Consider the following 54,446-nt stretch of genomic DNA (forward strand, 5'->3'; position numbering starts at 1 on the left):
GAATCGTCTACGCCCACGCCGCCGACGGCGACCGGGGTGCGGTCGTGGCGCTGGACTCGAGCGACGGCTCGTACCTGTGGCACTTCTTCGGCGGCCCCAAGCGCGGCGAGCAGTTCACCGGCGTGGACGGCGTCACCTTCGACGCCTCCGAGACGTGGGGCCCGGTCCTTCCCGACGGCACGGACTGCGCCGAGGAAGGCGGCGCGACGTCGTGGATCCACGGCGCCGTCGACCCCGAGCTGAACTTCTACTACATGACGTTCGGCAACGCCCGCAGCTGCACGTCCTCGCAGAACGGGTCGCTCCGCCCCGGCGACAACCTGTTCTCGACCACCATGGTGGCGGTGGATGCCTCGACCGGCGCCTACAAGTGGCACTACCAGTCGATCCACCACGACGTGTGGGACATGGACAACGTGCATCCGCCGACCCTCGCCGACATCGAGATCGACGGCGCGGAGCGCAAGGTCGTGTTCTACGGCAGCAAGTCGGGTCACCAGTTCGTGCTCGACCGCACGAACGGCCAGCCGGCGCTCCCCGTCACCGAGAAGGAGATGATCACCGACTCGCGGCAGCTGCACTCCGAGACGCAGCCGTTCCCGGAGCACCGCCTGCTGCCCGAGTGCCTCGTGTGGCAGAAGCTCGACCCCGACAACATCCCGGGCGACCCGTGGCGTGCGGTGCCGAACTACAACGGCTACCAGCCGGACGCCGAGGGCAACCTCGTCTTCAACCCCGACAGCTACGTCGCGGTCGACGAGCCGTACCTGACGTACCCGGAGGGCCACGTCGGTCACCGCGAGGGCTGCATGTACGACCCGCAGTGGGACGTGCCGATCCTGTCGACGACGAGTCAGAACGGCGGCGGCGACTGGTCGAACAACTCGTACAGCCACAGCACGAACCTCGTGTACTTCCCGTACGGCACCAACCCGGTGGCGCACTGGAACGGCGCAGCGGCCAACGGCCAGCGCGCGATCGGCCAGTACCAGACCGGCGGCATCCTCGCCTACGACGCGTCCACCGGCGAGGTCGCGTGGCAGAACCACCTCGGCACGGACATGTCGCACGGCCAGGGACCGATGACCACGGCATCCGATCTGCTCTTCGTCGGCCAGATCGACGGACGCGTGCTGGCCATGGACGCCGGGTCGGGCGAGGTGCTCTGGGAGTTCCAGACCGGCTCCGGCATCGCGGCGGCGCCCGTCACCTACGAGGTCGACGGCGAGCAGTACGTCGCGGTCTTCGCGGCCGGGTCGACGAACCCGTACGGCAACTCGGTCACCCAGGGCGACTCGCTGTGGTCGTTCAAGCTCGGCGGTCGCTACACCACCGAGTCGGGCAGCCAGGAGGGGCCGATGACCGCACCGCTGTCGATCCGTCGCCCGGTGAGCGGCGCGGCCGTGGAGGGCGCCACGGTGAACAACACCGTGCTGCTCGCGCGGTCCAGCCGAACCGCCGACACGGCCGCGGCACGCGACAGCGTGGCGCAGGCCGGCATGCAGCCGACCAACCTGCGGGTGCCGGTCGGCACGACGGTGACGTTCCGCAACCCGGGGGCCGAGACGTTCCCGAACTTCCCCAACCTGAAGCCGCACTGCGCCACGCAGTTCTTCGAGGGCGAGTTCAACGTCAAGCTGCAGCCGGGAGAGACGTACCAGCACACGTTCACGCGTGCCGGCGAGTACTTCTTCAACGACTGCACCGACCCGCGGCCGACAGGCAAGATCGAGGTCTACCTGGCTCCGCAGGACCAGCCGGGCGCCCTCACCTTCACTCCGGGCACGCTGCAGCTGGGGTCGGGCACCGGGCTGTTCACCGGTGTGAACGGCAAGGTCACGGCGCAGTTCGACCTGCCCGCCGGGTACACCTATGACAGTGGCGCGGTGCTCGTGACGCCGCTCTCGTCCACGCCGGTGGACGCCTCGAAGGTGACGGCCAACAAGAACCGGATCATCCTCCAGTTCGACGCGACTGAGGTCGACAACAACGTGCCGACCGGGGAGGCGAGCCTCACCGTGAGGGTCAACGCCCTGAACCCCCAGGGGGTTCAGGAGCAGCTGACCTCGACGGCCGCGGTGACCGTCGTCAAGTAGTCCGCTCCGCACCTCGCACCGGCCCGCCCCCGTCGCCCGCGACGGGGGCGGACCGGCGTGTGCGGCCCGTGTCCCATTCGGCGAAACTCGTCTTTGCAGGCAGGCGCGCGGCGGCCAGAGTCGCAGGGGCGGTGCACGTTCGACCCCGCTTCGCCCCGCATCGACAGAGAGGTTGGCAATGCACCAGCAGACCGTGGCGGTGACGCCATGACAGACAAGCCCGGGGAGGAGCCCGACCGGGGCCCGGCACCCGACCCCGACCGGTCCGCCCCCCGCCCGGCGGAGCCGGGGGTCGGGGACTCGATCTACCCCCACACCAACACGTACTACACCAGCCCCAAGCTCAACCAGGGCGTGCCGGCGGACCCGATGTTCATCCGGATCCTGTCGACGATCGAGATCACGATCGGCGTCGTCCTGTTCGCTCTCATCGTCTTCGGCGTGATGTACCAGGTGCTCGGCCGCTACTTCCCCTCGATCAGCTGGGTCGGTGCCGGTGAGGTCGCGCTGCTGTCGATGATCGCGCTGACCTTCATCACGACCGGCTACCTCGTGGGACGCAACGGCCACATCGTGCTCGAGATCTTCGACGAGCTGCTCGCCGGCACGAAGCTCTTCGTCGCGCTGCGCGTGATCTCCGCGGTGATCATGGTGGCCACGTGCCTCGTCCTCGCCTACGAAGCGTGGGTGAAGATCGACGTCGAATGGGGCCGGCTCAGCGCCGCGATGCACGTGCCGATCGGCGTGCTGTACGTCTTCGCGCTCGTCGGCTTCGTCTCGGCGGCGATCCACTCCGCGTTCAAGATCCCGTACGCGAACCGCCCCGAGCGCAAGCTCGACATCGGCGAGATGGAAGGCTGACGAATTGGATCTCTGGCTCTACATCCTGCTGTTCGTCGTCCTCCTGCTGCTGCGGGTGCCCGTCGCGTTCTCGATGATCGCGGCGAGCATGCTGTACTTCTACAGCCACGGCCTGTCGGCGGGATATGCGATCACCTCGGTCGTGAACGGCATCAACAGCTTCCCCCTGCTAGCCGTCCCGCTCTTCATCTTCGTCGGCACCATCGCCAACCACCTCGGCATCGCGACGCGGCTGTACGACCTCGCCCGCGCCCTGCTGCCGCGGCTGCCCGGCAACCTCGCCTACGTCAACCTCGGCACCGCGATCGGGTTCTCATGGATCAGCGGCTCCGCCCTGGCCGACGCCGCCTCCACGAGCAAGGTGCAGATCCCGCAGATGCTCAAGGCCGGATACCCCTACGGGTTCTCCGCGGGCCTGACGGCCTCGGGATCGCTCATGAGCACCGTCATGCCGCCGAGCATCCCCGCCGTGCTCTTCGCCGCGACGGCGTCGATCTCGACCGGCGCGCTGTTCGCGGGCTCCATCATCCCCGCCATGCTCATGGCGCTCGGCCTCGCGCTGTACATCTTCATCTGGGTCAAGCGCCACCCGAAGGTGGCCGTGGCCCGGCCTTTCGACGGCTCGATGCTGGCGAAGGCCTCCGTGCGGGTGATCGGTCCCGCGCTGCTTCCGGTCATCATCCTCGGCGGCATCTTCAGCGGATGGTTCACCCCCACCGAGAGCGCGGGCATCGCGGCGGTCTACATGCTCCTGCTGGGTTTGATCTACCGCACGCTCACCCTGCAGGTGTTCTGGAGGGCCGCGAAGGAGACGGTCGTCATCTCGGGCGGCATCCTGCTGATCCTCGGCGCGTCGAACCTCATGGGACAGGTGCTCGCACGTGAGCAGGTTTCGCGGGCGCTGGGTGAATGGCTCACCGGGCTCACCGACAACCCGCTGCTGTTCCTGCTGATGCTCAACGTCCTGCTCATCCTGCTCGGCATCCCGCTCGAGGCGCCGCCGGTGATCCTCGTGCTCGTGCCGATCCTCATGCCGATCATCGGGCAGTTCGGGATCGACCCGGTGCAGCTCGGCGTCATCATGATCCTCAACCTGATGATCGGATCGCTGACACCACCGGTCGGCGCAGTGCTGTTCGTCGTCGGCTCCATCACCCGAAGGCCGATGGGCGAGCTGTTCCGGGGCATCCTGCCGTTCCTGATCCCGCTGGGAGCCGTGCTGCTGCTGCTGACGGTGTTCCCGGTGATCGTCACGTTCCTGCCGACACTGCTCGGCCTGATGTAGCTCGGTGATCCTGGCCGGCGGGTCTCACGAAGCCGATCCGTGGGACCCTTCGGGCAGGATGCCGCCGCAGAGAGGAAGCAGCATGACGAACAGGCTCTTCGTGCTCAACGGCTCCAACCTCAACATGCTCGGCATGCGGGAGCCGGAGCTGTACGGGACCGCCACGCTCGAGGATGTGCGGGCCGACTGCGAACGTGTCGCCGCCGAGCTCGGCTTCGAGCTGCTCTTCGCGCAGACCAACGCCGAGCACCAACTCGTCGAGTGGGTGCACGAGGCGTTCCGTCAGCAGGCGGTCGTCGTGATCAACCCGGCAGGTTTCAGCTTCAACTCGGTGCCGCTGCTGGATGCGCTCCACATGCTGACGACGCCGGTCATCGAGGTGCACATCACGAACATCCACGCCCGCGACGCCGTCCACCAGCACTCCCTGATCTCGACCGTGGCCCGGGTCGTCATCGCCGGAGCGGGCGTCTACGGGTACGAGCTGGCCATCCGGGCCGCCGGCCGGCTCACCGCCCGCGCCGGCGACGACGGCTGAGCGCCTCGATCAGGCGGCCGCGATCGAGTCGGCGGCGGTGACGCCGAAGACGAGCGCCTTGGTGAGCGCCGTGCCGGTCATATACGACGCGCCGTGGAATCCGCCGGCGACCTCGCCGGCGGCGTAGAGGCCGTCGATGCGGGTGCCGTCCACGCGCAGCACGCCGGCATCGGGCGCGACGCGCAGCCCGCCGAAGGTCGAGGTCATGGCCGTCACGGCGGCGTACGCGTAGAACGGCGGCGAACCGAGCGGGGTGAGGGCCCCCACGCCGTTGACCAGGCCCGTGCGGCCGAAGGGGTCGCCACCGGACGCCGACACCGCACGGTTGTATTCCGAGACGGTGCGCTCCAGGCTGCGCGGCGGGATGCCGAGCCCGGCCGCCAGGTCCGGGATCGTCGGGGCGCTCACGAGGTGTCCCAGCTCCTCGAGGCGCTCCATGTCGGACAGAGGCACGCCGGGCCGCGAGCGCGCCCGCACGACGGCGTCGAAGATCTGGAAGGCGGTGCGGCCGGGCTGGCTCAGCACCGCGGCGCCGAGCACCTTGTACGACTCGGACTCGTCGGCGAAGCGCTCCCCGAGCGCGTTCACGAGGATGGCGCCGAGGTAGTTGGCGGTGAGGAGCTCATGCTCGTCGTCAGTCGCCTCGGCGTGCTGTCCATAGGTGCCCGAGACATGGCCGATGTCGGCGAGGCCGGCCCCCAGCAGCCATGCCATGCGCAGCCCGTCGCCGGTGTTGCCGACGCCGCCGTACGGCATGGCGGCGGCCTGGGCGGGGACGAAGAGGTCCAGCAGCTCGCGGCTGCGCGAGAAGCCCCCGCTCGCGAGAACGACGCCCGCGGGGGCCGGGAGCACCTCGCCGGCCGACTCGATGCCGACGACCCGGGAACCCTCCACGATGAGGCGTTCGGCGGCGCGGCCGGGAAGGATCACCGCTCCGGCGGCGGCGGCTTCGGCCTCGAGATGCGCCGCCAGGTCCCGGACGCGCACCAGGTGCGCCCGCGCGACGGACATGCCCGCGCTGACCTTGAGCTCGTCCGTCCACGCGCCGGCGCGGTCGATCGCCTCGACGGCGTGCGCCTGGCCGGCGACGAGCGCGCGCAGCAGCGACTCGTCCGCGAACCCGCCGCCGGTGTCGCGCATGTCGGAGAGGAAGAGATCGTCGGAGTCGGCCACCGCCGCGCGTCGCTGGAGCGCCGTGCCCGACAGCGCGAACCACCCGCCGCTGAGCGCTGTGCTGCCGCCGAGGTGGGAGCGCTTCTCGACGAGGGCGACGCGCCGGCCGCTCGCGGCGAGGCGCTGCGCCGCCGCCACTCCCGCGAGCCCACCGCCGACGACGATCGCGTCGAACTGCCCGCCGCCCCGCTGCGTCATGACTGCTCCCTTCCCCGCGCCCGCCCGGGTCATTCCCGTCCCGCTTCCACGTCAGTGCGGAACCGCGCGACGTCGACGGTGCGCCGCGTGCGCGCGGCCAGCGCTGCGGCCTCGACGAGCGCGAGCGTGCGCGACGCGTCCTCGGCCGAGACGAGGGGCTCCGCCTCGCCGCGGACGACGTCGGCGAAGTGCTCGAGCTGACGCTGGAACGATCCGCGCGGCACGACGGGCAGGTAGGTGCGCGACAGCGGCGAGTGCCAGTCCGGCTCGACGGACGCGTCGTACGCGTACCGCGCGAGGTTCGGCACGGAGAGCGCGGCCCGGGTGCCGACGAAGCGGTAGGCGACGCCGTCGGGCAGGAAGGGGAACGCCGCGGTCTCCTCTGTGGCCTGGTCCCATCCCCACGGCGAGACGCCCGCGTCGGAGGCGAGGAAGCTGCCCACGACGCCGTTCTCGAACCGGAGGCTCAGCGACACCGTGTCCTCGACCTCGAGACCGCGCGCGTGCGAGCTCTGCATCGCCTGGATCTCGACCACCTCGCCGCAGAGATGCCGCAGCAGGTCGAGGTCGTGCACCACGTTGATGAGGAGCACACCGGCGCCCGGCCGGCTGTGCCACGGCATGTCGGTGAAGTACGCGTCCTCCTTGCGAGCCGACCACAGTCCGCTGACCGCGACGACCTGGCCGAGCTCGCCGTCGCGTATCGCCGCGCGGGCCCGTGCCACGGCGGGGTGGTGGCGCCGGTGGTGCCCGACGAGGAGTCGGCCGCGCCTGCGCTCGACGGCCTCGACCAGCCGCAGCGACTGGGCGTAGTCCACCGCGGCGGGCTTCTCCAGCAGCACCGCGACGCCCGCCTCGAGGCACTCGAGGGCGGTGTCGACGTGCAGCGCGTTCGGGTTGGCGATGATCACCGCGTCGACCTGGCCGGCATCCAGCATCCGCTCGGTCGACTCGTGCACCGCGCACCCGAAGGCGTCCGGCGGCAGCACCGGATCGGCGACCGCCGTGAGCGCCATCCCGGGCGCCGCCCGGATGAAGTCGATGTGCTGGCGTCCCATGAAGCCGGCGCCGACCACGCCGAGCCGGATGATCGCGGGATCGGATTCGGTCACCGGGCCTCCCTGCATGCTGACCGTCGGCGGGTGCGGACCGAGCGTACGACACCGGCGACCGGCGCTCGCGGCGCGTTCCATTCAGCGGTGAGGAGCGCAGCGGACAGCGCCGCATCCGCCTGTTCCACTCGACGGGACATCGCTTTGCCAACGGTTCGAAGTCGGTCAGAGTCGGCACTGCCACCGGGCCGAAACGTGACATCGTGGTCGACGACGAACTCCCGTGCGAAGGCGTCGATCCCGAAGTCCCGCTCCGGCCATCGAATGTCACGTCAGACCTTGCACGAGGACGTGCACAGAACAGAGGAGAGTCCCATGAGCACAGCCCGCTCGACGCGCCGACGCCGATTCGCCGCGTCGGTGCTCGCAGCCACCGCCCTCGTCGTCACCGGCTGCGCCGGCGGCGAGGCCGCGCCCGACGAGACCGGCGACGGAGCCACATCCGAGAACAGCCCGGTCACGCTCACCGTCGCCACGAGCCAGAACGAGCAGACGCCGAACTACTTCTGCGGTGTCGAGCTGCTCAAGGAGCGACTGGAGGAGGCAGACATGGGCTTCACCGTCGACCTCTACCCCGCCAGCCAGCTCGGCCCGGACGCCGACCGCTTCCCGCAGGTGCAGGCCGGCGACATCGACATCGATCTGCAGGGCGCGTCCGCGCTCAGCGCCACCTACGAGCCCATCGGGGTGGTCGACGCGGCGTACGCCTTCGACGACGTCGACCACGCGTTCCAATGGATCGACGAGAACTCGGAGGACCTGTTCACGGGCTTCCACGAGGCGACCGGCGTCAACATCGTGGACGGCTGGTTCTTCGGCAACCGCACCTTCACCACCAAGGACGTCGAGGTCACCAGCCCCGACGACCTGGCCGGCGTCCCCATCCGGTTCCCCAACTCGCCGATCTTCCTCGCCAACGCCGAGGCGCTCGGCGTGACGAGCCCGGTGTCGGTGGCGGTCGAGGAGGTCTACACCGCCCTGCAGCAGGGCATCGCCGTCGGACAGGAGAACCCGATCGTGGCGACCCGCTCGTCGAGCTACGACGAGGTGCTCAACACCGCGATCTTGAACAACCACAACGTCGGCATCCACTGGATCCTCGTCAGCGACAAGACCTACGAGAAGATGAGCGACGAGCAGACCGCGCTCCTCGAGGAGACGATCCGCGAGATCCGCCCCGAGAACCGCGACTGCGTGGACGAGGCGACCGAGGAGATCCTCGACGAGTACCGCGGTGACGACAACTTCACCGTGGTCGAGACGGAGGACGTCGACATGGACGCCTTCATCAGCCAGGCGGAGGAGTTCTTCAACGGCTACTTCACCGGTGAGAACCTCGAGGCCTACCAGGCGATCCGCGAGACCGCGGGCTGATCTGACGCAGACGACGAACGGGGTGGGCGCCGGCGCCCACCCCGTTCGTCGTCGCCGGCGGGTCAGGCGTCAGGCGTCGTGTCCAGCCGGCGGCTCAGCGTGAGCGCGGCCGCGCGCACGGCCGGCGCGAGGCGGTCGGGCGCCGCCTCCGATGCGGGGGCGGTCACCGAGATCGCCGCGACCGGCTCGCCGCCGTGGCCCAGGATCGCGGATGCCACGCACACGCGGTCCTTTGAGCACTCCTCCGTGTCGGTGGCGACGCCGAGCCGCCGGACGTCGGTGAGTTCACGCGCCAGGACCGCGGGGTCGGAGATCGTGCGGGGCGTGCGCTGCGGCAGCCCGTCCTTGAGTCGCGCCACCCCCTCCCGGCGCGAGAACGCCAGCAGGACCTTGCCGAGAGCGGTCGCGTGAGCGGGCAGGCGTCCGCCGATGCTCGCCGGCGGCGCGCAGCCGCCCTCCGCGCGAACGATCGCGAGGATCACGACATCGGCGCCCTCCAGCACGGCGAGGCTCGCCGTGCGACCGGTGACATCGCGCAGCTCGGTCATCACCGGGTGCGCGAGGTGCCGCAGGCGGCGCGGCTTCTCGACGGTCTGCGCCAGCTCGAACAGCCGGACGCCGAGGTAGAGCTTGTCGCCCTCGCGGTCGAGGAAGCGCTGCGCCACGAGATCGCCCGCGATGCGCGACACCGTCGACTTCGGGAGGTTCGCGCGGCGGGCCAGCTCCGACACCCCCAGCCCCTCGTCGTGCTCTCCGAACGCGTCGAAGACCGCGGTCACACGGTCCAGCACGGTGACCGAGTCGGTCCATCCTGCGGTGCGCATGGAGCTCAGGCGGCCGTGAGCCGGCGGCTCACGTTCGTTCCGGCCGCGCGCACCAGCGGGGCCACGCGCTCGGGGTCCATGGCACCGCTCGGGCCCGCGATCGAGATCGCGCCGAGCACGGCACGGTCGTTCGAGAGCACCGGGCTCGCGACGGCGAGGATGCCGGGATAGGACTCGCCCATGTCCAGCGCGACGACGGAGTGGCGCACATGCGAGAGCTCGTCGCGGAAGTGGTCGGCGTCGGCACGGGCGAGCGGCGCGCTCACGCGATCGACGATCCCCTGGTCGCCGCAGAACGCGAGGTAGGCCTTGCCGCTGGCGGTCGTCAGCGCCGGGGTGCGCATGCCCGCGCGTGTCGGGAGCATGGGGACCCGGCCGGCGACCGTCGCGATCGAGACCATGTCGGTGCCTTGCTGCACCCAGAGGCCGACGCGTTCGCCGGTGACCTCCCGCAGTTGACGGATGACGGGCGCCGCGGCGCCGAGGAGCCGGCGAGGAACGCTCGCACGGGCGCCGAGCTCGAACAGCCGCAGCCCGAGGGTCACTCCCTCATCGGTGCGCTCGAGATAGCGCTGGCCGGCCAGCTCGGCCACGAGCCGGGAGACGGTCGACTTCGGCAGGCGGGTCAGGGCGGCGAGGTCGGTGACCGAGAGCGACCCGCCCGAGTCCTTCACCGCGTCGAGGATGCTGATCATGCGGTCGAGCACGGACACCGGTGCGTCGTGGCGAGCCGGACTCGTGTTCCATTCGGCGAGACTCTCCATCGAGCATCCCCTCCCAGCGGCTTGAATCGTCGTCGATCGCGCTTCGCTTCGAACGTACTAGTTAGTACACATCCATGCAATGCTGTTCCGAGAATCACGCGGGCACCAGCGTCGGTGCTCCAGAAAGGCGCCATGCGCACCTCGATCGCCACGGTCTGCCTGAGTGGCACCCTCGATGAGAAGCTCGTCGCAGCGCAGGCCGCGGGCTTCGACGGAGTGGAGATCTTCGAGCCCGACCTGGTCGCCTCCCCGCGGTCCCCGGAGGAGATCCGGGCGCGGGCGGACGAGCTCGGATTGACCCTCGACCTGTATCAGCCGTTCCGCGATTTCGAAGGTGTGGGTCCCGAGCTCCTCGAGCGCAACCTGCGCCGCGCCGCCGCGAAGTTCGGCCTCATGAACCGCCTGGGGATCGACACGATCCTGCTGTGCAGCAACGTCGCGACCGCTCGCAGCGGCGACGAGCAGCTGGCGGCGGCGCAGCTGCGGCAGCTCGGCGATCTGGCGCAGGGCTTCGGCGTCCGGGTCGCGTACGAGGCGCTCGCCTGGGGCCGGTTCGTCGACAGCTACGAGACCGCGGCGCGCATCGTGCGCATCGCCGACCATCCCGCCATCGGGCTCTGCCTGGACAGCTTCCACATCCTGTCGAAGGGGCACAGCCCCGAGGCCATCGAGACCATCCCCGCCGAGAAGATCTTCTTCGTGCAGATGGCTGACGCGCCGCTTCTCACGATGGACGTGCTCTCCTGGAGCCGGCACCACCGCGTCTTCCCCGGCGAGGGCGGCTTCGATCTCGGCGCCTTCATGGCGCACCTCATCCGCACCGGCTACGACGGCCCGGTCTCGCTCGAGATCTTCAACGACACGTTCCGCCAGACCGACGCCCTCGCCACGGCGATCGACGGGCGCCGCTCGCTGCGCTGGCTCGAGCACGAGGCGGCGGCGGCGCTGGGCTCGGGCGCGGGCGGCGGCGCCGCCCGCATGCGGACGAGCCGGCTGCCGGGCGTCGCGTCCCCCGCCGACGTCAACTACGTCGAGCTCAGGACGACCGAGCTGCCCGAGCTGCGGCGCCTGCTCGGGCAGCTGGGCTTCCGCTCGCACGGCGCGCACCGCAGCAAGGCCGTCGAGCTGTGGTCGCAGGGTGCCGCGCGGGTCGTGCTCGGAGCGCCCGACACCGATCACCGGCAGCCGACCGTCGCCGGCATCGGCTTCTCGGTGAGCGACCCCGCCACGGCCGTGCGTCGCGCCGAGGACCTGTTCGCGCCCGACGTGCCGCGACCGGAGGGTGCAGGCGAGGAGCCGCTCGTGGGGGTGCGCACCCCGGACGGGTCGGAGGTGTTCTTCGGCGCGGACGGCGGCGGCGAACCTCGCTGGGTCGGCGAGTTCGGGCGCCCCTCGGACCCCGATGCGGGACTCATCGAACGGGTGGACCACATCAACCTCGCCCAGCCGTGGCAGCACTTCGATGCGGCCGTGCTCTTCTTCCTCTCGGTGCTGGACCTGCACGCCGAGGCATCCGTCGAGGTCGCCGCACCGGTGGGGCTCGTGCGCAGTCAGGTGCTGCGCAGCGCCGACGGCATCGTGCGGATCGCCCTCAACCTCGTGCCGTCGGGCGCCCGCGACGACGCGATCCTGCCCCAGCACATCGCCTTCGCGAGCAGCGATGTGCTCGCGCTGGCGCGGGCCGCGCGCGACCGCGGGTTCGCGCCGCTGGACATCCCCGCGAACTACTACGACGACATCGAGGCGCGCTACCTGATCGACCCCGGGCTGCTCGCCGACCTCCGGGAGCTGAACGTGATGTACGACCGGGACGACTCCGGTGAGTTCCTGCACTTCTACACGCAGCCGGTCGGCACGGTGTTCCTCGAAGTCGTCGAACGGCGCGAGGGGTACGCCGGGTACGGCGCGCTCAACGCCCCGGTCCGCCTCGCCGCCCAGTATCAGCATCGGCGCGCGGCCCGAGAGGAGGCCGCCCGATGATCCGGCACGTCGCCGTGTTCCGGTTCGTCTCCGCGTTCACCGCGGAGGAGCGCCGCCACTGGATGTCGCTCCTGCGGGCGCTGCCCGCGCAGATCCCCGAGCTGCGCAGCATGAGCGTCGGCGAAGACGTGCTCGCGGGTCCGGCGTCGCACGAGCTCGCGATCGTCGCGGACTTCGACGACCTGGACGGGCTCGCTGCGTACACACGTCATCCCGCCCACGAGGAAGTGCTGCGCATCTCCGCGCCGGTCAAGGCCTCGCTCGCCACGGTCGACTTCGAGATCCCCGACGCGACGTGACCGATCAGACACCTCGCCCCGGATCGTCGCCCCACCCGCCTCGGGGGCGCTACCTCGTCGGCCTGATCGGCGAGGGGATCGCGGCATCCCTCACTCCCCCGATGCACGAGGCGGAGGCGGCCGCGCTCGGACTGGACTACGAGTACCGCATCCTCGACCTCATCGCCCTGGGACGGCCGGCCACCGACGTCGGCGACCTCCTCGCCGAGGCGCGGTCGGCCGGGTTCACCGCCATGAACATCACCCATCCCTGCAAGCAGCTCGTCGTCGACCTCGTCGACGAACTCGACGCGGATGCCGCGCACCTGCAGGCGGTGAATCTCGTCGTTTTCGACGAGGGCGGCCTCGTCGGCTACAACACGGACTGGATGGGCTTCCGGGAGGGCCTGGACGCCGGTCTCCCCGGCGTGGCGTTCGACCGCGTTGTGCAGATCGGCTGCGGCGGCGCCGGCGCGGCGACCGCCTACGCGCTGCTCTCCCACGGCACGTCGAGACTCGACCTCTTCGATGCCGACCCCGCCCGCGCCGACGACCTCGCCGCGCGCATGCGCGCCCACTTCCCCTCGCAGACCGTCGCCACCGCCATGCCGGACGACCTCCCCGGGATCATCGCGCAGGCCGACGGTGTCGTCCACGCGACCCCGCTCGGCATGCTCCACCACCCGGGCGTCGCCTTCGACGTCGGGCTGCTGCAGCCGGGCGCCTGGGTGTCGGACGTCGTGTACCGGCCGCTCGAGACCGAGCTCATCCGGCGAGCGCGCGAGCGCGGCCATGCCGTGCTCGACGGCGGACGGATGGCCGTGGGTCAGGCGTGCGCTAGTCTCCGAATCATCACGGGCGTGGCGCCCGATCGGGAACGGATGGAGCGACACTTCCGTGCGCTCATCAGCGCTGAGGAGGACTCCAGCGCTGGAGGGAGCCCGCGATGAGCGACGAGGCGAGCGAGCTGCGCGACGGCGGGACGACCGAGCGCGCCGCCAGGACGCAGGACGACATCCTCGAGGTGGCCACCGCCGAGTTCGCGGCGAACGGATACGCGGGCGCCCGCGTCGACGAGATCGCGGCGCGGACCCGCACGACCAAGCGCATGATCTACTACTACTTCGGCTCGAAGGAGGGGCTGTACCTCGCCGTCCTCGAGCGCGTGTACGCCCAGATCCGGCGGGTCGAGCGCGGCATCAACATCGAGAAGCTCTCCCCCGCCGACGCCCTGCGCACGGTCGCCGAGGCCACGTATCACCACCACACGACGCACGAGGCGTTCATCCAGCTGGTGAGCATCGAGAACATCCACCGGGCGGAGCACGTCCGCCAGTCCCAGACGATCCTCCGCGAGAACGCCACTGCCATCACCCTGTTGCAGGAGGTCATCGAGCGGGGCGTTCAGGACGGCTCCTTCCGCGATGACGTGGACGCGGTGGACGTGCACATGATCATCAGCGCCTATGCCTGCTTCCACGTCGCCAACCGTCACACCTTCGCCGCCATCTTCGGGCGCGACATGCTCGATCCGTCCCTGCAGGACTCCCACCGGCGCCTCATCGGCGATCTGGTGGTCGCGACGATGACCGATCGCGGAGCCGCCCGCCCGCAGCCCTGAGCCACGCGGATCGCCGCGCGCGGACGAGGCCGGACCGCTCACCCCCCGCGAGCGGCCTGCGCGATGCGGCGCGACAGGGACAGGGCTGCGGCGTCCACCGCCTCCGCCGCCCGGTCGAGATCGAAGGCGTCTGCCGCGCCCGACACGCCGATGGCCGCCGCCACCGCCCCGTCCGGTGCGAAGACCGGGCTCGCCACCGCCCAGACGCCCGCCGTGGACTCCTCCAGCTCGACGGCCGGCCGCCCTTCGCGGATCGAGGCGAGCTGGCGCCGGATCTGCGTGGGATCCATGACGGTGGCGGAGACGGATGCCGTCGGCGCCGGCCCGAGGGCGGCATCGACGTCTTCCGGCTCGGCGTGTGCGAGCACCGCCTTGCCGAGGGCCGTAGCGGCCACCGGGAACCGTCCGCCGGTCCGGATCGCGAGCGGGGTTCCGGCACGCCCGCGCATCGCGGCGAGGCACACCATCTGCCCGCCGTCGCGGATCGCCAGGAGGACGTTCTCCCCCGTCGCATTGCGCAGCCCTGCCATCACCGGCAGGGCGGCGATCCGCAGCTCGCGGGGCTCCTCCGCGAGCTGGCCGAGCTCGAACAGCCGCAGCCCCAGGTGGATCCGCCGCCCATCCCGCTCGAGGTACCGCTGTCGCACGAGCGTCGCGACGAGGCGCGACACCGTCGACTTCGGCAGGCCCGCGCGCGTCGCCAGCTCCGACAGCCCCAGGCCACGGTCATCCTCGTCGAAGGCGTCCAGGATGGCCGTCATCCGGTCGAGCACGCCGAGCGCGTCGGTGGAGGCATCCGCTGCCATGCTCAGGCCACCTGCGACGCCAGCCTGTGGGTGAGCGCGAGCGCCGCGTGGCGCACGAGCGGCGCGATCCGCTTCGGATCCATGTCGCTCACCGGACCCGCGACGGAGAGCGCGGCGACCGGCAGACGCTCGGGCGAGAGGATGGGGCTGGCCACGCCCACCACGCCCGGGAAGGTCTCGCAGCGGTCCACGGCGATTCCGTCCGAGCGGACCGCCGCCAGCTCCTGCTCGAGCCTGCCGCGCTCGTACCGGTCGGAGCCCGCCATCACCGCGTCGATGACGGCGCCGTCGGGCGTGAACGCGAGCACCGCCTTGCCGAGGGCCGTCGTCGCCGACGGCACCCGAACCCCCGCCCGGGACGGCACCGGCCGCAGCCGGCCGCGGACGGAGATCACAGAGAGCATCTGGCATCCCTCCCGAACGGCGACGTTGAGGTGCTCACCTGTGGCATGGGACAGCTCGGCGAGCACGGGAAGGGCGGCCAGGCTCAGCCGGCGCGGGGTGCTGGCGCGCGCCCCGAGCTCGAAGAGCCGGAGCCCGATGACCACGCCGTCCTCTCCGCGGGTGAGGTACCGCTGGCGCACGAGATCGGCGACGAGGCGCGAGACGGTGGACTTGGGAATGCCGGTGGCGACGGCGAGCTGGGTGATGGTGGTCGAGCCGTTGGACTCCCGGACGGTCTCGAGGATGGCGAGGATCCGGTCGAGCACGGAGACCGGCTCGTCTCTGTGGGCGGATCGCATGTGGGCAGTATCCGTCCAGTTCCGAAGGCCCGGCAAGCAAACCGGCCCCTCACCCCGCGATGGTCCCGCCCAGTGGAACAGCGCCCGCGCAGAACCGTCGGTGCACGGCGGAGGGGCCCGAACCCGCCGCGGCCGGCGGGTTCGGGCCCCTTGTGGAATCACTCTTCGAGGGGCTCCGCGGGTGTCAGGCCGTGCAGAACGGCTTGATCCCCATGACGCTCTCCAGGCCCTCCACCACGTGCTGCTGGAAGAAGTCGTCGCCCGTGAGCGGCGCATCCGTCCAGGCGGCGACGTCGTGTCCCAGCGTGGTCAGCCACGAGCGGCCGCCGTCGTAGTACTGGCACCAGCTCACCGGGTGGTGCTCACCGTGGCCGGCCACCGTGGCCTCGCTCGTGGCCTGGTCCACCTCGAGGAGGACGTTGACGAAGCTCGGGTACGGCGTCAGGTTGTACCACTCGTCCTTGAACCCCCACGTCTCGGGCATGAACGACGTCGAGACGTCCCGGTTGTTGACGGTCTCGACCGTCCCTTCGCGGTTCGGGCCGTGGTTGTAGAAGTTCGCACCGCCGAGGAGGCCCTCGTAGTGCTCCCAGTGGTACTCGGCGCCGAAGGCGTTGTGGATCCCGACGAAGCCGCCGCCGCCGCGGAGGTACTGCATCAGGTTGGTCTGCGCCGTGTCATCGAGCGTGTCGCGGTTCGAGCTCAGGAAGACGACGGCCTGGTAATTGTTCAGGCGGGTGAAGCTGGCCAGATCCTCGGTGTAGTCCACGGCGATCCCGCGCTCCTCCGCCCACGCCTTCAGCGCCGACTGCGCGACGTTGTTGGCGTTGAGCGGCGGGTTCATCCCCGGGCCGAGCGCGGTTCCGAGGTGCGCGTGACGAGGTCCGGCGGTGCGGCTCCAGATCAGGATGCGCTTCTGCTCACCCTCCTTCCAGCCGTTGCCCCACTCGTTGTAGCACTCCGGGTCGACGCCGCGGCACACGCCGTAGTCCTTGATCTCGTCGAGGTAGATCTGGCTCGCGGTCGCGGGCTGGCCGCCGAGCCCGTTCCCGTTGTCCTTGCTGCTCAGGGCGGCCGATCCGACGACCATGCCCGCGCCGAGCGCAGCCGCGGCGACGAGAGCGACTCCGGAGCGTATGAGCGATTTCATGTGATCTCCTTTGATCGTTGCTGCAGATTCCTCGGGTGCGCGAGACGCCGTCCGCCCGGGGCTGGTGCGAATCTAGGCGGGGCCCGTCGCGGCGGGCAAAGCCCGTTCCACCCAGTAAGCCGCGCGCGAGGATCGACGCGGCATCCGCTAGCGACATCTCCGCGCGGAGCGAGTACAAAGGAAGCGAAACGGGCGGACGAGTATCGGCGGTGATGGCGTCATGCAGGACACGAACGATGCGGTCGTGACACTCAGCGAGGAGCGGTGCTGGAACCTGCTCGCGCGACGCGAGCTCGGTCGTCTGGCTTTGGACGCCGACGGCGAGCCCGACATCTTCCCCGTGAACTACGTCGTGGACGGGTCGCGGATCCTCTTCCGGACCGCGCCGGGCTCGAAGCTGGCGACCCTCGCAGTGAGCCCTCGCGTCGCCTTCGAGGTGGACGAGTACGACGACACGTTCGCAGCGAGCGTGATCGTCAAAGGCGTGGCGGAGCGCCTCGACCGTCAGCGCGACATCGATGACGCCGACGCGCTGCCGCTGCGGCCGTGGATCCCGACCCTCAAGTACCGCTGGGTGCGCATCACTCCGACGCAGATCAGCGGGCGGTGGTTCCGGCGGACTCCCGAGCCCGACCGCTACCGGGCGTCGGCGGACGACCACACCACCTGAACCGCGCACCCGGTGTCCGCGGTCGGTGCGACGATTCGCACGACGGGGTGAGCGGCGGGAGGCGGCATGAGGGGCGAGGCGACCGTGCTGCACGCCGATCTCGACGCCTTCTACGCGTCGGTCGAGCAGCGCGACGCGCCCGCCCTCCGCGGCCGACCGGTCATCGTCGGCGGCGGGGTGGTGCTCGCCGCGAGCTATGAGGCCAAGGCGCGGGGCGTGCGCACCGCGATGGGCGGCCGCCAGGCCCGCGACCTCTGCCCGGATGCGGTGGTGGTCCCGCCGCGGATGGACGCCTACTCCGCCGCGAGCAAGGCGGTCTTCGCGATCTTCCGCGATACGACCCCCCTCGTGGAGGGCCTGTCCATCGACGAGGCGTTCCTCGAAGTGGGCGGGCTGCGCCGGCTGGCCGGCACCCCCGAGCAGATCGCCGTGCGACTGCGCCAGCGGGTGCGCGCCGAGGTGGGGCTCGCGATCTCCGTCGGCGTGGCGAGGACCAAGTTCCTCGCCAAAGTGGCCAGCGCCGTCAGCAAGCCCGACGGCCTGCTGGTCGTCGAGCCCGAGCAGGAGCAGGCGTTCCTCCTCCCCCTCCCGGTCGAGCGGCTCTGGGGGGTCGGGGCCGCGACGGCTGCTAAGCTGCACGGCCTGGGCATCCACACCGTCGGAGAGCTGGCGGATCTGGAGTCGTCGACCGCCGAGCGGCTGCTCGGGAGGGCGGCGGGTTCGCATCTGCACGCGCTGGCGAGACTGCGCGATCCACGACCCGTCGACACCACGCGGCGTCGCGGGTCCATCGGCTCCCAGCGCGCGCTCGGGAGCCGCCCGCGCACGGCCGAGGAGCTCGACGTGATCCTCAGTCAGATCGTCGACCGGCTCGCCCGCCGTCTCCGCGACGGCGACCGGGTCTGCCGCACGGTGGTGCTGCGCCTCCGGTACGGCGACTTCGCGAAGGCCACCCGCTCCCACACCGTCCGCTCCCCCACCGACCGCACCGCGGTGCTCCTCGCCGTGGCTCGAGCGCTGCTCGCCGGGTCGCAGCCCGAGATCGACGAGCGCGGCATCACCCTGATCGGCGTCTCGCTCTCTCAGCTCGGCCGGGCCGACAGCATCCCCCCGGAACTGCCGATCGACTGGGACGACGGCGCTCGTCTCGACGTCGCACTGGATGCGGTACGCACCCGCTTCGGCGCGGGCTCGGTCTCGCGAGCGACCCAGCTGGGGCGTGATCCCGGGTGGTCGACACCGCTCCTGCCCGAGCACGAGTGACGCGTCGAGGGTCGCGCTCCGCGTAACGACGACCGTTTCGCGGACCTCCCGTCACAACGCGGCCGCGAGCTCCTCGCCCCACCGGCGGGCCCGCTCGAGCTCGCCGTCGGCGACCGGGCCCGAGTAGCCGTGCACGCCGAACGTCTGCGGTTTGGCCGCGGGCCGGAAGCCGAGTGCGACGAGGCGCTTCATCGCCTTCTTCGCGGCCGATCCCGGCAGGCGCGGGCTGGTGACGCGGGTGTCGAACGTCGCGACCGGGATGTCGCGACCGGGCGAGGCCAGCGATGCGATCCATTCACGGATGCCTCGGGGCGGGATGTTCTCCGCCCCCTGCTGCTGCGCCGACTCCCTCGTCTTCTCCGTCGACATCGAGAACGCGTGCGTCGGGCCGCCCACGACGAGGAGGTCGACGTCGCCCTCGAGCACCGCCGGGGCCGAGACGGCGTCGACCACGTCCGTGGATTCGAGCCCGAGGCCGGCGGCGATCTCGCGGGCGAGCTGCTCCGTGTTGCCCCAGAGCGTCTCGAACACCACTACTGCATGCATCATGCCTCCTTCGCGCCCGCGTGGTGCGGCCGCCTCATGGGATGAATGGTTCTCTTCAGGGCCGATCGCCCGGACGCTCAGCCGGCGCCGTCTGCGCATGGAGCGGCGAGCGGACCGCGCGGATGAGGCGGACGAGATACACCACCATGCCGGCGATCGCGACGAGGACTGCGAGCCGATAGCCCCACAGGAGTACGAGGACCCCGCCGCCCAGCGGGTTCGCCACTCTGCCGTCCACGGCCTCGGGTCGCGAGGCGAAGATGGCGAGCGCGAGCGTCGTCACGCCGAGCACGATCGCGGTGAGCAGCGGGATCCAGGTCAGCTTCGGAAGGGGCACCCGTGAGACCAGCCGCGCGACGACCAGCAGGGCGGTGGCGGCCAGCAGGGCAAGGCCACCCTCCAACGGATCGATCAGGCCGAACACCATGATCACCGCCGCGACCACTGCGAGTGCGATCGACGTGATCGTCCGGGCTCTCGCGGTCATCGTCGCCTCCTGCATCACCTGCCGTACGGCACCAGCGTCACCCCTGAGCCTTCGCTCGCCGGCGTGCCTGACACCAGTCTCGACAGGCCAGCGGCGCGCATCCGGGCCTTTGGTCCCGCGTCGGCCGACGAGCCCTGCGGAAGGTCGAACCGCTCTGCCCGGCGACGGTCGACGACACCGGTATCTCGAGCCGGCGTCAGGCGCCCTTGCCGCGGCGGCCGGCCGCTCGGCGCACGAAGCCGAAGATCAGCGTTCCCACGAAGAGGATGGCGCCGATGATGCCGAGCCAGAGAAGCCCTTCGAGAGCGAATCCCACGACCGCGAGGACCGCCCACACGACCAGGAGGATGATGATCGCCGTCAGCATTTCCTCATGCCAGCGACCCCACCCAGGCACGGATAGGCCCCTTCTCGCTGCGGGGGGCACGAGTCCCTCTTCGAACGGCTCGGCCGTGCGGCCGAACCTGTGAGGCGTACATGTTGGGGGCGTAACGTCCGGTTATGGACACACAGACACGAACGAGCGGTGCGGATGCCGCGACGCTGGGCCTGGGATCGGTGCTGGTGGGTTCGTTGCCTGCCGAGCTGATGACAGACGACGCCCCGGACCGTTACACGGTCGAGGCGGTATTCACTCGCCGACCCGAGAAGGACGAAGTGAGAGAGATCCTGGGGACCGGGACGCGCGACCATCTCGCGAACGCCGGGTATCCGACGGTGGAACTGACCGTCGCCGACCGTCGCCTGGTGATCGAGAACACGAACCTCGAAGAGCTGCGCGATGGGCTCGCCGGCGTCATCGCGGACATGCTCGCTGGGATCAGCACGATGCTCCACCAGAAGCAGGAAGCAGCCGCGATGCTGCTGCAGGAAGCCGCATCGAGCGAGCACGACCGGGCAGCGGCTGTCGAGACCCTCGCGGAGTCGATCGCGTTCCGGACCACGCAGAGTACGGGCACTCCCGCAGGCCTGTCGGCGGATGCTGTCGCCGTCGACGACGGCACCCAGCTCGCGGGCTGGGGCAGCGAGGGGGGACGTCACGAACCTGCTTCACGGCAGGAGTGACGCATCGATGGGGCTTGCGCTTCACCGTTGGACAGCGTGAGAAGAGCGCCGTCCTCAGCGTGCGACAGCTCCCAGATGCCGGTACCGCTGGGCGACCGCGCCGGACCGGAAATCGCGGCGATCCACGAGCTCGAGCTGGAGGCGCTCGCGAAGGCCGGCGAGCAGCGTCGGCCCGTGTCCGGCGACGATGGGCTGCACCACGAACAGGTACTCGTCGATCAGCCCCAGGTCGGCCAATGCGAGCGGAAGCGTGACACCGCCCACGAACAGGCCTTCGCCCGGCTCCTGCTTCAGCCGGTGAACGGCCTGTCCCAGGTCGCCTTGCAGGAGTTCGGCGTTCCAGTCGACGTCTCGCAACGTGCTCGACACGACGTACTTCTTCGCCGGGTCGATGGCCTCGGCGAACGGGGTCTCCCATTCCCTCATCCAGTCAGGCCAGGTGCCCGTCGCCGGCCGCCGCCACGCGGACCGCATCATCTCGTACGTCACCCGGCCGAAGAGGAGGGCGTCGGCTCCTTCGATCTCCGCCGTCCAGTAGCGCATCGACTCCTCGTCGGGGGCGAGTCCGGCCTCGTGGTGGCAGCAGCCGTCGAGCGTGACGTTGATCGCATATCGAAGCGGCCTCATCGTGTTCCCCCGCATGTGGTGGAACACCCGCAGCGGACGGCCACCGACCCAGCGGCACCGAAGACAGCGAGGACTCGCGTCGGAGATTTCACGCTGTCACCGTAGCCGGATCGGACGGGCGATGTCAGGTCCGTTCATCCAGCGCACGTGAGATCTGCCGGAACTCGTCCGGGGTGATCTCGCCACGCGCAAGGCGTTCTTCTGCGATCTGACGGGCCGTGTTCGCCGACGGCGTCCACTGCTCCCGGCGCGGGGAGGAGCCCGACGTCCCGGCACGGATGATCAAGATGATGAGTGCCGCCAAGATGAGCAGCAGCATGACGCCGCCGAACCACATCCAGCCCCACCCGAAGCCATTTCCGTACATCATGAGCCGACTGCCCCTCATGCCCGACCAGGTGGTCGGTCCTCGCCTTCATGGTGCGCCGGGACGGCACTATCCCGTTGGGTCGAACGTCCCGCGCTGGTGGGATCTGTCGTCAGGGGCCGGCTACCGGGCGCAGCCGGCCCCTGACGATCACAGTGTCGTCAGAATGTCCTCCATCGTGGTGATCTCGGCGGTCTGCGAGGCGATGATGTCCTCTGCGAGGGCGATCACATCGGCGTTCTCACCGTTGTCGACCTCGGCCTGCGCCATGTCGATGGCGCCCTCGTGGTGGACGATCATCTGCTCCAGGAAGAGGCGGGATGCCTCCACTCCGGTGGCGTCCTCGAGGGCCTGCATGTCGGCGCCCGACATCATCCCCCCGTGGTCCATTCCGTCCATGTCCCCCATAGGGGTGCCCCAGTCATCGACCCACGACTCCATCAGCTCGATCTCGGGGCCCTGGGCGGCCTTGATCTGCTCGGCCAGGGTGATGACGCGCTCGTCGATGCCGTCTTTCGCGAGGATCATGTCGGCCATCTCGACGGCCTGTTCGTGGTGCGGGATCATCATCATCGTGAACTGCATGTCGGCGTTGTTCACGTCGGCGGCAGGGGATGCCGATGGGCCCATTCCGGGCATGTTGTCCATCCCGCCGTTCCCGGCGGTGCCGGTGCACCCGGCGAGGGCGAGCAGGGCTGCCAGGGTGATCGCGGCGGTCGCCGCGGCACGGTTCTTCACTTGGTTTCTCCTCAGTCGTCTGTGTGGCGCGCAGGATCGTCTGATCGAGCGCGGAAGCTTGCTGACCTCCACGAAGGCCGGCGAGTTGCCGTCACGTACGACTGATGCAGAGAACGAGAAGAGACGGTGGCCGGCACCGCGCAGTCCGGCCGACGAAAAGGCGGGGCCCGGCCCGACCGAGCCCGGCAGTCCAGCTGAGGCCCGCGCGAGGCAAGACGAAGAGGAGCGACACGACGAGCAGGGCGAGCACGCACGCCATTGCGAGCATGGCGTCGTGCCCGCCGCAGTCCGCGCAGCCGGTATCGGTCTGTGGCATGTCGTGGCCGTGGCCCGCGCCGGATTCCAGCACCGACACAACCGCGGCAGGCTCGGCGTGGGCGGTGGGCGCATGCAGGGTGTGCATCGCCAGCAGCCCGGCGATGAGGGCGGCAGTGAGGGCGATGAGCAGCAGCACAGAACGGCCGAGCCCGGACGGACTGCGACGAAGATGCTGCGCGAGAGCGATCATCGAGATCCCACCTCCTCAACTCGAGGGTAATCGTCCGCATCCCTCGGCGCTCAAGCCGCCTGGCAGGACCGCGACGAAGACGGATACCTACGGGCGAACTCCCTGTCGGAGGTCGGTCGTCGCAGGACCGGCCGGTACGGCGGAAATCCGAGGCCAGGTCCAGGCGGAGCGCAGGATGAAGGCCAGCAGCAGCACCTCGATTCCGATGGAGAGGCCGTAGAAGAAGGTCCACTCCCAGGTGGCCCCTGCAGCGTTGAACACCGAATAGGGGATGTAGAGCGATGCCGCGACGAGGTTCACGGGGCGGCTCACCCGGGCGGGCAGCGTCATGGAGAGCATCACCATCACGGCCGGGATGGCCACGGACGCAAGCATGACGGTCAGCAATGCCGAGCTGACCTCGAACCTCCAGACGAGGCCGTTCAGGATGCCGTCGACGACGCCGGGTTTGTAGAAGTTGAGGATGTCGACGTAGACGTACAGGAACATGAAGCTGGTCCACGCGGCGGCGAGCTTGGCTCGCACGGGGACCGGCGGGGCGTCGAGCAGGTTCGCGGTTGTCATTCGGATGGTCATCGTTCCTTCTTTCGAGAGGGGCGGTCCGTCCGCCGGACTGGCGGCAGGTGGGAGCGTGCAGACGCACAGGTCGGTCGTTCGGGTCGGCTCGGTCGTCAGACGGTGACGACGACCTTCCCTCGGGTGTGGCCGGACGCCTGCCCGGTCGCGATCAGGTCAGCCAGGGCGAGCAGGTCCTCACGCTTCTCGACCGACGTGAAAGGCCTCAGTCGCTGACGGGTGAACAGCGAGAGCAGGCGCGCTCTGACGATCCGGAGGAGGGGGCCGAGCCACCGGCCACCGCGCCCGCTGTTGGGAATGAGGACCCCGGTCGACGTCAGCGCTCGGCGGACAGCCGCCAGCGGCTGGGCTTCCACGTTGTCGAGGATGACGTCGTAGCGCTTCTCGCCGCAGGTGAAGTCGGTCGTCGTGTAGTCGACGACGTGGTCGGCCCCGAGTGAGCGGACCAATTCGACGTTGCCGGCGCTGCACACCCCCGTCACCTCGGCGCCGAGAGCCTTGGCGATCTGGACGGCGAAGGAGCCCACACCACCCGACGCGCCGGTGACCAGCACCTTCTGGCCCGGTCGGATGTCCGCGATCCTGCGCAGCGCCTGCAACGCCGTCAGTGCCGACGTGGGCACCGCTGCCGCGTCCACGACCGACACGTTGGCGGGCACCGACACGAGGTGGTCCGCCGGGACGCAGGCATACTCGGCGAGCGTTCCCGTGGTGCTCCAGCCGAACACCTCGTCGCCGGGACGGAGAGCGGTGACGCCCGCCCCGACCGCCTCCACCGCGCCGGCGAGGTCCCTGCCGGGGATGCCGTGGCGCGGGCGGCGGAGCCCGAACACGAGGCGCACCACGTACGGCTCGCCGGTCATGACGAAGTAGTCGCCGGGATGCACCGAGGCCGCGCGCACCCGGACGAGGACATCGCCTCGACCCGGCGACGGGATCCCGACCTCGCGCACCTCGAGCACGGACGGCGGGCCGTAGCGGTGCTGGACGGCGGCCCGCATCGTCGCCGCCCTCGATCGCTGCTCGACGTGCACGGATGCCTCCTTCACGGTCGAACAGCGACCCTCGCTGTCTCGTACACCGTACTAGTACGCTGTACGATAGGCGTACGCTGTACGATTGTCAAGCCGTTCGAGCGACCGAGGAGACCCATGCCTGCGAGAGGACGACGCCAGGCCGCTTCAGCCGCGGGTCTGAGCAAGCACAGGGTGGTGCTCGAGGCGATCCGGCTCGCCGACCGCGAGGGAGTCGACGGGCTGAGCATGCGCCGGCTCGCCGACGCGCTCGAGGCGGGCGCGATGTCGCTCTACCACTACGTGGCGAACAAGGATGAGCTGCTGGATGCCATGACCGACGTCGTCTTCGAGGAGATCGAGCTCCCGTCCGAAGAGACGGACTGGCAATCGGCGATGAGACGGCGGGCGGTATCCGCCCGCCAGGCTCTCGCACGCCACCCGTGGGCGATCGGCCTGATGGAGTCGCGGACGTCGCCGGGGCCCGCGAACCTCCGGCACCACGAAGCGGTCATCGCCTGCTTGCGCAAGGCCGGCTTCTCCGTCTTGATGGCCACGCATGCCAACTGGCTGCTCGACAGCTATGTCTACGGCTTCGCACTGCAGGCCTCCAGCCTGCCGTTCGACACCGCCGATGAGCTCGCGGACATGGCCGAGGACGTCTACCTCCCCCAGCTTCCTCCCGACGAGTTCCCCTACCTCAACGAGTCCGCCGCGGCGCTTGCCGCTGCCGGCTTCGACCCGACGGAGCAGTTCACCTTCGGCCTCGACCTCGTCCTCGCCGCCCTCGAGCCCCTGAGAGCCCCCGCGTAGCGACGCCCCCGGAACGTTCTCGGGTCGTCGCCCGATGACGAAGAAGCGTCGGCACGGGGCGACGGTCGGTTGCAGCCGCGGGCCGGAGGCCCTGCAGGGAATCGAGCGGCCGCGGTGCCGCGGGGCTCGGCCGTCTCATTCCCTCCTCACGCGCCGCCACGGCGGCGGCTCCAGAAGCGTCCGCGAATCTGCACAAGCGCCGGGATCTCCGCGCCGACCAGGTTCTCCAGGTCGCTCAGCGAATCGTCGATGACATCGCTCACCGCGCGCGGCGACGCGCCCCTTCGGCATGTCACGGTCACGTCGAGCATCGGCGTCGTGCGCACGCGGTACGCCGACACGTGCGAACCGACGAGGTCCGGCTGGCTGGACAGCGCGTCGGTGAGGACATCTGCGGCGAGAGCCGTGTCGACGACTGTGGTGCCGTCCGTCCGTGAACCAGCCGTCACGAGACGATCGGTGCGTCCGCGGCCCTGCCGCAGGACGAAAACGGCGAGGAGGACGATCAGCAGGACGAGGGCCGCGACGGCGAGGACACCCGCGAGGAGCCAGTTCGGCTGCCCGGTGGTGCGCGCCTGCAACCATGCCTCGACGTCCGCCAGGATCTCGGGCGCCCGCCGGTCCCACGCGGCGGAGAAATCCGGGAACACGGAGAGTCCGATCGCCGTCGCGCCGAGAGCGAGCAGGACGAGACCGACGAGCAGGAGAAAGAGGCGGTTCGCGACGCGATTCGTACTGTTCATGCGCCCACCCTCCCCTGCTCGGCGACGGACAGCCTCGGGGGCTCCAGCGCAGGCTCGAGTCGGTAGGAGTCGAGTGCGTCGCCCACCACGTTCAGCACGGCCGCGCGGTCGATGGGGAAGCCTGACGTCGGGGTGAGGTGCACATCGACCCGCCGACGAGAGACGGTGACGCGTGCCTGGTCGGGGCCTACGCCTGCCACCGAGGCGGCGTGCCGCGCTATCGCCGATGCGACGACGTCGTCGTCGACGACGACCCTCCGCGGTGACTCCATGAGGTGCCGGCCCCTGCGACCGGGAGCGACGGCGAGGGCGATGAGCACGGCTCCGATTAGCGCGATCAACAGCCCCGCACCCATGAGCATCGCGCCGGGAACCGACGTGACGGCGACCAGCGCAGCCGCCATCTCGGCGGGTGCCACGAGGAGGGGCGGCAGGTCGAGCATCGCGAGCACGATCTCGACGGCCAACCAGGCGAGCGTCGCCATCACGACGACGGCGAGCGTGATGGCGGCCACCGATCGGGGGGAGCGGGTCTCGCGACGACGGATCCGCTGGTAGGTGGACCGTCCGCTGCTCATCTGACGCGGGCCTCCGGCCGCATCGTCGCTCCGGTGAATCGGATCGTGATGCTGCCGACAGTGGAGCCGGTCAGGGCGGCGACGCGATCGCGGAGCAACTGCCGGGCATGCTCGGAACGGTTCAGGAGCGACGCTCCCGGCCCTTGGAACGCCGGGCGATGAGCACCCGGGATGCGCCACTGTGTCACCGGTGCGCCGGTGCTGATGTTCACAGCGAGCGCTCCCCGTTCGTCCCGGAGTTGCACCCGTACGGATTCCACCGGAACGCCGAGGCCTTCGGCGGCCACCGCGGAAACGACCCGGCTCAGCGCGCGCGGCGTGATTCGCGTTCGGCCCCTGGGCCGTTCCTCAGCAGAAACCTCCCGGACGGTCATGACGATGAGCGCTTACCCCGCACCGCGTCGACGACGCCGCGGATGTCCAGCTTCCCGTCTATGACGCGGCCGACGAGGCCGCCCACGAGCATCGCGCCCGCGACGAGGACGAACGCCCAAATCCGAGAACGATCCACGTCAGGGCGAGAACCGCCCCGACGAGTATCCCGACTCTGGCGGACGAGATCATTGCACTCGGGCCACCGTGTCGGCGGCGCTCTCCGACGCGATGTAGACGTCGTTGATCGTGATGTTCACTTCGGTGACTTCGCTGCCCACCTCGTCAGCAGAGACGACGGCGAAACCCAGCTGAGCATCTTGGACGAGGTCGTCACGTGCGTAGAGGGGTCCGCGCGTTCCCACGTGCATACAGGCGGCAAGGTCGAGCAGTCCCTCTTCCGAGGCTCGACGGAACGGAGTGCCGTGCGTGACGGGGGCGCCGAAGTAGGTGTCCCACGTGTCCAGATGAGCGTCGAAATGCACGACGGCGACGGGGCCGCCGATCCGCGCAGAAGCGGCGCCGAGATCGAACTCGTCCACGTGATCAGCGGATCGGTGCGGATCGAGTTCAGCGACCGCTCGTGGAACCTCGACCAGGGAGACACCCTCACCTTTGAAGCGCAAGAGCCCCATAACTGGCACGCAAGCTCCACTGTCGGAGCGGACCTCGTGTGGGTTCTGGTGCCGGCCGCCTGGACACCCTGACCGGGTCCGCTAGCGTCAGTCTCTTCGCGCGCGTGCGGAAGGACCGGACAGGAACGGAAACCGCCTGAAACGCCTCAGAAGGACGTCAGATCGGGCGAAAAGTGGCGGAGACGGAGGGATTTGAAATCGCGCCGATGGCGAATGAAGTCAGCTGAAACCGCGCAATTCCGCGGATTGTGACGTCGATGACGTCGTGCTCGATCAGGTCGGCCGGATTTGATTCGTGGCAAGAACGTGGCGGGTATCGGGCGCTCATCAGGCGGCCGCGCCCGCGCGCCAGGCGTGCGACCTGAGGCTACGCGGACGCAGCTTCGACCATCATCTCGACGGCTTCGATCATGCCGTACCGGTCCCGCAAGGTGTCGAGGATCTCCTCGACGGTGAGTACTGCACCGTGGCGGCCAGAACGGCTGGCGATCTCCTGCACCGCGGCGAGCGCGCGCCTTGGGTTGAGTGCGACGGTGTTCTTCGCAAACTCGCGCGCACTGAGCACTTGAATCGTCGGCGGAATCTTGTCTGCGGGGAAGTCCTTAAGGTTCTCAGTGACGATCGCGCCGGCTCCTGCAATGACGGCCGCGGCGACCACGTGCTCGTCGTCCTGATCGGGAAGACCGAACGTGCCCTCCAGCGGTTCCCACCCTTCGACCTCCGCATCAGCGAACTCGCGCCGCATCGCTGCAATGAGGGTCGCTGCGCGGCCTGCAGCCTCCGCTACGGGGATTCCCCGTTTCACGAGCTTGGCTTCCTCGTGATACTCGAGCTCTTCCAGGATCGCCGAGCTCCAGGTCGGTCGATACGCGCCCTCGACCGCGAGGGAAAGGAGGAAGTCACGTTGCAGGCTCGGCCACAGCACGCTGGTGTCGAGGGTCGCCGTGAACACGACCCCCATCCTGTCAGGCTGCGGAGCTAGAGGCGGGCAGCCCGCCTCGACGCGACCGCCTTCCTCGCCGCTTTGAGGTCCTCGAGCGTCTGTTCGACGTTGTCTTCGTCGACAGCGTCACGCGTGGCAGCGAGCATGTCGTACTGACGCTCACGACGGCGCTCCCGATACTCGAGCAGATCTGCAAGGAGAACACGGCGATGCGTTCCGGCCCTCTCGAAGGGGATCTCGCCCTCGTCGAGGAGCTTTACAACGGTCGGGCGGCTTACGTTCAGGAGATCCGCTGCTTGCTGAGTGGTCAGCCGCGTCGTCTGCGGTACAACCGAGACGGCTAGCCCGCTTTGCATCGCATCAACAATCTTGCGGAGTGCAAGGTAGACCTCTTCCGGGAGTTCTACCTGATCACCTGGACGCGCCCCCGCAAGGAAGTACCTTGGCTCGGGAAGAGCTCTACCGGCAGCCTCATGGGCGGTGAGGAAGTCCAGAACAGGGGCAAGCTCGGAGCCCTTGCTGGGAAGGTACGTCTCTTCAACGACTGCAGCGCGAGACACGGGAATCACCTCAATACAGGTAAACGCAGGGGATTGCGTTTGTTGCGATTACGGTAGCACGTATCCCCGACAGATCGATAGGAGGATGCTGGGCTAGTAGCTCGACTGCCCGGTCAAGACACTCCGAGTCGCGCGAGCGCGTAGCTCCACGGGATGCGCTCCTGCTCGAGGCGAATGTTCCCCTCCGCGCTCAGCGACTGAAGAGTCGCGCGCTCACCGCGCGTGAGCAGCTCGAGCACGCCGACATTCGGTTCTGGATCGGTCCCCCACAGATCCCGGTGGTCGAAAAGAGTCCCGGAATCCATCAACGCCGATGTCGCCTCGACTCCCCTGGCTCGTAGTCGGTTGAGGATGGCGAATCCATGTGAGTCGAGATCGCCCCAGTAGGTGACGGTCTGCGCCCATGGCAGGCGAGCGACGAGGTCGACTCGGTGACCGCCGCCGTGCACAGCGATCGCGTCCGGCACGTTCGGCATGGCGAGCACCGTGGCAAGGTTCTCGAAGACGAAGACTCGTTGAGGCCGTAAAGGGATCGATGCAAGTTCGTCGACGGGCGCTGACACATCGGTGAGCCTTTGGAAGGAAAGAGATGCATCGAGTACACGGATCCGCACCAGCGGCGACGGCTCGCGAAGCCCCAGTCCGGATGCACCGGTTCCAGCTCGATGCAACGCCTCTACGACCCCTCGGCGGGACTCGATCCATTTGGAGTCGATGCCGCGAATCGGAAGCTCCCTGATGAGGCGGTCAGACGCCGGGTTGTCACGCAGCCAGGTCAGCACGTCGACGAGTCTGTGAAAATCAGCGTCATCGAGGTCGGCAATCGAGTGGGCGTAGGTGCGGAGCACTACCTGCGCGTCGGGCCCAACAAGAGCCCTCAGCTCGTCGAGGCGTTCCACCAGACGCCGCCACACCGCTGCCTCACCTGCGACTCCAGCGATCACCTCTGGGCTACGCACGATGGCGCGCACGGGGACCTCCTGTGATCCGACGCGTGACCAGTTTCGGACGGCCCACTCGAGCTCGATTCCCGAGGCTTCGCTCACGCCGCGCCAGGACTTGACCCACTCTCGAACACGATTCAGGTCGCTCAGCGCCTCCCGCTCTGTCGGCGGCCGCAGGGGCACATCGAGCACGACACCGGTCTGCTGCTCGGCCGCCCACGTGCGCGCATCGCGGTCAAAGAGCTTCTTCGCGCGCGCACGCACGTCCGACGGCGTGACGGGCGTCGTCACGCGCGCGACTCCGCATGCGGCGTAGAGGTGGCCTCCGGGTCACCGACCGCGAACACCACGTTCGCCAGTCGTGACGTGTTGCGGTCGGGGTTCGATACCGACGTAATCGCGCCCACGTACGGTTCCAGTGTCTGCAGCAGCTTCTGAGGTGTCGCGAGGATCATGTGGAACCCGAATTCCCGGAACACTTCCATCGCGTTGCGCGTGTATCGACTGTCGGCCTTGTCGAATGCCTCGTCGAGCACGATCGACCCGAACCTCGGGACCTCGTCCTCTTCCTCAGTGAGCTGATAGCGCAAGGCCGCGGCGAGGCAGAAGATGACAAGCTTCTGCCTCTGACCGCCCGACAACCCCTCGGCGGAGTCGTACACTCGCACGACCCGGCCGGTGAGGTCCTTCTCCCGCGCAAGGAAGCTCACGTGAAGCCTTGTGTCGAGCACACGATTGCGCCAGTCGATGTCGATGCGGTCCTTGGAGCCGAGTCGACCGATAACGCGCTGCAGGACGCCGAAGCGCTGCTCCGCGCCGGCGGCGGACTCGTCGGCCCAGTTGCGTTCGACGATACGGCGCAGGTCGGTGAGGAACTCGTCGACCTCCGGCGTCCGGGTCGTCTTCACATCGATCTCGAGGAAGCGATCCGTCCCCTCGAACGGGGACCGTCCGAGGGATGCGTTCACGGGAAGGATCCGCTCCCGGATGAACCCCGGGGCGTCGCGGAGGTCGCTGAGCAAGTGGGCGACGACATCCTGCGAGCGCTCCCGCAACAGCTTGCGGAACTCGGTCTCCTTCTCGGGCAGGCCGCGGGCGAGGATCCCCTCCCGAAGTTCGCGATACCCGTAACGGTCGCGGATGTCGGCGGCGAGCTCGGCGGATGCTGCTGGCCACCCGAGTCGGAACTCCGCCGCACGTCCCGCGAAGCTGGCTTCAGCGTCGGCTGCACGGCCGGCTGCGACGTCCTTCTCCTTCGAGAGCGCCGACTGAACCTTGCGTGCGACCTCGTCGACCGTTTCCAGGCTGACGGAGCGTCGCTCGGCGCGGAATCGTTCTTCCAGCGAATCGGCGATGGGTTCGTCGACCGGCGTGTGGGGCGCGGCCTCGAGTTCGGCGATCTGTCCGGTCGAGGAAGTTCGTCAAGGCGCTCAAGCGTCACAACCTCATCGGATCCATGGGCCGGGTGGGTGCGTGTGCAGACAATGCAGCGATGGAGAGCTGGTCCTCGCTCCTGCAGAAGAACGTGCTCGACAGAAAGCACTGGGCGACGCGGCAGGAGCTTCGCCTCGCCATCGTCCACTGGGTCGAAGGGGTCTACCACCGCAAACGCCGGCAACGCGGACTCGGGAAACTAACCCCCATCGAGTTCGAGACCATAATGATGGAAGCCGTCACCCTGGCGGCATAACCCCGGACTCAATCAAAGCCTCAGCAGACCCTGTCGTTGATGTTCCCACCGGTGATCATCATCCCCAGTGGCCTGCCACGCCCGTCGCAGACCAGGTGCAGCTTGGTTGTCAGCCCGCCGCGGGATCGGCCGATCCCGTGATCAGGCGGCTCGAACCCCGGATTCTTGTGATTCGGTAGAGCCCCCTGTGTCGCGGGCGAGGGTCGCGCCGTGCTGATGCACACGCGCGATTGTGGAGTCGATCGAGACCACCCAGTCGATCTTCCCGGCAGCGTCGGCCCGCTTCTGCACCTCGGCGAGCATCTTCTCCCAGGTGCCGTCCCCGGCCCACCGGTTGAACCGCTTGTAGATCGAGTTCCACTTCCCGAACCGCTCCGGGACATCCCGCCACGGCGCGCCGGTGCGGTACTTCCACGCCATGCCCTCCACAGCACGTCGATGATCTGTCCACGGCCGCGACCTCCCGGTCACGGTCGGCATCAATGGCTCCAACACGGACCACACCTCGTCAGAGATCTGATTCGCCCTGAGTTTCGTTCCTATCGGGCGGCTTGGGAGACGTGTGTTCCCAAGGGTGTGTCGAGGCCAGCGTAGTGGTCGGCTTCAACCTCGGCGGGGGTGCGCATGTCGAGCTCTCCGTGGAGGCGCTGGTTGTTCCACCACCACACGTATTCGAGCGTCGCGAGTTCGACCTGCTCGACCGTGCGCCACGGGCCGCGGCGGCGGATCAGTTCTGTCTTGTAGAGCCCGTTGACGGCCTCGGCCATCGCGTTATCGAAACTGTCGCCGACGGTTCCGGTCGACGGCGTCGCGCCGAGTTCTTCGATGCGGTCCGTGTAGACCACGGCGAGGTAGTTCGACCCGTGGTCGGCGTGGTGGACGAGTCCGTCGAGGTTCCCGTCCGCAGCCCATGCCGCCATGTTCAACGCTTGGAGCGGCAGGATGTCGGCTTTGAGCGTCGAGGCGACGTTCCACCCGACGATGCGGCGGGAGAACACGTCGGTGACGAACGCGACGTAAGCGAACCCGGACCACGTCGCGACATAGGTCACGTCCGCGACCCAGAGCCTGCGGGGCGCGTCGGCGGTGAACCGCCGCTGCACGAGATCCCTCGGCTTCTCGTTCGCCGGGTCGGGCTTCGTGGTGAAGACCTTCTTCGACCGTTTCACCCCGTGAACCCCCGCGATGCGCATCAGCCGGCCGGCCTGATCCCGACCGATGATCCAGCCCTGCCGTCGCAGCCACGCATGCATCTTGCGGACCCCGTAGACGCCGTAGTTCTCCGCATGCAGGCGCACGATCTCCGTGACCAGCAACTCGTCCCGCAGTTGCCGGGCTGATGCGGGACGCGCTTTCGCGGCCCGGTATCCGCGGGCGGTGAGGAACCCCACCTCGGCTTGCCGCATCACACGGCAGACGAGCTCGACCCCGAGACGATCACGCATCTTGTCGACGAACGCGATCATCTCGACGAGGGGCGGCCGAGCTCGGTCGCGAAAACACGCTCGCTGATCGGAGGATCTCGTTCGCCTTCTCCAACTCGGCGATCTGCTTCTTCAACCGCTTGATCTCCGCCTGCGCCTCACTCGAGGTCCCCGGCTGGCGGCCCTCGTCGACGTCGAGGCGCTTCTTCCACAATCGCAGCGTCTCGGGGTTCACACCGAGCCTCCCGGCGACGTGCTTGATCGCGGCGTGATCGGTCTTGTGATCGGGGCGAGCCTCACTCAGCATCCGCAGCGCGCGCTGACGGAACTCGTCCGGATACGGTCCTGGCATGAATCCATCCTCCAAAAGGAAAGGACGGAACGAAACTCAGGGCGAATCAGCCATCGTCGTTCGCGCCGATCGAGACCGCATGGCGGCTCCGCGTCAAGCCGACCTGGGGACGGTGGGAGGTCGCCGACATCCGGCACACCGACGTGCGCAGCTGGGTCGCGAAGCTCTCGAGCGAACTCGGCGCGACGGTGACGATCCGGACGTTCGGCGTGCTCGCCAGCATCCTCGACGACGCCGTCTACGACGGACGTATAGCGACGAATCCTGCCCGCATGGGGCGGATTGGGCTGCCGAGGAAGTCCCGCGGCCGACATGGGTACCTCACCCACGAGGAGGTCATGCGACTCACGCGCCACTCCGGTGATCGGGCGGTGCTCGTACTCCTGCTCGCGTACACCGGCATTCGTTGGGGCGAGGCGACGGCCCTGCGCGTTAAGGACATCGATGCCACCAAGGGCCGGCTGCACATTCACGCGAACGCGGTCGAGGTTCATGGCGAAATTCACGTGGGAACAACGAAGTCGCACAAGGGGCGGCTCGTTCCGGTACCGGCGTTCCTCCTCGAGGAATTGCTCAGCGCGACCGCGGGGACTCCGCGAGATGGGTTGGTGTTCCCGGCGCCCGACGGAGGCTTCATGCGTCGTACCCGTACCAGCGATGGATCTCGGTCGTGGTTCAAGACGGCGCTTGCAAAGGCCGAGCTGCCGTCCATGACGGTCCACGATCTGCGGCACACCGCCGCGTCGCTCGCGGTGCAGTCGGGCGCAAACGTGAAGACGATTCAGCGGATGCTAGGACACACGTCGGCGGCGATGACGCTGGATGTGTACTCGGATCTGTTCGACGACGACCTCGACGCAGTAGCCGCTGCGCTCGATTCTGCCCTGCGCTCTGCGCGCGCGACCCCCACCCCGATGTAGGCATCGCCGCCCGTTCAGTCGGCGACAATCTCGTCCTCGAGTTGCCATCAGCGCCTGGTCCGACGGGCCAGGTGGCTCGCGCGCTACTGCTCGCCGCATCGCTCGGGCGACAAGAGGCATGCGAGATCCTAGACTCCGAACTTTCGACCAGCGCGAGCGAGCTTTGGCTCGATGACCGAAGCCTCGTCAGGCACAATGTGCCGAAGTTCACGAAGGCCTCGCTTCCAGTAGGGGCCGCGCGTAAGCCAGTCGTCCCGGCTGATCATTGATTCCTCGTAGGCTGGCATTGCGGCGCGCAGGTATTCCAAACGCTCCTCCGCACTCCTCGAGGCGACGGCCATTGCGTGCAGCGCCATCGAGCGCGTGATTGCGCTATCGCTGGTCGCGAGTGGGCGAGCTACGCGGACTAGACGGAGCCGAGCAGCATCGTCGTCCTCCGCCAATACCTCGGCGAAGCGGAGCAGAACCTCCGCATTGTCCTGACCCCTAGCGACTGACTCCGACAGGACGTGTTGGCGGCGGCCCCGAATCGCGTTACGGTCAGCGGCACTCCCCTTCTCGATCTTGATCAGTTCGTCGTCAATCAAGCAGGCCAGGGAGCCATCTGGATTCGCCAATGCTCGCGAGAACTCCCAAGCCGTCTCCCAAAGTGTCAGCCTCCTGCTCAGCGGCCAAGAGAAGACTTCACGTGCAACGAATGTGGAGTACGCGTAGACCTGTCCCGCGATGTCGCCCTCCACTCGGAGTCGCTGCCACGCCTGCAGCACTGCTTCGGCAATGTCGTCTACTTGCTCATCGTCCAGTTCACGGCGCTTCAGAGTCGACAGACCAAGCGACACGAATTGCGCGTAGAACTGGGCGTCCGGCCAGTTCTCACCCAGCATCGGCAAGAGAGCCCGCACGTCGCGCAGGTCGTCAACGTCCTCGCCACGGCTTCGGCGGACGTCTCGCTCAGCGAAGACACGGCGGTAGCGGACCTGGGAAGCCAACGGAGAGTCGGCGGGCGCCGCCGCTTCCGCTCGCTCGAGCAAGTCGGTGACTTGCGCGAGCAAGAACTCGGTGTTCGCTTCTCCGCTCAGTCGGGCGGGAAGCAGTCTATGCAGCGCGTAGGCGAAGGCGAGGTAGTCACCCGCCATGGTGCCGATGGATCGCTTCACCCGCTCCCACGAGTCACGGTCTTCAAGGATCGCTGAACGGAGTGCGGCGCGAAACCGTGATTCGGGCCGTCGTCGTTGGTCGGGTATGAGGGACCGCGTCTCGTCGAAGATCCGCACGGAGTTCAGAAACAGCTCACGCGCCTCACGACTGAAGCTGGCGGCGTCAACGACTCTCGCCATCACGTGAGCAATTTCGCGGTCTGTTGAGGCGTCCTTGTCCTCGACGATGAGCTTGCCAATCATCTCGTGCCGCGCACTGTGGGTTCCATCCAAGTCGCGTTGCCATGGCGTTCCACCACTCGCGCGTTCGATGTCGGCATCTGAGCATATGGATTCCAACAGACTCTCGGAGATACCGCCTGACCCGCTAGTGGCGAGGCTCACGACGAGATACGCCTCACGTTCGGCTGGCTCCAAGTCGGTGTACTCGGCGATCAGCCGGCGGATGAACTCCTGACCATACGCAGCTCGGAGCAGTGACCCGACCAGTGACTCTCCCTGCAAGAAGATCGCGAGCCGGCGTGCTGAAGGCTCCGACAAGAACCGACCGAGATTCGGAAAGCGATCAGCCGTCCATGCTGGACCCTTGGCCTCGAGACAAGCTGTGTAGGCATCCGTCAGCTTCTCGATAAGGAGTTCAGCTTCCGCCTCCGACAAGGGCACCAGCCGCATGGTCTGGCCTGTAGAAACCCCTCGGCGGATCCGGTTAAGCCAGGCAGGGCGGCCCGCCAACACCAGCGAGATTCGGGGTGGGGCAAGTTCCGCCGGGATGCCCTGCACAATGTCGATCAGCGCGTCCTCGTGCTCCCGGGTGAGCTTGGTGGCGAACTCACCGACGACTATGACGGGCAGTTCGTCGACCCCATTCGCCGAACTCAGGGATTCCACTGCCTCCCGAAACTCCTGGAGCTTCGCCCAATCTAGGTGGCCCGAGACACGCCAACGGAACACAATTGCGCGCGGCGAGAGGGCCGCACACAGAGCGTGAAGGTACGTTGACTTACCTTCTCCCGCGCCAGAGATGAGATACCCGACCATTGACTCTTGAGCTAGCCGCGAAGCGATGCTGTCGACATCGAACTCGTCCCCGTCGACTTCCACCCGCCTCGACACGGCGTACTCGCCGACCTCCGCACCGTTGAGGCTGGCCCCCGACAAGAAGTGTGCTGGGTCCAACGTGCTAGTTCTCGTCGCTACCACGGTCAAATCCGGCGGCATGCTTACCCGACGCGCGGCTTGCTCGATTAATGCCTGAAGGCTGCGGTCCTGCCGATTGAACGGTATGGAGGTCGGTCCGGTCAACTTGTCCCCGGGACGGCGGACGGATCGCCCCTCCTCTGCCGGGATCACTCCGTTGTCGGTGCGCGTGGTCGCGACGGTAGCCGACCGGTTGTCTTCAGCCTGGGGTCGGGACGGCTCGACCCGGGACTCGGTGTCCGCGGGTGCATCGTTGGGCCAACGTATCAACCTGATCAACTTGCCGTGTTCATCGGTTGTAGCCCTGAGAGTCGCACCGCTAAGGCTGATCTCACGGCTCCGGTCCTCGGCGTTGACAATCGACTGAGCCATCAGGACCGCGAGTCGCGCGCCTTTGCTGCGGAAGGAATACCCGGATCCGAGACCCTTCGCGCCCTCCTTGATGCGAGCGGTCCACACCATCTTGGCGAAGTCCCTACTCTTGCCCGGCACCTTGATGTCGGCGGAAACGACCTTCCCTCCGGCTACCGGGATGTCTTGACCAGACGGTATGGGAAGGAGCGGCCGAGCGTCATTCGCTTCGAGGTTCCAGTAGATCTGCGCAAGCATCCGCAGTTCCACCTCGGTGAGCGCTCGGTTCTTGTTGAGCTTCTTGCGCGCACCATAGTCCCGGGACAAGTCCACGCACGCTTGATAGAGCCGGCCTCGTAGCGAATCCGAGTCAATGGAGGATGCGCCAGCCCCCATGAAGTAATCGACCGCCGCAGCCGCCGCCGTCGGCAATTCGATGCGATCGAGCTGGATATCGGGCAGATCGCGATGCTCCGACAGGCCGTAGTCCTTCGCGAGGGCGTAGAGGAAAGCAGCCAGGACGAGCACGGGATCAGGGGTGTTCGGCTCCGCACCGACTATGTCCGTGATCGCAGCAAACAGCTCCGTGCCGATCTGCATCTCCGGCGCGTCCGACATGTCTCGATCATGCCAGCCGGAGGCTGGGGGCTCTGAACACAAGCACCGTGGCGACCGCTCGGTGCGGGCCGTTAGGCATCGCTAGGCACTTACCAGCTGGATGCCTCGCGTGCCTAAGCGCAACGTTGATCTCGTCGCCACACGGCGCCACGACGAGAGGAAATATGATGAATGCCGCCCGGATCAAGACCGAGTTCGGTACACGACGCGCCGGCTCGGCTCGCTCGCACAAGCTGCCAATCTGCGATGCCACTGGTCTCGCTCGCTACCGCGACCGCCATCAGGCATTGCAGGGAGCGCGCACGATCCGCGCGGGCTTTCGCGATATCAAGATCGCCACGTTCGCATGCCCCTACTGCCGCGGCACCCACCTCGAGACGATGTCGTCGAAGGGGCCAACCGCGGTCGTCGACGCCGTCGAGCCGGTACCGGCGTTCACCGCGTCGCTGGGGTCCCGGCGTCGCCGGTACATCCTGGTAGACATCGAGAACCCCACCCGCGGAGCGAAGGCTACCGGCGAGGAGGTCGCCCGATTCTGGGAGATCCTGAAGCAAGAGGCTCCCGGGATTGCCCCACACGACCATGTGGTTGTGGGCGCTTCCCGCCGTGTGGCTCGCAAGTACCGCGCGATGATCACCGGGCCGAACGTCAAGTGGGTCATCGGGGCCGATGCACCCGATGGTGCAGACCGTGCCCTTCTCGCCGCAATTGACCTGTACCAGGTTGCTCGCGACTACGACGAAGTCGTGATCGTGTCTGGAGACCATGTGTTCATCGATCTCGCCGTTCGTGCAAAGTCACGGGGGCTCAGCGTTCAGGTGATCACAGCCGAACAGCCCGGCGGTCGTTCCATGCTGGCTCGCGGCCTGGCCGATGCGGCGGATACTCGCACGCTGGTTCGCCTGGCTCCGCTCAAGCGAACCGTCGCGAACCTCACACCGATGATTGCCGCGCGCCGCATCCACTCTGCGTCCATAGCCGCGTGAGAGTCACGCTCGCGATCCGGGCAGACGTGCGGCCGTCGGCGCCGGAGCGCAACCCGCCCCGGCGCTGACTGTTCCGAGTCACGGCGACTTCCGCGGCAGACCTGCCGAACTGCCGCAGCAATGCAAACAACCACATTCGAGATGAAAGCCTTACATGACCAGCATCAATTCCTCACCTACCACCGATGTGTCGCCGACTTGGCTCATCGTCGGACTCGTCCTCGCAGGCGGATCGATCGGCTGTCTCGCGCAAGTGCCACAGGTCCGCGAAGCGGCGCGCTGGGCCGCGCGCAACGTCGATCACATCGCCACCGTAGTGGTTGGCGTCGGCGGCCTCACCCGTGGGAACCACGGGACTTGACCCCCCCCGCGGCTGACTCCCTGCACGCCGCGGCGAAGTAGTCGTGAGCACTAAGGGACGTGCTCCGATCGCTCGCAAAGCCCGGCGTTCGATCGTGTTCGTTCCGACAGCGCCAACGGGCGGCTCGCTGGAACATCGCGCCGCGCGGCGCCTAGCGCGCACTCGTGCGAGGATACGTCCGAGCAGCCCGATATCAGGACCACTGCGAGTCGGTCCTGCGCGCCTTTACGCAATCCTTAGGCAAATCGCGTTTCTATGAGAAAGCTATGGCCCGCGATCCCAGTGTTTTCAAGGGATTGCGGGCCAGGAAGTTCGGCGGAGACGGAGGGATTTGAACCCTCGGTCCCCGTAAGGGGACTCCACCTTAGCAGGGTGGTGCACTAGGCCTGACTATGCGACGTCTCCAGGCATCCGACCGCATGGGCACGGATGCACCCAGCAATCATAACCGAGTCCCGTGGCGCTTCTTGCACGCGATCGGCCGGCCCCTCCGGCGCGCCGGTATCACCGCAGCCACCGGGCGGCTCTTCCAGACATGCCGTTCACACAGTACGGAGTCCTCAGCGGAACCCTCGTCGCGCACCACCGCGACGACCCCGACGACTTCGGGCGCTGGCGGCACGTCAACCTCAGGGTGCGCAGCGGCGGGCGCGACTTCCGGGTCGCCGTCGACGTCGACAGCAAGGACTCCGCGGTGGGGGTGCAGTGGAAGGTCGTCCGCGCGGGCGGGGCGGCGCTCGGGTGGCCTGCGGCACCCGCGTCCGGGTTCACCGCGCTGGCGTCGGCGCCCGGGACGGGCGCGATCGACGTCATCCGGCATCCGGCTCTGCGCGTCGTCGGGGTGCGGCGGTTCCTGCTGCGGCTCCTCCGCGTGAGCGGCGCCGTGCCGGCCGCACGCTCGTGGTTCTGGATCCCGGCCCTCCGGCCCTGGCGCTCGGGCGATCATCTCGAAGCCTCGGAGGCGCTGGAGACGACCCTGCGCCCGGGTGCGGTCACCCTCGTGTGGGGAGAGCCGTTCCCCGAGGGCGCCGCGCCGACCTCGATACAGGGCATGCACAACGTGCACCAGAACCAGGGCGACCCCGCCGGATCCCCGTGGTGGGCCGAGAACGGCATCTGGCAGGACGGCGCCGTGGCGACGCAGCAGTCCGACGGCAGCTGGCTCGTGTTCGTCTCGAAGTTCTCCACCCAGCGCGATCACACCGACGCACAAGGGCACCCGCTCTGACTCACCGGAGCCCGCACCCGCCGAACGAGCCGACCGCGGGCTCAGTCCGCGATGGCCACCTGATTGCCGCCGCTGTTCTTCGCGGCGTACATCGCCTGGTCCGCACGCCGGATGAGGCGGTCGACGTTCAGCAGGCCGTCGCCCACACGGGCGGTCGCGACGCCGATACTCGCGGCGATCGGCAGCGACGCGGGCAGGAACGTGTACTCCTCCCCCACGGCGGCGCGCACCCTCTCGGCGATCTCGACGGCGGCTGCGGCATCCGCCCCGCACACGACCACGAACTCGTCGCCCCCGTAGCGGGCCACGACGTCGCCCTCGCGGAGGTTCTCCTGCAGCCGGCGCGCGACCTCGCGGAGCACCTCGTCGCCACGGTCGTGGCCGAGGGTGTCGTTGACCTCCTTGAAGCCGTCCAGGTCGATGAAGATCACCGACGCGGGCGTGTGGTCGCCGAGCGACGGCAGATCCTCGAGGCTGCGCCGGTTGGGGAGGTCGGTGATGTCGTCGTGCATCGCCGCGTGCTGCAGGCGGCGCTCCAGCCTCAGCGTCGCGAGCTTCTGCGCGGCCTGGCCCGCGAGGGCCTCCGCGAGAGGGGATGCCTCGTCGTCGAACACGCGCGGATGCCGGAAGAAACACGCGAAGAGGCCGAGCGAGACGTCCTCGAGGTGCAGCGGCGCGACGATCGCCGCCTGCACGCCGGCCGTGCGCATCGCCTCCGCGAGGGAAGGGGAAAGGCGCTCGGCGTCGGCCTCACCGCTGATCTTCACGACCTCGCGCATCTGCCGCACGCGTGCCGAGATCGTGAACTCGGGGATCGTGTGCTCGAACGGATTCGTGCCGGCCGTCCGCCGCAGCACCCCGCTCTCGGAGAACAGCATGACGGCGGACTCCTCGGCGCGGTACGCCTGCGACGCCGTGTCGGCGAGGACCCGGCTGAGACGCTCCTCCGTCGTCGCGGCGGCGAAGGCGATGGACGCGTCCATGATCAGCTGCAGTCGGCTCTGCGTCCGGTCGGCGAGGCCGTGCATGTTCCGCAGACGCGTGCCGGAGGCGTACCGGTCGGCGGCATCCATCACCGTCAGCACCGTGCCGTCGCGATCCTCAGCCCGCGCGACGAGGACCGCGCGCTCCGGATGCTCGGGGCACGACATCATCCTGGAGGAGCGGCCGGCGCCCTCGAGGAAATCGGGGACCGGGACCAGGATCTCGCTCAGCAGCCGGCCGGTGGGCTCCTCCGCCAGCCATCGACGGAACCAGGCGTTGGCCTCCACCACGCGCTCGTCGCGGTCCACGCGGACGACGCCGACGGGCAGCGCATCGATCTCCACACCGCTCATGGGCATCCTTCCCGCGCCGGGCACGCGGCATCCGTCCGAAATGTATCGCATCGCGCGATGCCCTCGGGACGACAGGAAGGAAAACGCAGTGCACGCACCGGATGCACAGCGGTCAGTTCTCGGGCAGCGTGCACGTCGTCTGCGCTGCCGTCTGGCCGGCGATCTCCGAGGGCAGCTCCACGCGCTCCTCGGCCACCGGCGCCTCGGCTGCCGGGGTCTCGACGGCTTCACCGCCCGGTGCAGGCGTGGCGGCGGCATCCGGCTTCACGGCCTCGCCGGTGACCTCGACGCCGTAGCCCTGGCTGGCCTCGCCGGTGAGGGTGAGCGGCTGGTTCGCCCGCAGCGCCTCGAACAGCACGTCCGCGGCATCCGTCACCGGCATCACGCGACTGGCGCCGTCGCCAGACGAGTAGCGCGTCGGGTACTGCACGAACACGATGTCCTCGTAAGGCACGTCCTTCATCGCCATCGCGATCTGCACCATGAGGTTCGGATTCGTCAGCCCCGAGCTGAGCACGAGCTGCCCCTGCTGCACCTGGTTCACGGCCGTGGTCGCGAGGTTGAGGAGCGTCGCGGGATTGGCCAGCACGGCGTCGGACTGCAGCTTGCGCACCATCGACGACATGAACTGCTGCTGGTTCGAGATGCGCCCGAGGTCGGATCCGTCGCCGATGCCGTGGCGGACCCGCAGGAACTGCAGCGCCTCGACACCCACGAGCGTGTGGGTGCCGGCGGCGAGGTCGAGGCCGGTGTGGCGGTCCCGGATGTCGCCCGCGACGCAGACGTCCACGCCGCCGATCGCGTCGGACATGTTGATGACGCCGGTCCAGCGGATGGCCGCCGCGAAGTGGACCTGCTCGCCCGTGAGCGCCTCGACGGTGCGCACCGTGCAGCCCAGCCCGCCGTACATGTACGACGCGTTGATCATCTGCTGCGACATCGCCGGGTGGTCACCGCTGCCGTCCTCCTTGGCGCACGCCGGAATCGGCACCAGCATGTCGCGTGGGAACGAGACGACGGTGACGCGGCGCGGTTCGTCCGAGATGTGCACGAGCATCGTGACGTCGTTGCGCTCGCCCGGCGAGTCGTCTTCGGCGCAGCGCGGGAACAGCGCGACGTCCTGACCCTCGCACGAGTCCGAGCCCACCAGGAGCACGTTCACGCCGCCCTCGATGGCGCCGAGCGACGGCGGCAGCGGCCTCTCGTCGTCGAGCACCACCGCGTTCGCCGCGATCGCCCGCGTGGCGTCCCACACGTTGTACGCCGCGATGCCGGCCGCGCTCACACCGAAGACCGCCACCGCGACGCCGAGCATCGAGATCAGGGTGATGAGCGGATGCCTCGTCGGCAGCACTCCGTGGCGCGCGAGGGGCCCGCGACCCTCCGTCGAGGGTCGCCTGGTCGCCGGCATCAGCCCTCGGCCCTGACGTTGCCGGCGGAGCAGGTCTGCTGCGCGGCGTTCTGGCCGGGGATGTTCTCGGGAAGCGCCACCGCGGTCTCGCTCGGGGCGGGGGTCGCGTTCGGATCGGCGCTGGGGGTGGGGTCGGCGGGCGCCTCAGTGGGCTGCGGGTCGGCCACGATCACTCCTCCGGTCAGATCCTGGTCGTGCGTGACCTCGATCGGCTCGTTGGCGGCCAGGGCCGCCCACATCTGCTCAGCGGCATCGTAGTCGGGAACGACGCGGTTAGGATCGGCCGGGTCCTCGAGCACCGGGTACTGCAGGAACACGATGTCCTGGAAGGGCACGTCCTTCACCGCGAGCGCGATCTGCGCGAGCGTCATCGGATTGGTCAGCCCCGCGCTCGGAGTGATGTTGTCCACCGCCGTGGTCGCCAGCTTGTACAGCGTCGCGGGGTTGGAGATGACCTCTTCGCTCACGAGCTTGCGCGCGAGGCTCGACATGTACTGCTGCTGGTTGCTGATGCGCGCCAGGTCGCTGCCGTTGGCCAGGCCGTGACGCGTGCGGAGGAACTGCAGCGCCTCGACGCCCTGGACCGTTCGAGCCCCGGCCTCCCAGTCGATGCCGGTATAGACGTCCTTGATACCGCCGTTGCCGATGCAGACCTCGACGCCCCCGATCGCGTCGGTGATGTTGATGACGTTGCCGAAGCTCACTTTGGCCGCCAGCGGCACGTTCTGTCCGCTCAGCTCCTTGATCGTCTTCGCGACGCACGAGAGCCCGCCGTCGCCCCACGCGGAGTTGATCTGGGCGTACGAGCTGCCGGCGGTGGTCGTGCCGTCCTCGCTCGTGCACGACGGGATGGGAACCATCAGGTCTCGCGGGAACGACACCACGGTCACCCGGCGCGGGTCGTCCGAGATGTGGACGAGCATGTTGACGTCGTTGAGCTGCCCCTCGGCCTCGGGCCCGGTGCAGCGGTCGCCGAAGATGTGCGCGTATTCCGGCTCGCACTCGTCGGTGCCGACGAGGAGCACGTCGACGCCGCCCTCGATGGCGCCGATGTCGGGAGGAACGGTCCCCTGGCCCTCGAGTTCGACGGCGTCGTCGGCGAAGCTGGAGGTGAGGTCCGACAGCGCGTAGGCGGCGACGCCGAACCCGGCGACGAGGGCGACCGCGGCGATGACGCCGACGAGCTTGAGCACGAACGCCAGCGGCCCGGGAGACGACAGCTCACCATGGCGCGCCACGGTGCGGCGGCCCTGGCGGGCGGGTCGACGGGTCTGGCTCACTCGGTTCCTCTCCGGGATCTGCTCTCAAGCCCCCGGCACACGCGTTCTGCGGAGGGTGTGGGATTCGAACCCACGGGACATCGCTGCCCACTGGTTTTCAAGACCAGGTCCATCGGCCGCTCGGACAACCCTCCCGAGGATCCCGGCTCGCAAGGAGCGCGGCATCCGTCGAACAGGCGTCGAGTCTAGCCGACAGCACTGTCGACCCATTCTTCCAACAGCGGCTGGCAATCCTCTGAAGGACGCGCTCGAGCGCCGTGGGTGCCCGTCAGAGCGCGCGCAGCACCGCTGCCACGCCGCCGGCCTGCACCGAGCCGGTCGTCTCCCCCGCGGCGTCCCGCACCTCCTGCGGGCCCTGCTCCATCGCCACGGCGCGGCCGCCGTGCTCCAGCGCCCATCGGAACATGCCGACGTCGTTGCGGCCGTCGCCGATCACGAGGACGTTCTCGGCCTCGATCCCCAGCTCGGCCCGCACGCGTTCCAGCCCCGTGCTCTTGTCGACGCCCTGCGGGGCGATATCGAGCCACGCCGTCCAGCCCACCGCGTACGAGACCTCGTGGAGCCCGATGTCGCGCACCAGCTCGAGGTAGTCCTGCTCGTCCTGCTCCGGCGAGACCACCACGACACGGCAGACGCGCTGGCGCCCCAGCTCCTCGAAGGGCACGCGGCGGGCATGGACGAGGTTCCAGTCCTCGAGGTACTCGGTGTACAGGCGCACGCCGTCGGGCAGCTCCACGAGGTATCGCGCCTGCGGGAGATGCTCGCGCAGCAGCGTCAGCACCTCGCTCGGGTCGAACGTCTCGACGTGCCACCGCTCGTAGATCAGCTCCTCGGCGTCGACGCGCTTGAGCACGACGGCGCCGTTGGAGCACACGACGTACTCGGGAGCGAGCTCGAGCACGCGCAGGATGCCGCGGGTGCCCTCCCAGCTGCGACCGGTCGCGATCATCACCTCGTGGCCCGCGTCCTGCGCGTGGGCGACCGCCTCGACGACGCCGGGGCTGAGCGACTCGTCCTCGAGCAGCACCGTGCCGTCGATGTCGAGCACGATGAGCATGCGGGCCACGGACACGCCGGGCGCCTCGGTCTCGCGCGCCAGCTCGTCGACCAGCTCGGCCGCGTCCTCCTGCGGCTCGACGTCGATCCGGCCGGTGTCGGGCAGGGCCTCCTCGACGGCGGGGTCGGTGTCGATGTCGTCGGCGGTGCGGGCCAGGTCGCCGATGCCGTCGTGGGCCTGGTTCACCCGACCGGCTCCATCACCTCGAGCCCGCCGAGCAGGGGCCGCAGCACCTCCGGCACGGCGACCGACCCGTCCTCGCGCTGGTGGGTCTCGAGAAGGGCGACGATCCACCGGGTGGTGGCGAGCGTGCCGTTGAGCGTCGCGACCGGCTGCGTCCTGCCGCCCTCCGGGCGGTGGCGGATGTCGAGGCGGCGCGCCTGGTACGTCGTGCAGTTCGAGGTCGACGTGAGCTCGCGATACGCCTGCTGGGTCGGCACCCACGCCTCGATGTCGTACTTGCGGGCTGCGCTCGAGCCGAGGTCGCCCGCGGCGACGTCGATCACGCGGTACGACAGGCCCAGATCCTGGAGCATCCGCTCCTGCATCTCGACCAGGCGAAGGTGCTCGGCCTCCGACTCCTCGGGCGTGGTGTAGACGAACATCTCAAGCTTGTTGAACTGGTGCACGCGGATGATCCCGCGGGTGTCCTTGCCGTACGACCCCGCCTCGCTGCGGTAGCAGGTCGACCACCCGGCGTAGCGCTTGGCGCCCCGGGTCAGGTCGAGGATCTCGCCCATGTGATACCCGGCGAGCGGCACCTCGCTGGTGCCGACGAGGTACAGATCGTCGTCCTCGAGGTGGTAGACCTCGGCGGAGTGCTTGCCGAGGAAGCCGGTGCCCTGCATCACCTGGGGACGCACCAGCGTCGGCGGGATCATCGGCGTGAACCCGGCCTGCAGCGCCCGGTCGAGCGCGAGGTTCATCAGGGCGAGCTCGAGGCGGGCGCCGATGCCGGTGAGGAAGTAGAAGCGGCTGCCCGACACCTTCGTGCCGCGCTCCATGTCGATCGCGCCGAGCCGCTCGCCGAGCTCGAGGTGGTCGCGCGGCTCGAACGCGAAGGCCGGGACCTCGCCGTGCGTGCGCAGGGTGACGAAGTCGTCCTCACCGCCGGCGGGCACGCCGTCGATCACGATGTTCTCGATCGCTGCGAAGGCCGCGGCGGATGCCTCCTCCGCGGCGGCGACCGCGTGCTGGGCCCGCTTCACGCGCTCGCTGAGGTCTTTGGCCTCGGCGACGAGGGCCGCCTTCTCCTCTCTCGGAGCCTGCGCGACCTTCTTTCCGTGTGCGTTCTGCGCGGCGCGGAGCTCTTCGAAGGCGGTGATCGCGGCACGGCGTGCGCGGTCGGCCTCCAGTGCGGCGTCGACGGTCTCGGGCGACTCGCCGCGCGCCCCCTGCGAGCGCTTGACCAGCTCGGGATTCTCGCGGAGCAGCACGGGATCGATCACCCTGCAAGCTTAGTCGGCGCCCGCGCACCGGCATCCGGCTGCCCGGTCGCGCACCGGTTTGCACCGCGCGGACCATTCCGGGACCTAATCTGTACGACATGGCAGCGGTATCCGGATCGGGCGAGGGCCCTGCGCGCGACGACGATCTGACCCCTCACCCGGCCGACGCCGTCTACGCCGACGGCCCCTCGACCGAGGAGCTCGATCTCGCCGATGTGGCAGCCGACGGGACGGATGCCGCTGCGGCCGACGCCTCGGCCACGGCCGACGCGGGCGAGGAGAATGCGCCCGACCCGGCTCGGGCGGCCGAGCCCGACGATGTGATTCACGAGCCGCAGGACGTCGAGCCCGACACCGCCGATGGCGAGCCCGGCGAGGCGCGGCGCGTGGGCCCGGAGGGCGAGCCACGCCCGATGGAGGAGGGCGCCGAGCGTCCGTCCCCGAAGGCGGCCCTGGTCTACAACCCGACGAAGGTCGACGCCGACGCCCTGCGTCAGACGGTGACGCGGCTTGCCGCGGAGGCCGGCTGGTCGGAGCCCCTCTTCTACGAGACGACGGTCGATGACCTCGGCGACGACGTGACGCGCCAGGCGCTCGATGAGGGCGTCGACGCCGTGCTGGTGGCCGGCGGCGACGGCACCGTGCGCGCCGTGTCCGAGGCCATGAGCGGGAGCGGCGTGCCGCTGTCCATCGTCCCCAGCGGCACCGGCAACCTGCTCGCCCGCAACCTCAGGCTGCCGCTGGCCGAGCCCGAGGCGATGGTGCGCGCGGTCTTCGACGGCGACACGATGCCGATGGACGTCGGGTGGAGCGAGCTCGCCCGGCCCGACGGCACGACGGCCGAGCACGCGTTCGTGGTGATGGGCGGCATCGGCCTCGACGCCGCGATGATCGCCAACACCAACCCGCAGCTGAAGAAGACCGTCGGATGGGTCGCGTACGTCGACGGCGCGGCACGGGCACTCCCCAGCGCCAAGCCGTTCCGCGTCGTCTACGAGCTGCCCGGACACCGCCTGCACTCGTCCCGGGTGCAGAGCGTGCTGTTCGCCAACTGCGGCAAGCTACCGGCGGGACTCGAGCTCATCCCCGAGGCATCCGTCGCCGACGGCGCTCTGGACATCGTCATCTTCCAGCCGAAGGGGCCGTTCGGCTGGCTGTTCGTATGGCGCCGGGTGGCGTGGGACAACAGCTTCCTGCGACGCTTCCGCACCGGGCGCCGCGTGCTGTCGCTGCGCACCAAGGACAACTCGGTGCTGTACTCGCGCGGCGCGGGCATCGAACTCGCGACGCGGGAAGCGCAGCCGGTGCAGCTGGACGGCGACGAGTTCGGCGAAGCCCTCTCGGTGAAGACCCGCGTGGAGCCGGCGGCGCTCCTGGTCGTGGTGCCCAAGGGCCACTCCACCGACGACCTCTGAGCCTCCGCGTGAGCGCGGACCGGCGCGAGGCGATCTTGTCAAGACCGCCTCGCCGGCTCCCGCGCGGGGCAGGATGACTCCCATGCCCGGACCCTCGATCGTGTGGTTCCGCGACGACCTGCGCCTCGCCGACAATCCGGCGCTGCGCGCGGCGCTCGACCGCGACGAGCCCGTCATCGGCCTCTACGTGCTCGACGACGAGAGCCCCGGCGTGCGCCCGCTCGGCGGCGCCGCCCGGTGGTGGCTGCACCACTCCCTCGCCTCGCTCGGCGAGCGCCTGCGGGAGCGGGGCGGGACACTGGTGCTGCGGCGCGGTCCGGCCGACCGCGTGGTGCGCGAGACGGTGACGGATGCCGCGGCCGGTGCCGTCTTCTGGAACCGGCGCTACGGCGGACCGGAGCGCGACATCGACGCGGGGCTCAAGGCCGCCCTCCGCGACGACGGCGTCGACGTCGCATCGTTCGCCGCGTCGCTGCTGTTCGAACCGTGGACGGTGAAGACCGGGGCCGGTACGCCGTTCTCGGTGTACTCGCCGTTCTGGCGCGCGTGCCAGGCCCTGCCGTCACCACGGGACCCCCTCCCCGAGCCGCGCGAGGTGCCGGGGCCGCGCCGGGCCGCGGCATCCGACGCCCTCGACGACTGGTCGCTGCTGCCCACCGCGCCCGACTGGGCGGCCGGGCTGCGCGACACGTGGGAGCCCGGCGAGCCCGCCGCGCGCCGGCGGCTGCGCGAGTTCCTGCGCGACGACCTGGCGAGCTACGACCGCGCCCGCGACGAGCCCGCTGCCGGTGCGACGTCGCTGCTGTCACCCCGGCTGCGATGGGGCGAGGTCAGCCCGCACACGGTGTGGCACGAGACTGTCGCGGCCGGGAACGGCGGGCGGTTCCTGTCGGAGCTCGGCTGGCGGGAGTTCGCCTGGCACATCCTGTACCACCACCCCGACCTCGCGACGAGGAACCTGCGCCCCGAGTTCGACGCGTTCCCGTGGCCGCGCCTGAAGCCCAGCGCCCTGGAGGCCTGGCAGCACGGCCGCACCGGCGTCGCCCTCGTCGACGCGGGCATGAAGGAGCTCTGGCGCACGGGCTACATGCACAACCGCGTGCGGATGGTCGCGGCATCCTTCCTCATCAAGAACCTGCTCATCGACTGGCGGCGCGGCGAGGAGTGGTTCTGGGACACGCTCGTCGACGCCGACGGCGCCAACAACGCGTTCAACTGGCAGTGGGTCGCGGGGTCGGGCGCCGACGCGGCGCCGTACTTCCGCATCTTCAACCCCGAGCTGCAGGCGAAGAAGTTCGACCCCGACGGGCTCTACGTGCGCGAGTGGGCGCCGGAGCACCTCTCGGGCGACGCGCCCGCGCCGATCGTCGACCTCGGCGAGACGCGGCGGGCGGCGCTGGACGCGTACGAGCACGTCAAGCGCGCCGCCCGCCGCTGAACTCGGGCGGGGCTTCGGCGGGTGGGTGCCGTGGCGGGTGGGCTGCCGGGGCTACCAGGCGTAGGCCTCCGGCGCCTGTCCACCCGGGCCGGGGAACAGCTCGTCGAGCGCCTGCAGGTCGTCCTCGCTCAGCCGGATCTCCAGCGCCGAGACGGCCGACTCCAGCTGCTCCACGGTGCGCGGGCCGATGATCGGCCCGGTGACGCCCGGCTGGTGCAGCAGCCACGCGAGACCCAGCGCCGAGGGCGTCCAGCCGCGCTCCTGAGCGAAGCGCTCGTAGGCGTCGAGCTGGTCGCGGCGCTCCTCGCGCTGCGAGGTGATGCGCTCCCCGGCCGAGCGCGCCTTCGCGTCGGTGGACCCGCCGCTGAGCAGCCCGCCGGCAAGCGGCGACCAGGGCAGGATGCCGAGCCCGTAGTTCTGCGCCGCCGGGATGACCTCGAGCTCGATCGAGCGCTGCACGAGGTTGTACAGCGACTGCTCGCTCACCAGGCCGAGGAAGTGGCGCTGCTTGGCGATCTCGTTCGCCTGGGCGATGTTCCACGCCGCGAAGTTGGAGCTGCCGGTGTAGACGACCTCGCCGCGGGCGACGAGGACCTCCATCGACTGCCACAGCTCCTCCCAGGAGATGTGGCGGTCGATGTGGTGGAACTGGTAGAGGTCGATCCGGTCGGTCTGCAGGCGCCGCAGCGAGCCGACGGCCTCGCGCCGCACCTGCCACGCGGACGCGCCGCGGGCGTTCACGACGTCGCCGTCGGGCGTCGGGTCGACCATCGGCGAGTGCACCTTGGTCGCCAGCACGATGTCGTCGCGCACGCCACGGCGGGCCTGCAGCCACCGCCCGATGATCTCCTCCGTCCGCCCGCGGCCGCCGGCCCCGCCGTAGCCGTTCGCGGTGTCGAAGAAGTTCACGCCGAGCTCCAGTGCGCGGTCCATGATCGCGAACGAGTCCTCTTCCGAGGTGCGGTCGCCGAAGTTCATCGTTCCCAGCACGATCCGCGAGACGGAGGTGCCTGTTCGTCCGAGGTGCACGTAGTCCATTCGGACATCGTCACACGGCCGGGCGGCGTCCGGGCCGGTTTGCGGAAACGTTTCCCGGTTACTTTCCGGGTCGTCGGCGGAATGGGCGGAGGCTCCCCGCGGTTGCGGGCCGACATGACAACGATCGGAATCATCGGTGCAGGACACATCGGCAGCGCGCTCGCCCGCGCCTTCTCCGGACTGGGCTACGACGTCGTGATCTCGAACTCGCGGGGCCCCGAGACCCTCACCGGCCTCGTGGCCGAGCTGGGTCCGAAGGTCACCGCCGCGACCGCGGAGGAGGCGGCCGCCGCCGCCGACATCGCCGTCGTCACGGTGCCGCTGAAGGCGCTGAAGGACGTGCCGGTCGAGCCCCTGGCCGGCAAGATCGTGCTCGACACCAACAACTACTACTTCGAGCGCGACGGGCACGTCGACGCCCTGGACCGCGGCGAGACCACCACGTCGCAGCTGCTTCAGGACCACCTCCCCACGTCGAAGGTCGTCAAGGCCTTCAACCACCTCTACGCCTCCGACATCAACGCCGACGGTCTGCCGGCGGGCGACCCGGACCGGCGCGCGCTCGGCACCGCGAGCGACGTCCCCGAGGCCGTCGAGTTCGTCACCGGCGTCTACGACGCGCTCGGGTTCGACACCGTGAGCGCCGGCCCGCTGAGCGAGTCCTGGCGCCTGGAGCGCGATCGCCCGGCCTACGTCGCCCGGCAGACGGCGGCCGAGCTGCGCGCGAACCTCGCCAAGGCGAACCGGCTGCCCTGACCCGCCACCGCGCGGCGCGCGGGCGCCGCTGCGGATCCGGCGCGCGTCCGGCGCGGCTACGGCACGGCTCCGGCGCGGGCGCGGCTCCGGAAATCGGACTTCTCGCCGGTTTCCGGAGTCCTCGGGCCCTACGGCTCCGGAATGCGGGCGATTCTCCGATTTCCGGATCCGCGGGAGGGCGACCCGCGGGGAGCGGAACGCCTGGGACCGGAGACACGGCCGCGCCGCGGAAGCCCGAGGGCTCCCGCGGCGCGGCGTGCGGATCGCGTTACTGCGCGACCGGGATCGACTGGGCCTCGAGCGTCGAGATCGTCGACTCCTGCGCGGATTCGAGCGCCTCGAGCAGCGTGCCCTGACCGGTGACCGCCTTCTGGAAGCCGTCCGAGACGTCGGCGTACGTCTGCGTCATGGTCGGGCCCCACACGAAGTCGGGGTTGACCTGCTCCGCGGCCGCGGCGAACACGTCGTAGATCTTCTGGCCGCCGTAGAACTCCACGCCCTCCTGAAGCGACGGCAGCTGCAGGCCGGCCGTCGTGGCGGGGTAGATGTTCGCGGACTGGTTGAGTGCGGTCAGCGCCTCATCGGAGGTGTTGAGCCAGAGGGCGAACTTGGCCGCCTCGTAGAGGTGGTCTGTGCCCTTGAAGACGGCGATCGAGGAGCCGCCCCAGTTGCCGGCGCTCTCGCCGCCGGCCTCCCACTGCGGGGACGGGGCGACGGCCCAGTTGCCGGCGGTGTCGGGTGCACCGGACGAGATGGAGTTCGCGCCCCACACGGCAGAGTTCCACGTCCAGACCTCGCCGGAGTTGTACGCGTTGTTCCATTCCTCCGTCCATGCCGGGTACGTGGCCACGAGGTCCTCGTCGAGGAGCTGCTGCCAGTAGTCGGCCACGGTGGTGGACTGGTCGCCGGTCAGATCGACGGTCCACTCCTCGCCGTCGTTGGAGAACCAGTCGCCGTTCGCCTGCCAGACGAAGCCCGCGAACTGGTTGATGTCGGCGGTCGAGAAGTTGGTGATGTAGCCGCCCGCGGCGCGCACCGCCTTCGCTGCCTCCTTGTACTCCTCCCACGTCGTCGGCACGGCGATGCCGTTCGCCTCGAAGAGGTCGGCTCGGTAGAAGAGCGCCATGGGACCGGAGTCCTGCGGAACGCCGTAGACGCCGTCGCCGCCGAGCGTCACCTGGCCCCACGTCCACGGGATGAACTCGCTCTCGGCCGCCACGACGTCCTCGCACGCCGACAGATCCTCGAGCCCGTCCTGCACGCGGAAGCTCGACAGCGCGTCGTACTCGATCTGGCCGAGGTCGGGCGCGTTGCCGGCCTCCAGCTGGCTGAAGAAGCTCTGGTAGGTGCCGGAGTTGCCGTTGGGTCCGGTCTGGACCTCGACCTGGATGTCGGGGTTCTCCTCGTTCCACAGCGCGACGACGTCTTCGATGCCGGGGATCCATGACGTGAACTCCAGCGTGACGTCCTCGCCTGCGGGGGTGCAGGCTGCGGCCTCCGCGTCACCGCCTCCGGTGCTCGCGGAGGTGCATCCGGCCAGCGCCAGCGCGCTGAGCAGTGCGACGCCGGTGGCGACTGCCCTCTTGGTGTGCTGCATGATCTTCCTTACTTGGTGGGTGGTGCGGGATTACAGGGATGCCGGTGGGCGGCGCCCTCCGGCGGGCTCACTTCACGGACCCGGTGCCGAGTCCGTTGCGCCAGAAGCGCTGAAGGAGGAGGAATGCGATGATGAGCGGCACGATCGACAGGAACGAGCCGACCAGGACGTAGGTGCGCAGCTCGGGGATCTGGTTGAGCTGGGTGTTCCACGTGTAGAGGCCGTAGGTGACCGGGAAGAGCTCCTCGCTGCGCAGCATGATCAGCGGCAGGAAGAAGTTGTTCCAGATGGCCACGAACTGGAAGAGGAAGACCGTGATGAGCGCGGGCATCATCAGGCGCATCGACACGGTGAAGAACGTGCGCACCTCCCCCGCTCCGTCGATCCGGCCTGCTTCGACGAGCTCGTCGGGAACGGATGCCGCGGCGTAGATGCGGCTCAGATACACGCCGAACGGGCTGACGATGCTGGGCAGCAGCACCGCCCAGAAGGTGTTCGTCAGGTTCACCTGGCTGAACAGCAGGAAGAGGGGCAGAGCGAGTGCCGTCGCGGGGACGAGCACGCCGCCCAGCACGACGTTGAAGTAGACCTCGCGGCCGCGGAAGCGGTACTTGGCCAGCGCGTAGCCGCACATGCCGGCGAACACGGTCGCCAGCAGCGCGCCGAGCCCCGCGTAGCCGAGGCTGTTGAGGATCCACCGCAGGTAGATGCCGTCGCCGAAGGACAGGAGATCCCCGATGTTCGCGAAGAGGTTGAGATCGGCGAACCACAGCGGGTTCGTGCTCAGAAGGTCGCTGCGATCCTTGGTCGACGCGATGAACAGCCACCAGATCGGCATCAGGAAGTAGAGCGTGAACACGCCCATGACCAGCAGCGCCGCACCGCGCGAGAGGATGCTCTCCCGGGGCCCGCGCGAGGGGGCGAGGTCATCGGCGGTCGCGCCGCGCGTACGTGTCAGCAGGCTCATTGCTCGGCCTTCCGCTGGGTGAACTTGAGGAACGCGAACGACAGCACGAACGTCGCGAGAGCGAGGACCACCGAGAACGCGGCGGCCAGATAGGGGTTCGGGATCGAGTTCGTCGCGTAGATGGTCATGTTCGGGGTGTACGTGGACGAGACCGCGGCGCTGAACGA

Annotated in this window: 56 protein-coding genes, 2 tRNA genes and 2 pseudogenes (2 of these 60 cut by a window edge); 22 read left to right on the plus strand and 38 right to left on the minus strand. The window is 69.1% G+C overall.

Annotated elements, in window-relative coordinates; genetic code table 11:
* From ACWGUG_RS11590 to ACWGUG_RS11605, 4 genes are all read left to right on the plus strand, one after another.
* Window positions 1-2,096, plus strand: partial view of an outer membrane protein assembly factor BamB family protein gene (locus ACWGUG_RS11590; RefSeq protein WP_452324741.1) — the 3' portion only. It extends 598 nt beyond the left edge of the window; 2,096 of the gene's 2,694 nt are visible here — the last part of the coding sequence; its start codon lies beyond the left edge, outside the window; the stop codon is at window positions 2,094-2,096.
* A gap of 207 nt (window positions 2,097-2,303) precedes the next feature.
* Window positions 2,304-2,957, plus strand: a complete 654-nt coding sequence (locus tag ACWGUG_RS11595) for a TRAP transporter small permease (protein ID WP_452324742.1) — start codon at window positions 2,304-2,306, stop codon at window positions 2,955-2,957.
* A 4-nt stretch (window positions 2,958-2,961) separates the two neighbouring features.
* Complete coding sequence (locus ACWGUG_RS11600) at window positions 2,962-4,242, plus strand: TRAP transporter large permease (protein ID WP_336394641.1); 1,281 nt, start codon at window positions 2,962-2,964, stop codon at window positions 4,240-4,242.
* A gap of 82 nt (window positions 4,243-4,324) precedes the next feature.
* Window positions 4,325-4,780 carry a type II 3-dehydroquinate dehydratase gene (locus ACWGUG_RS11605; protein ID WP_452324743.1) on the plus strand — a complete coding sequence of 152 codons (456 nt, stop codon included), beginning with the start codon at window positions 4,325-4,327 and terminating at the stop codon, window positions 4,778-4,780.
* Window positions 4,781-4,789: 9 nt separating this feature from the next.
* On the opposite strand, the gene ACWGUG_RS11610 is transcribed toward ACWGUG_RS11605, so the two are convergent.
* On the minus strand, window positions 4,790-6,151 hold the full coding sequence (locus tag ACWGUG_RS11610; protein WP_452324744.1) for an FAD-dependent oxidoreductase: 1,362 nt from the start codon (window positions 6,149-6,151) through the stop codon (window positions 4,790-4,792).
* Window positions 6,152-6,180: 29 nt separating this feature from the next.
* Window positions 6,181-7,263, minus strand: a complete 1,083-nt coding sequence (locus tag ACWGUG_RS11615; protein WP_336394638.1) for a Gfo/Idh/MocA family protein — start codon at window positions 7,261-7,263, stop codon at window positions 6,181-6,183.
* A 315-nt stretch (window positions 7,264-7,578) separates the two neighbouring features.
* Between ACWGUG_RS11615 and dctP the strand changes: the two genes are divergently transcribed.
* Window positions 7,579-8,637 carry a TRAP transporter substrate-binding protein DctP gene (gene dctP, locus ACWGUG_RS11620; protein ID WP_336394637.1) on the plus strand — a complete coding sequence of 353 codons (1,059 nt, stop codon included), beginning with the start codon at window positions 7,579-7,581 and terminating at the stop codon, window positions 8,635-8,637.
* A gap of 62 nt (window positions 8,638-8,699) precedes the next feature.
* On the opposite strand, the gene ACWGUG_RS11625 is transcribed toward dctP, so the two are convergent.
* Both ACWGUG_RS11625 and ACWGUG_RS11630 read right to left on the minus strand, forming a co-directional pair.
* Window positions 8,700-9,461 (minus strand): IclR family transcriptional regulator, encoded by a 762-nt coding sequence (locus ACWGUG_RS11625; protein ID WP_452324745.1) that lies wholly within the window; start codon window positions 9,459-9,461, stop codon window positions 8,700-8,702.
* Between the two features lie 5 nt (window positions 9,462-9,466).
* Complete coding sequence (locus ACWGUG_RS11630) at window positions 9,467-10,225, minus strand: IclR family transcriptional regulator (protein ID WP_336394635.1); 759 nt, start codon at window positions 10,223-10,225, stop codon at window positions 9,467-9,469.
* A 132-nt stretch (window positions 10,226-10,357) separates the two neighbouring features.
* Here ACWGUG_RS11630 and ACWGUG_RS11635 point away from each other — a divergent pair, with 132 nt between their 5' ends.
* From ACWGUG_RS11635 to ACWGUG_RS11650, 4 genes are read left to right on the plus strand one after another with little or no spacing between them, the layout of a single operon-like run.
* Window positions 10,358-12,205: a bifunctional sugar phosphate isomerase/epimerase/4-hydroxyphenylpyruvate dioxygenase family protein gene (locus ACWGUG_RS11635; RefSeq protein WP_452324746.1), complete on the plus strand. Its 1,848-nt coding sequence runs from the start codon at window positions 10,358-10,360 to the stop codon at window positions 12,203-12,205.
* Window positions 12,202-12,504 carry a Dabb family protein gene (locus ACWGUG_RS11640; RefSeq protein WP_336394633.1) on the plus strand — a complete coding sequence of 101 codons (303 nt, stop codon included), beginning with the start codon at window positions 12,202-12,204 and terminating at the stop codon, window positions 12,502-12,504. The genes ACWGUG_RS11635 and ACWGUG_RS11640 overlap by 4 nt, the downstream gene beginning before the upstream one ends.
* Window positions 12,501-13,433 carry a shikimate dehydrogenase gene (locus tag ACWGUG_RS11645; RefSeq protein ID WP_336394632.1) on the plus strand — a complete coding sequence of 311 codons (933 nt, stop codon included), beginning with the start codon at window positions 12,501-12,503 and terminating at the stop codon, window positions 13,431-13,433. The genes ACWGUG_RS11640 and ACWGUG_RS11645 overlap by 4 nt, the downstream gene beginning before the upstream one ends.
* Window positions 13,430-14,104: a TetR/AcrR family transcriptional regulator gene (locus tag ACWGUG_RS11650; protein ID WP_336394631.1), complete on the plus strand. Its 675-nt coding sequence runs from the start codon at window positions 13,430-13,432 to the stop codon at window positions 14,102-14,104. The genes ACWGUG_RS11645 and ACWGUG_RS11650 overlap by 4 nt, the downstream gene beginning before the upstream one ends.
* Before the next feature lie 38 nt (window positions 14,105-14,142).
* Here the strand turns inward: ACWGUG_RS11650 and ACWGUG_RS11655 are convergent, their stop codons facing one another.
* The 3 genes from ACWGUG_RS11655 to ACWGUG_RS11665 all read right to left on the minus strand — a co-directional run bounded on the left by ACWGUG_RS11655 (window position 14,143) and on the right by ACWGUG_RS11665 (window position 16,803).
* Window positions 14,143-14,910: an IclR family transcriptional regulator gene (locus tag ACWGUG_RS11655; protein WP_452324747.1), complete on the minus strand. Its 768-nt coding sequence runs from the start codon at window positions 14,908-14,910 to the stop codon at window positions 14,143-14,145.
* A 2-nt stretch (window positions 14,911-14,912) separates the two neighbouring features.
* Window positions 14,913-15,653 (minus strand): IclR family transcriptional regulator, encoded by a 741-nt coding sequence (locus ACWGUG_RS11660; RefSeq protein ID WP_452324748.1) that lies wholly within the window; start codon window positions 15,651-15,653, stop codon window positions 14,913-14,915.
* Between the two features lie 184 nt (window positions 15,654-15,837).
* Window positions 15,838-16,803 (minus strand): ThuA domain-containing protein, encoded by a 966-nt coding sequence (locus ACWGUG_RS11665; RefSeq protein ID WP_336394628.1) that lies wholly within the window; start codon window positions 16,801-16,803, stop codon window positions 15,838-15,840.
* 244 nt (window positions 16,804-17,047) lie between these two features.
* Here ACWGUG_RS11665 and ACWGUG_RS11670 point away from each other — a divergent pair, with 244 nt between their 5' ends.
* Complete coding sequence (locus ACWGUG_RS11670; protein WP_336394627.1) at window positions 17,048-17,473, plus strand: pyridoxamine 5'-phosphate oxidase family protein; 426 nt, start codon at window positions 17,048-17,050, stop codon at window positions 17,471-17,473.
* A 66-nt stretch (window positions 17,474-17,539) separates the two neighbouring features.
* Window positions 17,540-18,736 (plus strand): DNA polymerase IV, encoded by a 1,197-nt coding sequence (gene dinB, locus ACWGUG_RS11675; RefSeq protein WP_336394626.1) that lies wholly within the window; start codon window positions 17,540-17,542, stop codon window positions 18,734-18,736.
* Between the two features lie 51 nt (window positions 18,737-18,787).
* Here the strand turns inward: dinB and ACWGUG_RS11680 are convergent, their stop codons facing one another.
* The 3 genes from ACWGUG_RS11680 to ACWGUG_RS11690 form a co-directional block, all read right to left on the minus strand.
* Complete coding sequence (locus ACWGUG_RS11680; protein ID WP_336394625.1) at window positions 18,788-19,285, minus strand: flavodoxin family protein; 498 nt, start codon at window positions 19,283-19,285, stop codon at window positions 18,788-18,790.
* A 52-nt stretch (window positions 19,286-19,337) separates the two neighbouring features.
* Window positions 19,338-19,769, minus strand: a complete 432-nt coding sequence (locus ACWGUG_RS11685; RefSeq protein WP_452324749.1) for a hypothetical protein — start codon at window positions 19,767-19,769, stop codon at window positions 19,338-19,340.
* A 196-nt stretch (window positions 19,770-19,965) separates the two neighbouring features.
* The gene (locus ACWGUG_RS11690; RefSeq protein WP_336394624.1) at window positions 19,966-20,136 is read right to left on the minus strand and encodes a hypothetical protein; all 171 of its coding nucleotides are present in this window, start codon (window positions 20,134-20,136) and stop codon (window positions 19,966-19,968) included.
* Window positions 20,137-20,270: 134 nt separating this feature from the next.
* On the opposite strand from ACWGUG_RS11690, the gene ACWGUG_RS11695 reads away from it, so the two are divergent.
* A complete protein-coding gene (locus ACWGUG_RS11695; RefSeq protein WP_452324750.1) occupies window positions 20,271-20,834 on the plus strand; it encodes a hypothetical protein in 564 nt (187 codons plus the stop codon).
* A gap of 54 nt (window positions 20,835-20,888) precedes the next feature.
* On the opposite strand, the gene ACWGUG_RS11700 is transcribed toward ACWGUG_RS11695, so the two are convergent.
* The 6 genes from ACWGUG_RS11700 to ACWGUG_RS11725 form a co-directional block, all read right to left on the minus strand.
* Window positions 20,889-21,461 carry a dihydrofolate reductase family protein gene (locus ACWGUG_RS11700; protein WP_452324751.1) on the minus strand — a complete coding sequence of 191 codons (573 nt, stop codon included), beginning with the start codon at window positions 21,459-21,461 and terminating at the stop codon, window positions 20,889-20,891.
* Between the two features lie 124 nt (window positions 21,462-21,585).
* On the minus strand, window positions 21,586-21,780 hold the full coding sequence (locus ACWGUG_RS11705) for an SHOCT domain-containing protein (protein WP_336394605.1): 195 nt from the start codon (window positions 21,778-21,780) through the stop codon (window positions 21,586-21,588).
* Window positions 21,781-21,978: 198 nt separating this feature from the next.
* Entirely contained in the window at window positions 21,979-22,566 is a 588-nt protein-coding gene (locus tag ACWGUG_RS11710; RefSeq protein ID WP_452324752.1) for a DUF305 domain-containing protein, read from the minus strand.
* Between the two features lie 91 nt (window positions 22,567-22,657).
* Window positions 22,658-23,074, minus strand: a complete 417-nt coding sequence (locus ACWGUG_RS11715) for a DUF6153 family protein (RefSeq protein ID WP_378885148.1) — start codon at window positions 23,072-23,074, stop codon at window positions 22,658-22,660.
* 87 nt (window positions 23,075-23,161) lie between these two features.
* On the minus strand, window positions 23,162-23,650 hold the full coding sequence (locus ACWGUG_RS11720) for a DUF6326 family protein (RefSeq protein WP_452324753.1): 489 nt from the start codon (window positions 23,648-23,650) through the stop codon (window positions 23,162-23,164).
* Window positions 23,651-23,745: 95 nt separating this feature from the next.
* The gene (locus ACWGUG_RS11725) at window positions 23,746-24,684 is read right to left on the minus strand and encodes an NAD(P)-dependent alcohol dehydrogenase (protein WP_452324754.1); all 939 of its coding nucleotides are present in this window, start codon (window positions 24,682-24,684) and stop codon (window positions 23,746-23,748) included.
* Window positions 24,685-24,801: 117 nt separating this feature from the next.
* Between ACWGUG_RS11725 and ACWGUG_RS11730 the strand changes: the two genes are divergently transcribed.
* Window positions 24,802-25,476 (plus strand): TetR/AcrR family transcriptional regulator, encoded by a 675-nt coding sequence (locus ACWGUG_RS11730; protein WP_452324755.1) that lies wholly within the window; start codon window positions 24,802-24,804, stop codon window positions 25,474-25,476.
* Window positions 25,477-25,622: 146 nt separating this feature from the next.
* Here the strand turns inward: ACWGUG_RS11730 and ACWGUG_RS11735 are convergent, their stop codons facing one another.
* The 4 genes and pseudogenes from ACWGUG_RS11735 to ACWGUG_RS11750 all read right to left on the minus strand — a co-directional run.
* Window positions 25,623-26,219, minus strand: coding sequence for a hypothetical protein (locus ACWGUG_RS11735; RefSeq protein ID WP_378885159.1), 597 nt, complete (start codon window positions 26,217-26,219; stop codon window positions 25,623-25,625).
* Window positions 26,216-26,797 carry a DUF6286 domain-containing protein gene (locus ACWGUG_RS11740; protein WP_452324756.1) on the minus strand — a complete coding sequence of 194 codons (582 nt, stop codon included), beginning with the start codon at window positions 26,795-26,797 and terminating at the stop codon, window positions 26,216-26,218. Before ACWGUG_RS11740 ends, ACWGUG_RS11735 begins: the two co-directional genes overlap by 4 nt.
* Complete coding sequence (locus tag ACWGUG_RS11745; RefSeq protein WP_378885165.1) at window positions 26,794-27,171, minus strand: hypothetical protein; 378 nt, start codon at window positions 27,169-27,171, stop codon at window positions 26,794-26,796. Before ACWGUG_RS11745 ends, ACWGUG_RS11740 begins: the two co-directional genes overlap by 4 nt.
* A gap of 276 nt (window positions 27,172-27,447) precedes the next feature.
* A pseudogene (locus ACWGUG_RS11750) lies at window positions 27,448-27,717 on the minus strand (arginase family protein); the annotation flags it as partial.
* On the opposite strand from ACWGUG_RS11750, the gene ACWGUG_RS11755 reads away from it, so the two are divergent.
* Window positions 27,649-27,876: a cupin domain-containing protein gene (locus ACWGUG_RS11755; RefSeq protein WP_378885171.1), complete on the plus strand. Its 228-nt coding sequence runs from the start codon at window positions 27,649-27,651 to the stop codon at window positions 27,874-27,876. The pseudogene ACWGUG_RS11750 and the gene ACWGUG_RS11755 overlap by 69 nt on opposite strands.
* 295 nt (window positions 27,877-28,171) lie before the next feature.
* On the opposite strand, the gene ACWGUG_RS11760 is transcribed toward ACWGUG_RS11755, so the two are convergent.
* The 4 genes from ACWGUG_RS11760 to ACWGUG_RS11775 all read right to left on the minus strand — a co-directional run bounded on the left by ACWGUG_RS11760 (window position 28,172) and on the right by ACWGUG_RS11775 (window position 31,159).
* Window positions 28,172-28,756: a PIN domain-containing protein gene (locus tag ACWGUG_RS11760; RefSeq protein ID WP_452324757.1), complete on the minus strand. Its 585-nt coding sequence runs from the start codon at window positions 28,754-28,756 to the stop codon at window positions 28,172-28,174.
* 26 nt (window positions 28,757-28,782) lie between these two features.
* Window positions 28,783-29,307, minus strand: a complete 525-nt coding sequence (locus tag ACWGUG_RS11765; protein ID WP_318352484.1) for a helix-turn-helix domain-containing protein — start codon at window positions 29,305-29,307, stop codon at window positions 28,783-28,785.
* 113 nt (window positions 29,308-29,420) lie between these two features.
* On the minus strand, window positions 29,421-30,542 hold the full coding sequence (locus tag ACWGUG_RS11770) for a DUF3322 domain-containing protein (RefSeq protein ID WP_452324758.1): 1,122 nt from the start codon (window positions 30,540-30,542) through the stop codon (window positions 29,421-29,423).
* Complete coding sequence (locus ACWGUG_RS11775) at window positions 30,539-31,159, minus strand: SbcC/MukB-like Walker B domain-containing protein (RefSeq protein WP_452324759.1); 621 nt, start codon at window positions 31,157-31,159, stop codon at window positions 30,539-30,541. The genes ACWGUG_RS11770 and ACWGUG_RS11775 overlap by 4 nt, the downstream gene beginning before the upstream one ends.
* A 497-nt stretch (window positions 31,160-31,656) precedes the next feature.
* Here ACWGUG_RS11775 and ACWGUG_RS11780 point away from each other — a divergent pair.
* Window positions 31,657-31,941: pseudogene (locus ACWGUG_RS11780) on the plus strand (integrase core domain-containing protein); the annotation flags it as partial.
* Window positions 31,942-32,082: 141 nt separating this feature from the next.
* On the opposite strand, the gene ACWGUG_RS11785 reads toward ACWGUG_RS11780, so the two are convergent.
* Window positions 32,083-32,484, minus strand: a complete 402-nt coding sequence (locus ACWGUG_RS11785) for an IS5 family transposase (protein ID WP_452324781.1) — start codon at window positions 32,482-32,484, stop codon at window positions 32,083-32,085.
* Window positions 32,481-33,717, minus strand: a protein-coding gene (locus ACWGUG_RS11790) for an IS3 family transposase (RefSeq protein ID WP_452324760.1) whose coding sequence is annotated in 2 segments (ribosomal slippage) — window positions 32,481-33,438 and window positions 33,437-33,717 — 1,239 coding nt in all. Because the reading frame shifts where the segments join, the coding sequence is not laid out codon by codon here. Before ACWGUG_RS11790 ends, ACWGUG_RS11785 begins: the two co-directional genes overlap by 4 nt.
* A gap of 143 nt (window positions 33,718-33,860) precedes the next feature.
* Between ACWGUG_RS11790 and ACWGUG_RS11795 the strand changes: the two genes are divergently transcribed.
* Complete coding sequence (locus ACWGUG_RS11795) at window positions 33,861-34,637, plus strand: tyrosine-type recombinase/integrase (RefSeq protein ID WP_452324761.1); 777 nt, start codon at window positions 33,861-33,863, stop codon at window positions 34,635-34,637.
* A 128-nt stretch (window positions 34,638-34,765) separates the two neighbouring features.
* Here ACWGUG_RS11795 and ACWGUG_RS11800 read toward each other — a convergent pair whose 3' ends face one another.
* Window positions 34,766-37,942, minus strand: a complete 3,177-nt coding sequence (locus ACWGUG_RS11800; RefSeq protein ID WP_452324762.1) for a hypothetical protein — start codon at window positions 37,940-37,942, stop codon at window positions 34,766-34,768.
* Between the two features lie 182 nt (window positions 37,943-38,124).
* On the opposite strand from ACWGUG_RS11800, the gene ACWGUG_RS11805 reads away from it, so the two are divergent.
* Together ACWGUG_RS11805 and ACWGUG_RS11810 are read left to right on the plus strand one after the other, a co-directional pair.
* Complete coding sequence (locus ACWGUG_RS11805) at window positions 38,125-38,946, plus strand: NYN domain-containing protein (protein WP_452324763.1); 822 nt, start codon at window positions 38,125-38,127, stop codon at window positions 38,944-38,946.
* Between the two features lie 154 nt (window positions 38,947-39,100).
* Complete coding sequence (locus ACWGUG_RS11810; protein WP_452324764.1) at window positions 39,101-39,307, plus strand: hypothetical protein; 207 nt, start codon at window positions 39,101-39,103, stop codon at window positions 39,305-39,307.
* Window positions 39,308-39,623: 316 nt separating this feature from the next.
* On the opposite strand, the gene ACWGUG_RS11815 is transcribed toward ACWGUG_RS11810, so the two are convergent.
* Window positions 39,624-39,712, minus strand: a tRNA-Ser gene (locus tag ACWGUG_RS11815).
* A gap of 130 nt (window positions 39,713-39,842) precedes the next feature.
* On the opposite strand from ACWGUG_RS11815, the gene ACWGUG_RS11820 reads away from it, so the two are divergent.
* The gene (locus tag ACWGUG_RS11820) at window positions 39,843-40,535 is read left to right on the plus strand and encodes a DUF2278 family protein (protein ID WP_452324765.1); all 693 of its coding nucleotides are present in this window, start codon (window positions 39,843-39,845) and stop codon (window positions 40,533-40,535) included.
* 41 nt (window positions 40,536-40,576) lie between these two features.
* Here ACWGUG_RS11820 and ACWGUG_RS11825 read toward each other — a convergent pair whose 3' ends face one another.
* The 6 genes from ACWGUG_RS11825 to serS form a co-directional block, all read right to left on the minus strand.
* Window positions 40,577-41,872 carry a diguanylate cyclase gene (locus tag ACWGUG_RS11825; protein WP_452324766.1) on the minus strand — a complete coding sequence of 432 codons (1,296 nt, stop codon included), beginning with the start codon at window positions 41,870-41,872 and terminating at the stop codon, window positions 40,577-40,579.
* A gap of 112 nt (window positions 41,873-41,984) precedes the next feature.
* On the minus strand, window positions 41,985-43,283 hold the full coding sequence (locus ACWGUG_RS11830; protein ID WP_452324767.1) for an LCP family protein: 1,299 nt from the start codon (window positions 43,281-43,283) through the stop codon (window positions 41,985-41,987).
* Window positions 43,283-44,563: an LCP family protein gene (locus ACWGUG_RS11835; protein ID WP_336394594.1), complete on the minus strand. Its 1,281-nt coding sequence runs from the start codon at window positions 44,561-44,563 to the stop codon at window positions 43,283-43,285. The genes ACWGUG_RS11830 and ACWGUG_RS11835 overlap by 1 nt, the downstream gene beginning before the upstream one ends.
* Before the next feature lie 49 nt (window positions 44,564-44,612).
* A tRNA-Ser gene (locus ACWGUG_RS11840) sits at window positions 44,613-44,697 on the minus strand.
* Window positions 44,698-44,831: 134 nt separating this feature from the next.
* Complete coding sequence (locus tag ACWGUG_RS11845; RefSeq protein WP_336394593.1) at window positions 44,832-45,806, minus strand: HAD family hydrolase; 975 nt, start codon at window positions 45,804-45,806, stop codon at window positions 44,832-44,834.
* A complete protein-coding gene (gene serS, locus ACWGUG_RS11850; protein WP_452324768.1) occupies window positions 45,803-47,068 on the minus strand; it encodes a serine--tRNA ligase in 1,266 nt (421 codons plus the stop codon). The genes ACWGUG_RS11845 and serS overlap by 4 nt, the downstream gene beginning before the upstream one ends.
* A gap of 98 nt (window positions 47,069-47,166) precedes the next feature.
* Here serS and ACWGUG_RS11855 point away from each other — a divergent pair, with 98 nt between their 5' ends.
* Complete coding sequence (locus ACWGUG_RS11855) at window positions 47,167-48,483, plus strand: diacylglycerol/lipid kinase family protein (protein WP_452324769.1); 1,317 nt, start codon at window positions 47,167-47,169, stop codon at window positions 48,481-48,483.
* A gap of 82 nt (window positions 48,484-48,565) precedes the next feature.
* The gene (locus ACWGUG_RS11860) at window positions 48,566-49,921 is read left to right on the plus strand and encodes a cryptochrome/photolyase family protein (RefSeq protein ID WP_452324770.1); all 1,356 of its coding nucleotides are present in this window, start codon (window positions 48,566-48,568) and stop codon (window positions 49,919-49,921) included.
* A gap of 51 nt (window positions 49,922-49,972) precedes the next feature.
* On the opposite strand, the gene ACWGUG_RS11865 is transcribed toward ACWGUG_RS11860, so the two are convergent.
* A complete protein-coding gene (locus ACWGUG_RS11865) occupies window positions 49,973-50,959 on the minus strand; it encodes an aldo/keto reductase (RefSeq protein WP_336394589.1) in 987 nt (328 codons plus the stop codon).
* Between the two features lie 114 nt (window positions 50,960-51,073).
* Here ACWGUG_RS11865 and ACWGUG_RS11870 point away from each other — a divergent pair, with 114 nt between their 5' ends.
* Window positions 51,074-51,715 carry an NADPH-dependent F420 reductase gene (locus tag ACWGUG_RS11870; protein ID WP_452324771.1) on the plus strand — a complete coding sequence of 214 codons (642 nt, stop codon included), beginning with the start codon at window positions 51,074-51,076 and terminating at the stop codon, window positions 51,713-51,715.
* Between the two features lie 268 nt (window positions 51,716-51,983).
* Here ACWGUG_RS11870 and ACWGUG_RS11875 read toward each other — a convergent pair whose 3' ends face one another.
* The 3 genes from ACWGUG_RS11875 to ACWGUG_RS11885 all read right to left on the minus strand — a co-directional run.
* Entirely contained in the window at window positions 51,984-53,312 is a 1,329-nt protein-coding gene (locus tag ACWGUG_RS11875; protein ID WP_336394587.1) for an ABC transporter substrate-binding protein, read from the minus strand.
* 67 nt (window positions 53,313-53,379) lie between these two features.
* A complete protein-coding gene (locus ACWGUG_RS11880; protein WP_452324772.1) occupies window positions 53,380-54,279 on the minus strand; it encodes a carbohydrate ABC transporter permease in 900 nt (299 codons plus the stop codon).
* On the minus strand, window positions 54,276-54,446 hold the 3' end of the coding sequence (locus tag ACWGUG_RS11885) for a carbohydrate ABC transporter permease (RefSeq protein ID WP_336394585.1). Its footprint extends 762 nt past the window's final position; 171 of the gene's 933 nt are visible here — the last part of the coding sequence; its start codon lies beyond the right edge, outside the window — the gene reads right to left on this strand; the stop codon is at window positions 54,276-54,278. Before ACWGUG_RS11885 ends, ACWGUG_RS11880 begins: the two co-directional genes overlap by 4 nt.

This window comes from Microbacterium sp. NPDC055455, assembly GCF_053619935.1.

What these genes read in the sequence shown, in the direction of transcription:
- ACWGUG_RS11595 (WP_452324742.1), top strand. Translation starts at nt 2,304, where the DNA reads ATGACAGACAAGCCCGGGGAGGAGCCCGACCGGGGCCCGGCACCCGAC.
- ACWGUG_RS11605 (WP_452324743.1), top strand. Translation starts at nt 4,325, where the DNA reads ATGACGAACAGGCTCTTCGTGCTCAACGGCTCCAACCTCAACATGCTC.
- ACWGUG_RS11610 (WP_452324744.1), bottom strand. Translation starts at nt 6,151, where the DNA reads ATGACGCAGCGGGGCGGCGGGCAGTTCGACGCGATCGTCGTCGGCGGT.
- dctP (WP_336394637.1), top strand. Translation starts at nt 7,579, where the DNA reads ATGAGCACAGCCCGCTCGACGCGCCGACGCCGATTCGCCGCGTCGGTG.
- ACWGUG_RS11625 (WP_452324745.1), bottom strand. Translation starts at nt 9,461, where the DNA reads ATGCGCACCGCAGGATGGACCGACTCGGTCACCGTGCTGGACCGTGTG.
- ACWGUG_RS11630 (WP_336394635.1), bottom strand. Translation starts at nt 10,225, where the DNA reads ATGGAGAGTCTCGCCGAATGGAACACGAGTCCGGCTCGCCACGACGCA.
- ACWGUG_RS11635 (WP_452324746.1), top strand. Translation starts at nt 10,358, where the DNA reads ATGCGCACCTCGATCGCCACGGTCTGCCTGAGTGGCACCCTCGATGAG.
- ACWGUG_RS11640 (WP_336394633.1), top strand. Translation starts at nt 12,202, where the DNA reads ATGATCCGGCACGTCGCCGTGTTCCGGTTCGTCTCCGCGTTCACCGCG.
- ACWGUG_RS11650 (WP_336394631.1), top strand. Translation starts at nt 13,430, where the DNA reads ATGAGCGACGAGGCGAGCGAGCTGCGCGACGGCGGGACGACCGAGCGC.
- ACWGUG_RS11655 (WP_452324747.1), bottom strand. Translation starts at nt 14,910, where the DNA reads ATGGCAGCGGATGCCTCCACCGACGCGCTCGGCGTGCTCGACCGGATG.
- ACWGUG_RS11660 (WP_452324748.1), bottom strand. Translation starts at nt 15,653, where the DNA reads ATGCGATCCGCCCACAGAGACGAGCCGGTCTCCGTGCTCGACCGGATC.
- ACWGUG_RS11665 (WP_336394628.1), bottom strand. Translation starts at nt 16,803, where the DNA reads ATGAAATCGCTCATACGCTCCGGAGTCGCTCTCGTCGCCGCGGCTGCG.
- dinB (WP_336394626.1), top strand. Translation starts at nt 17,540, where the DNA reads ATGAGGGGCGAGGCGACCGTGCTGCACGCCGATCTCGACGCCTTCTAC.
- ACWGUG_RS11680 (WP_336394625.1), bottom strand. Translation starts at nt 19,285, where the DNA reads ATGATGCATGCAGTAGTGGTGTTCGAGACGCTCTGGGGCAACACGGAG.
- ACWGUG_RS11685 (WP_452324749.1), bottom strand. Translation starts at nt 19,769, where the DNA reads ATGACCGCGAGAGCCCGGACGATCACGTCGATCGCACTCGCAGTGGTC.
- ACWGUG_RS11690 (WP_336394624.1), bottom strand. Translation starts at nt 20,136, where the DNA reads ATGCTGACGGCGATCATCATCCTCCTGGTCGTGTGGGCGGTCCTCGCG.
- ACWGUG_RS11695 (WP_452324750.1), top strand. Translation starts at nt 20,271, where the DNA reads ATGGACACACAGACACGAACGAGCGGTGCGGATGCCGCGACGCTGGGC.
- ACWGUG_RS11700 (WP_452324751.1), bottom strand. Translation starts at nt 21,461, where the DNA reads ATGAGGCCGCTTCGATATGCGATCAACGTCACGCTCGACGGCTGCTGC.
- ACWGUG_RS11705 (WP_336394605.1), bottom strand. Translation starts at nt 21,780, where the DNA reads ATGCTGCTGCTCATCTTGGCGGCACTCATCATCTTGATCATCCGTGCC.
- ACWGUG_RS11715 (WP_378885148.1), bottom strand. Translation starts at nt 23,074, where the DNA reads ATGATCGCTCTCGCGCAGCATCTTCGTCGCAGTCCGTCCGGGCTCGGC.
- ACWGUG_RS11720 (WP_452324753.1), bottom strand. Translation starts at nt 23,650, where the DNA reads ATGACCATCCGAATGACAACCGCGAACCTGCTCGACGCCCCGCCGGTC.
- ACWGUG_RS11730 (WP_452324755.1), top strand. Translation starts at nt 24,802, where the DNA reads ATGCCTGCGAGAGGACGACGCCAGGCCGCTTCAGCCGCGGGTCTGAGC.
- ACWGUG_RS11735 (WP_378885159.1), bottom strand. Translation starts at nt 26,219, where the DNA reads ATGAACAGTACGAATCGCGTCGCGAACCGCCTCTTTCTCCTGCTCGTC.
- ACWGUG_RS11740 (WP_452324756.1), bottom strand. Translation starts at nt 26,797, where the DNA reads ATGAGCAGCGGACGGTCCACCTACCAGCGGATCCGTCGTCGCGAGACC.
- ACWGUG_RS11745 (WP_378885165.1), bottom strand. Translation starts at nt 27,171, where the DNA reads ATGACCGTCCGGGAGGTTTCTGCTGAGGAACGGCCCAGGGGCCGAACG.
- ACWGUG_RS11755 (WP_378885171.1), top strand. Translation starts at nt 27,649, where the DNA reads ATGCACGACGGCGACGGGGCCGCCGATCCGCGCAGAAGCGGCGCCGAG.
- ACWGUG_RS11800 (WP_452324762.1), bottom strand. Translation starts at nt 37,942, where the DNA reads ATGCAGATCGGCACGGAGCTGTTTGCTGCGATCACGGACATAGTCGGT.
- ACWGUG_RS11805 (WP_452324763.1), top strand. Translation starts at nt 38,125, where the DNA reads ATGATGAATGCCGCCCGGATCAAGACCGAGTTCGGTACACGACGCGCC.
- ACWGUG_RS11810 (WP_452324764.1), top strand. Translation starts at nt 39,101, where the DNA reads ATGACCAGCATCAATTCCTCACCTACCACCGATGTGTCGCCGACTTGG.
- ACWGUG_RS11820 (WP_452324765.1), top strand. Translation starts at nt 39,843, where the DNA reads ATGCCGTTCACACAGTACGGAGTCCTCAGCGGAACCCTCGTCGCGCAC.
- ACWGUG_RS11825 (WP_452324766.1), bottom strand. Translation starts at nt 41,872, where the DNA reads ATGAGCGGTGTGGAGATCGATGCGCTGCCCGTCGGCGTCGTCCGCGTG.
- ACWGUG_RS11830 (WP_452324767.1), bottom strand. Translation starts at nt 43,283, where the DNA reads ATGCCGGCGACCAGGCGACCCTCGACGGAGGGTCGCGGGCCCCTCGCG.
- ACWGUG_RS11855 (WP_452324769.1), top strand. Translation starts at nt 47,167, where the DNA reads ATGGCAGCGGTATCCGGATCGGGCGAGGGCCCTGCGCGCGACGACGAT.
- ACWGUG_RS11860 (WP_452324770.1), top strand. Translation starts at nt 48,566, where the DNA reads ATGCCCGGACCCTCGATCGTGTGGTTCCGCGACGACCTGCGCCTCGCC.
- ACWGUG_RS11865 (WP_336394589.1), bottom strand. Translation starts at nt 50,959, where the DNA reads ATGGACTACGTGCACCTCGGACGAACAGGCACCTCCGTCTCGCGGATC.
- ACWGUG_RS11870 (WP_452324771.1), top strand. Translation starts at nt 51,074, where the DNA reads ATGACAACGATCGGAATCATCGGTGCAGGACACATCGGCAGCGCGCTC.
- ACWGUG_RS11875 (WP_336394587.1), bottom strand. Translation starts at nt 53,312, where the DNA reads ATGCAGCACACCAAGAGGGCAGTCGCCACCGGCGTCGCACTGCTCAGC.
- ACWGUG_RS11880 (WP_452324772.1), bottom strand. Translation starts at nt 54,279, where the DNA reads ATGAGCCTGCTGACACGTACGCGCGGCGCGACCGCCGATGACCTCGCC.